The following is a 54914-nucleotide window of genomic DNA, read 5'->3' as shown; positions in this document are numbered from 1 at the left end:
CATTGTATCTGTGTCCGCAGGTGTTTCTTTTGCGGCCAGTTTTTCCATCAATAACAATTCAATTTCTGTCATGATTCTTCCTCCTATTCTTTTACCTGCAGTGCGGCACCATTACCAGTATCCAGTGCCTTTCCTGTCCCTGTTCCCAGAATGTATTTGACATTCTGGACATCAACGGATATCAGAAGCGTCTTCCTTGTTTCTACCGGATTAGGGGACAAGGTGACGCTTTCAACATAAACATTTGCTGCCATAACATCACCTCGCCCTGATTTTTACGTTATCTACCCATGTTTCACCGGCAATTTCATAAATATACTTGAACCGATATGTTCCGGCATTCTTCGGAGAGATAAATGCTGCAAGCTCATGTCCGTTGATCTCGCAGTCACCGGAGCTTTCCAGTTCATCTTCGCCATCATCATTTTTGTAGTACAGTTCCCAGCGTGCCGATTCGATCACGAAAGGAAGATCTGCTTCACATTTTGGTTTAATAACTGCCCTCAGCCAGCGTTCTTCCGGAAGGTCATACCGGACTTCTGCAACATACGCAACGCTCAATTTCATATCCCCTTTCTATCAATTCAGCATGATACTTTCCAGTTCCTACAGTTTCGTTTTCTCCCATATCCATAACATAAGCACATATCTCATGCCCGGATATGACAAACATCATTTTGCAGATATGCGAGGTATTGCCGGCCTCGTCTTCTGCAAATATTTCGACGATATATTTTCCGTCCTCGGTCCATGGCACCGGGATTTCCCATGCGTCGCCCTGCGCATGGGAAAAGATAACCTCAGTACCGTTTGCCAGACCGTAGACTCTGGTGGCTGCCATATCAGTCTGTGATTTCTACGCTGATCACAAAGGTCTTTCCTGCATCTACCGGATTCGGAGTCAGGGTAACACTCTTGATCACAGGCGCAGAAGTATCCAGTTTTACAGTTCTGGTTACTGTAGTAGACTTGCCGGCAGAATCCGTAGCCACGATTGTAATCGTGTTGCTGCCCTCAGTAAGCGTAAGAACCTTGGAGAAGCCTCCATCGGATCCAACTGTAACACTCTCTGCCGAACCACTGTTGAGCTTGACCGTAACTTTGACGGGGCTGGATGTAGTATCGTTGGTTGTACCCGTAACTGTGCATGCTGCCCGGTTGGTTACAAGGCCATTTGCAGGGGATGCAATTGACAGTGCCGGTGGAACTGTATCGATTTTGAAAGTAACCGACTTCTGAACTGCTGCATTTCCGTCGTTATCGGATGCATCAATCTTGATAGTATGAGAACCATCAGACAGCGCTGTGTCAGGTGTGTATGTACATTCATATCCTCCGGAGACTGCAGTCTTGACGATTGCACTGCCGGTGATCTTGCTTCCGGAATCGATTGTGATACCAATAGTATTCGGATTTACACCAGAATCATCATCTGTAATTTTGAACCGGAAAATCGGTTTGTTGTTGATGATGTATGCAGATGCAGTCGGGTATGTAATCGTACCAACCGGAGCTGTTTTCTCTTTGACTTTTAACTGCAGGGAACTTCCTATAGAGGAATCCGAAGCATCTACGGTTCTCACGTTTCCTGCATCATCTGTAGCTTTTACTGTGACCGGATAATAATGTCCAGTCTGGTTGTAACTGGATTTTGCCGGTGCTGTAATAGTTGCCTCATATTTGCCCGTCGCTGAATTTAATGTCAACGTATAAGTCTGACCATTAATGACGGCTTCTACTTTTTTTACTGCCATGTTTTCTTTTCCTTTCTGTGTGTGGTTGTTTTTTCGTGTTCCTGATAGCCTACGGTGGATTTCCTGATCTGTTCATAAGCTTATTCCGTAGCCAGCACATTTCTCAGTGCTTCTTTTATTTCTTTGATAGCATTTTCAAGAGCTGTGATTCTGGTGTTATCTGTAAGACCTTCGCATTTCCTTACTGCTTCCAGTGCTTTTTCTGCTGCTTCATTTGCTGACTTAGCTGCTGTATCTGCACTCGATGCCGCAGTATTCGCACTGGAAACCACCTTGTCTGCATTCGTCTTTGCATCCTGTGCCGCTTTTGTGGCATCCTCACAGGCTTTCAGAGCTACTCCGACTTTTTCCTCGATATGATTGTCGATGACTTCTCCTCCGGCCTCTTCTATCTGGTCTGCCATGTCTTCATAGGTTGCCATACGTTTTACATCACCGGGGGAAAAACACTGGTAGATTGCCTTTCCGTCGAATGCATGAGGATCCCCTTCTGTCACCACAGCAATCTCAGCCGTGCGGAGTTTCTGAGGATCAAATTTGTTGTACGGACCATGTCTCGTTGTTATTGCCATATTAATTACCTCTTATTTCTTTAACTGCCTGTTTCAGGGATTCAATTTCTTCTTTCTGCTGTTTGATCATTGCAAACATTGCCGGGATCATCATACGGTAGTTCCAGTCTTCTACCTGACTACCATCATGTGCAACCGCTTGCGGAAAACATTTTTCCACATCCTCAGCAATGAACATTGGAAGATAGCGTCCCTCGTTTTCGTCGCCTTCCGCAAGATAACCGTCTTTGTATTTCGCCCAGACTGGTTCTATTTTGTACCAATTATCAATATCCATTTCCGAAATGGCGTCTCCAATATCCTTATAGCGTTTGGACGAAGACGCTGCTCTGGTTACAGTTCCATCTGTCATAAGCAACAGATCGTAAGCATTCGTATTCTGCTTGACGTTTAGAAGCTTTGTGGCTTTCGATGTAAGGCTGTCAAGTGTTGCTGTTCCACCTTTGATTGTTGCGTTTGTAGCCCAGAAGACACCTGCAAGCAATTCGTCAAAATTTCCGACGACATTTCCATCTATTTCACTTGACAAAGACACAAATGGGTCGTATGCATCAGATATTTCCATCGAAAGCTCACCATCATCAAAACAATACGTGCCTCCAATTCTGCAAAAGCCATCCCCATTTAATTGAATGCCTTCATATGATGACTCCTCTATCACATTCGGATTCAGTGGAGTACTAAATAATCGAATCGAATCTTTGTTGATAATTGCCTTGATTAATCCGTTTTTATCGTATAGAAAATACCCATTAATATCTTGTGTTGATATAAGAACCCCGTTGCTGTCAAAAACCTTCATAATCCCATTCCCATTACCTACACCGCCCAGGCTTAGTGTTCCGCCGTAAGCCCAATCCCAGTGGATACCGATCACGGAAAGGATATTGAGAGCTGCATTGCCGTTACTGTCGAATCCTGCTTTCCAGACTGTGGTGGAGTCTTTGCCAGTGTAGTTTTTCGTCACGAAGAAACCGTCAATACCGGATTTGTAGACAATTTTGGATTCGGATAATTTCGGCTTATCATGCCGGTACACGATCACAGAGCCGTCATCCTGGATGATTTTTGTCTCGTGGAAGCCCATGGTGTTTGCTGCAAGCTGGTTCATCTGCTGGACGACAAGGTCGTAGGCAGACATTTCCTGATCAGTGTAATTCCGCGCGGCTTCCAGTAGCTTTGTTGCTGCTCCATAGCGTGTGAATGTTTTTGCAGTTGGTGTCTCGGCTGTGGATGAGATCGACTGTGCCGCAAACAGGCTGAATGTGGTGTCTGTGATCACTGTCGTATATGAAGATGTTGTCTTCGGTGATACCACAGCTACATCACCGGCTTCAATTGCCGGATTTCCCTGAATAGAAACACTCATCGGACGAAACGGTTTGTTGATAATCTTATCTCCTATATGTTTCGCTACCTGCTGCATCGTGTCTGTCTGGATCAGAGGATTATCTTTGATTTCCAGCGCATATGTATTCGTACCATACAGATATTTTTCATCTGCACTGTCTTTCTTTGTTGTGATCTGGATTCCTGTGACATTGATGTCGGTTCCGTTTATCGACTTGTTATACAGGTCATAGAAGTGATGATAGGTATCCATGTCAGCAAAAGAGCCACCATCGTATGTATATCCGGAACTGTAATCATCAAATGTTCCGCCGTCAGCTTCATCACCGGACAAATATTTTTCCTGTGATGCGGTATCAAAAATCCCGCCATCCAGATCACCGGATCCTACTGCCGAAAAATCGTACCATCCAAAAGCAAGCCGTCCCAGATGATTAATTCGTGCATAGCAGCCCATTATCTGCGCGCAATACGAAATCACGTCTCGATACGTTATGCTTCCTTCTGGTTTTGTTTTGACAATGTAGTTTCCCATCTCAATTGAACCAGACTCGCAATCCACCTGACAGTGCCGGCAGGCATCCAGTACAATGTCCCGGACCGTTGCCGGATAGGAAAGGGTACATTCGCTGTACGGTCTGTCAAAATAGATCATTTCATCATAGGCTGTGATCTGCAGTGTAGTTTCGCCGAATGTTGCTGTATATACCCGATACAATCCTTTTTTCAGGTCTTCCCACGTCCCATCCGCCAGTTTCAGACCAATCACAGCCTGTATATTTGCGCCTTCAAAATCGCAGTCATCATACTGTTCTTCCGAATTATCCAGTGTAACCTTGTATTCTTTAATCACTGCAGCGCCTATTTCGAATTTCCCAGATGCAGAAGTAGCTTCATTGATCTTATACTCTCTCAGATCCATCATCGGAATTGGAATCTCTTTTTTATTTTTCAGGGTGATCGTATCTTTTATCCTGAACTCCCTGTTTTCGCTTAATGCTCTGCGGAATGCTATGCTTGTATTGATCATCTTGTCACCTCTGTATCACATCTACTGAAACCGTCCTGTAGTAATAATTCCCATCTCCCAGATAACCGTAATGTTCTTTGGTCAGCGTTCCCCTGTAAGCTTCGATCGTAAAATCAATCCCTGAATCATGGAATGTGAACGGAAAAAAGCCGGCTATCAACCGGTTTTTAATCATTTTCACTTCTTTGTCTGTCAACCATTCCCACTTTATACTGAGATTTTTCTTCTCAGCTACTACATCTCCAACCATCCGTCCCATCAGTGTCCTTCCGGTGTCTGAGGTCCATATGATCTCATCTGCTACAGACAGGGTGGTTGGTGCAGGAAGGACCACATCTCCTGATTTTAAAATTTCGCCTTTTTTCATGTTCCCTCCTACTTAATGTCCACGGTGTTGAAGCGCCTATCTATTTCTGCTTTTACTGCATTCTCAGCTTCTGCCAGCTTTTTACCATCAAGGTAGAATCCCATCTGTGAAAGAGCAGCTATGATCCGCATCACTGCACGGTTCATTATGGTTTCCAGATCTTCCCTTGTGACACCGGATCCGCCTGCTGCCCTGACAGCTTCTATTGCCATTTCTCTCAGTTTATTCTCCGGAGCTACAACTTCTCCCTGGTGCAGGTTATCACCGATCATGGCGAGCTGTGGTGTGTTTGGCTTGACGTATGCGCCCTGTGCCAGATGTGGAATAGTTGGTACTCTCGGAAGAGACATTCCATAATGTCCATAATGTCTTGTTCCGGTAATCGGATTCTTAAAGTCATAACTGAATGAGAACGCGTTTTCAATTGCCGCCAGTCCTGAGTTCAGCTTGTCCATTAATCCGTTGATCAGATCAATCACGGCATTCAGTGGTGCTTTTGCCAGTGCTATAAGGGAATCAAATACTCCTCCGAAAATTTCCTTGATTCCGTTCCATGCCTGTTTCCAGTTTCCAGAGAAAACACCAGTAATAAATTCCACAATCCCGTTGAATACGCGTTTTATGTTTCCCCAAATACGCTGTACGGTACCAAGGAACGTGTTTAAAACAGAGCCTAATGTTCCGAAACTCTTTGACCAGTCTGTCTGGAAAATTCCTTTCACAAAATCAATAAACGGCTGCAGGATATTTTTCTTCGCAAAATCGAATATCGAAGCAGCAATCCTTTTGAATCCCTGCAGGATTTCTTCAATCCCCTGCCAGCACATGCTAAAATCGCTGGTAAATACTCCTGTACAGAAATCAAGAAATCCGCCTAAAATTGTAGTGATTCCGCTGATCACATCACCGGCCACCGCCAGAAGATCAAGGATCAGAGTGCCGATGGTTCCGATGATCGGCGAAAGGACCGGCATGATGTTGTTGATGATCCATTCGATGAACGGAACCAATGTGTTTTGCCACAAGGCTCCCAGGTTCTCTAACAGCTTTCCCATCAGTTCAAGGATCCCATCCAGTGCCGGCTGGATATGCTCTGACCACACAGTGCTGAACTTATCCGCCAGGTAATCAAGAATCGGTGAAAGATACGTATTGTATGTATCCAGAAACGTTCCTTGGATATCTGAGATGCCTTGTGTGATTGCATCCATGAACGGCGCGAAATACTGATCATAAACTTCATTCGCTTTCTCAAATGTATCTGTGACGCTCTGTGAAAGAGCATCAAATACAGTTCTCCATCGGGAAAGCATATTCTCCAGAGTTCCTGAGATTTTTTCCGTATTCTGGATAATCGGAACAGCAAAAAGTGATACAAAATCTCTTTCGAATTTAACCGCCAGATCTGCTGCTCCAAGAAAACCATCTGAAAATACCTGAATGATATCTGCAGTGATCCCCTTCGCATCATCACTTGAAAAAATATCAAAGATATCTGCCAGTGCAACACTGAAATCTCCCGAAAGCTTTGCAATCTCTCCTGTCGCATCGAACATTGAAACAATGCGTTTTTTAATATGGTTCTTGCTCTTCGCAAGATATTTATCAACGCCACCAACAAGATTATCTGCTAATGTAAGCCCTATCCTTGCTGTGGATCCTGTGATTTTTCCAAATGCAAGAGCAATATTGTTCGCACATCGGTTCGCCGCATTTACGACTGCAGTATCAGTGAAGACTTCCTTTAAGTTCTTGCCGATGCTTTTTACGGATTCATTTATAGAGTCATTTTTTTTCTGCGAATTTCCAAATCCAATCTCGAATCCTTTTTTGAACAGTTTCGCAAGCTCCTGACACCGTTTTATCAGTGCAGACATTTTTTTATCTGTCTTATCAAGAACCGTATCACCCTCAGCAAGGTTTCCGAAATCAACCGCGCTTCCAAGCGCTCCGGTACCTCCCATTCCGTTTGATGGAGAGGAAGAATTGCCGGAACTTGAATCTGACTGCGAATCTAGCTTATTAACCTTGTCAAAGCCCATGAGGGCTTTCATCTTTTTCGCTGCGTTCTGTGCTGCCTGTCCAACCTTATCTGTATTGCTTGCCAGATTGGACGCAGAATCAGATGCATTCTCCAGGCCGGTTCCAGCATCGTCAGCTGCTCCGGCAACTGCCGCTACACCGCTGCTGTCTGAACCGCTGGATTTATTTCCTGTAATTAGTTCCGTAAAAGACTTAAATGCATTTGCCAGTGTAGCAAGTTTCCCGATCACCGTATTGATTACCCGAATGATCGGAGTAAATAAGTTAATCAGTCCCTGTCCGATCGTTGCCATGAGAGACTGCATCTGCAGGCTCAATATCCTGCACTGGTTCGCCCAGCTTCCAGAAGTGCGTGCGAAGTCGCCCTGTGCGGCTGACAGCTTGTCCTGTACGAACTGGTAACGTAGGGCTACCTTTTCCGCTTCGGACATTGCCGAAGTTGTTTTCCCGAATCCATTCGCCATAGCGTAGGAATCAAGAGCTGTCTGTGTCATTACGACACCGAGATCTTTTAAACTTTCTGTTTCGCCGGTAAATACGGATTTCAGCTTTGTGTATGCCTCGTCCTGCGAAATGTTGTAAAACGATGCCACATCACCAGCCAGTCCGGTCAGGGTTGATCCCATATCGTAAGCCTGTTTTTTGGTAAATCCGAAGGCTTTTGCCATGGCGCCGAATGTACCAGTGTACTGTTTTGCCATGGTCTCTGACAGACCAAAGCTCTGCGCTGCACTTTTGGCAAATTCATCGACCTGTGCGGTCATCTTCGGAAAGGTAACATCTACAACGTTCTGAACTTCCGCAAGATTAGACCCCAGTTCCAGACACTGTTTTCCGAAATCAACCAGTTTTTTTACTCCAAAAGCCGCTGCAAGTGCCGCTCCTGCTTTTTTCGCCATGCCGGTTATCCCAGCCATCTGACTTTCGAACTGATTTTTATTTACAACCAGATCAAGACCGATCTGTCCAACGCTTGTTGCTGACATATATACCACCTGCCTCTGTCACGAGGACATCGGCACAGTGGCACTACTTGTCCTGGTTTATTTTTATCTCAAATTCTTTCTTGCAGTGCCTTGCCTGACACTTATAAAAGACACCCCGGCATTTTGCATCCGGAGCATACTGTACTTTCTGTTCGTGTCCACAGAAAGGGCATCTTACCTTTAACTTTTCAATTTTTAATCACCTCCAAGACCTGCCATGCGCATAAATGCCATCTTCATTGCCTGCATCTGTGCATCCACCTGCGCTTTCGATGTATGTGCTTTCACAAATTCTGCATGCCTCGACTGCCATGCATTTCGGACCCGGTGCTGTTCTGGTGTAAAATTCTCCAAAATTTCTTTCCGGTCCTCTGCACGAATAGAAACAATCCTTCCAAGAGCTGTATCTGGCCCGATTCCTACAAGAAGATCTCGGAACTCTTCCCATTTCATTCCGGCCGGCAGCTCCCTGGACAAACGAATCCCGTACTGTGACTGAAAAGAAGACACGACCAGGTCAAAGTCTTCTATCAGATCATAGTACGGGTCACTGCTCTCCCTGTTCTTCTTCTCCCAGTACAAGTTTCATCGCTTCCTGGACAATGGTCATCAAAGATCCGGCAGACAGTTTTCTTCCATTTCTTTTCAGATTACAGATGGCCTTTACGTCTTCCGGATCAAAAATAAGGTTCATCGCCTTACCAACTGCCTCAAGCTCACTGTTTTCTGCAAAAACTCCCATCAATCTCAGCATTGTTTCAGCATCTGCTTTTACCTCAACTTCAAGTGTTCCAATTTCCATAATCGGATTGGATTCAAATTCCAGCTTTTCTGTGATATTTACTACTTTTGCCATTTTTCTTCTCCTTTTCTGCCGGACTTATAATGCCGGTGTAACTGTTGGTTTTCCATTACTGATCACATCAAATTCCAGTGCACCTACATTTGTCGCATCGCCACCGGCATTGTTTTTCACATCAATGACTGCATTTGGCCATGAAATACTTGTTCCATCCGGCATTTCCCATTCAAAATAGGCTTCTGCATCATGACCGTTCTTAAATGTCTTTCCTGACGCGAAATCATTTCCGGTATCACCGATGTTCCTCTTTCCGCTGAGGGTAATCGTAACCGCTTTCGCAGTCATTAATGATCTCTGCCATCCTTCCGTATCCATAGGTGTCCATGTTTCCACCCCATTGGAGAAAGATGGAGAAAAAGTTTCCAGATCTGCAACTACTGTCGCACTTTCTTTCGATTCGCCGATCTTGAATTTATTATCAGATACTGGAAAAACATTGGTCTTTCCTGCAAATTTCTGAATATTCATCTTCATCATGCCTGTTTACCTTCTTTCTTTTCGTAAATAAAAACTCCCTCTATGACCATTTCGTAGATCCCGGCATCATCCGTGCCTACGTCCTGAACATCATAGAGGGGTTGAAAAAATTTAATTGTTTCATTGTTCACATTGACATCTCTTGCCACTTTCAGCTTCTCAAACAGCTCTGTAGCGGCTTTTTCGGTGTCCCTTGGGGATTTGTTCCAGTGCACAAGTAAAGTCACGTATTTCTCGCCATAGCCTTCCAGTGCCGGTCCTCCAAGTGCTGTATGGTATGTATGCTGATGCTTGCTATTGTAGACACCAACGGATTCGTCTTCCTTATCCGGAAGTTTTCCCATATAGACATGTTCTGAGATACGAAGTGAATCAACATAATCTCTTATATCTGCCAGTGTCATCATATTCTCGTCAGTCTCCTGTAAATTTCTTTGAATGTTTTGGCTGCAAAATCAGCTTTACTGCCGCCAGAAAGCCAATCCTCACACCATTCGCCCCGAGCATTTGGATTGGCTCTCTTGCTGAAATGATATTCCGGATGGAAATACAGGCGGCGGGCATAGGGCGTGCTGGAAACGATTGAAACCTTTCCATGACTGCTTTCTGATCTATCCAAAAAGGTGTTCTCATTCTGCAGATGTCCGGTATCCCTCGGAAACACCTGCGCCTGTACTACTTCTGTATGCAGTGCTTCTGCTGTCTGTTCCAGAGCAGTTATCTGTGCATCAGTCAGCTGTTTAATCTTAGGAAGATTCAGATTGATTACAGATTTCACACTGATCATACAAGCATCACCTCTGTAAAGTTCACCGTTCCATCTGGATTTCTTGCTTTCGTTCCCTGCTCGATTCTCCGCTTCACTCCGAAGATTACAGCAGTACCACCGGATATGACCGGAAGCTCCGGACAGATATCACCGGGAAATAGTGCGGTTCCAGTGATTTTTATCTCTTTCTTTTCGGCAGTAAAGATAGTTCTGGCTTTATCCTGATAGTTACATTTTCCGAAATATTCAATTGTTTCAAGTGGTTCGCCATACTTGTTCAGGCCTTCCCGCTCAAAACTACAAGTAATCTCCACCTTGCAGAGGCTCTTTTTCACAAGACATGGATATCTCATATTCTCACCTCGCCAATCTGCAGCATAAGCCCGTCTGGCACAGCATGGTATACACATCTCTCTTCATGGCAATGCCCTTGTCCATAAAAATGTTCCAACTGCTGCCAAACTGTGCTGATACACCATTGATGCTGTACGAAGACAGGATACTGTTGACCTCATCTGCATTCTCATATTCAAATTCTGCCTGCATGCACACAACTTCCCGGATGAGCTCCTGCTGGTATTTCGTAAGACGTGAAAATCCCCGGCCTACAATCCGGTTGTAGGTCAGGGAATCAATATGTCTGGATGCCTGCTTGAGTGCCTTTGCAAGTTCTTCCTCAGGAACGATACCGCCCTCATACTGATCCAGATAATACTCTGGTGTTACGTATGATTTATAAGACATTCGATCACTCCTTATCAGGCGCCAACCTCTGCTGTATCAACGTCTACATAAATGGAATCAATCTTTCCATCACGGCCGTTCGGGAACACAAATACATCAGAGAAAGATCTGTTCTGATACAGATATCCATCACCTTTTGTATGTGCACCAGGTGCAAAGTAGTAAATACTGGAAATCTTCGGTACAGTTTTACATGTCTGTCCACAAGCAACAAGTACGTTGATCTTATGCGCACCGGTTACTGCCTGAACACCGCTTCCAGCTGCTACTTTTTTCTGCGGTTCAAATCCGCCGTTTTCCGGCTCCCAATTGAACGCATCATAGAAACGTTCATCATCAATAACCTCCATGATCGGAACACCGTCAATGTCTGTCACTCTGGTTTCGATTCCCATACCGCCCTCAGCGATCTGAGTTATCTCAATCTTGCGTGTGAACTCTGTGGACTGCTCCAGGGCATCCATAATTTCACTGCAAACATACATGATCAGAGAGCCATTTGCTTTGTATCTTCTGAGTTTTCCTTTTGCAAGGATATCTTTCAGCATTCCAAAAACTTTTGCCTTTGTATATGCGGAAGTTGCTGTGGATCCATGATAACCTTCTGTTTTCTGAGCTTCCTGAGCAACCTTGGAGAAGAACAGGGCATCTGTTTCCGGAACAACCCATGTCTGTTCGAACACTCTGGAAATGTTCTGAATGGAAGCTGTAGCATTTGTCTCATCAACATCTGCTTTGTCTACCATAAATTCAACATCGCGGTCATGCTCCAGTGTGAATGGTACATCTTTCTGATCATAAGTTCCGGTATTCCATCCGCCTTTACGGTTATGATTTTTGTAACCGGATGTGCTCATCTGAGTGAAATGGAATGTTTTCGCATCCATCCATCTTACATTGCTGGTCACAAACGGAGATGTCAGGGTTCCCTGCATCAGAATTTCAAGGAGTTCCGGGCTCCACTGTTCTGCATAATTTAATGCCATATCTTATACCTTCTTTCTTTTTCTGAGGTGTCCGAATCGGACACGTTTAATTCCAACGGTTCCAGCGTTTTGTCGGTACTGTTGGCTGATTTGTTGTTGTCTGCTGCGGATGCTGTGCCGGATTACCACCAGTCCCAATCTGTGTAAAGCCGGTCTTTCCATCAGCCTGTGGTTTCAGTGCCGGAACGTCTTCCAGTACTTTGTTAACTGCTGTTTTCAGTGATTCCTCGTTGATTTTTCCATCTTCTCCCATTACCTGACTTAAATCAGCCATTTTAAGGATATATGGAATTGTCTTTGCTTCGATTCCCAGAGAAACAGCCATCATTGTAGCTGCACTTTCTACCTGAGCTGCCTGAACAGCCTTCTGAGATGCTGCAAGCTGTGCCTGTGCCTCTGTGATCTGGTTCTGCATTCCGGCAACGTCTGGCTGATTTGCCGCTTGCTGCTGTTTAAATGATGCAATAGCCTGCTCCATCTGTTCTTTTGAAAGCCCCTGCTGCTTAAAGTAACCTCTCAAAACAGATTCTTCTGTTACAGTCTGTTTTCCCGCAATTAAGCTAGCCAGTTTTTCGTAATCAAACTGCGGTGTTTGTGTTCCTGCTGGTTGTGTACCGTCTCCGGATCCTGTACTCCCTGCCGGATTGCCATCACCTGTGCCGCCTTCTGCAAATGTCTGCAGGTTCATTGGTAATTTACATCTGAATCTTTTAAACATTTTTATATGCTCCTTTACAGTTTTTCATGTGCTGTCTGCACGAATACAGTTTTACGTGTGTCTCACAAAAACAGTTGATAACCCGGTGTCTCCGTGTAGTTTAATGCCTTCGGGCATAAAAATAAGACGCTTAACCCTGCGCCTCAATGGGAGATTCTGGATCTCCGCCTTTCAAATCGATGACCTCTGCTACTTTCATATGTACCAGATACTCTGCTCTTTTCTTTGGTACTGTCATAATCTCCCCGACAGTACGAAGCTTTAAATCATTCTCCATATCCTTAAATTCATGCTTCACCCTGATCTTCACCATTCTCACCTCCCCTCGTTGCGCCGGCGCAATTATTCACTATGTGTTGCTTTCAATCCGAACTCCGGAAGAAAATTGATTTCATAATGGTATTTATCTACCGAAGCTCCAGAAACATCTTCAACTACATACATAGTGTAATCATTCAGATACACATAATCCTTCTGATATTTGTTTTCTGCTGTCTCTATAATAACTTCAAGCTCGTTATCAGAATTGTTCTGCAATGCAAATGTTCCCGTCAGTTCCAGCAGAATGGTGTCCGTCCTTGCATTTAACACGGTCAGCTTTCTGGTTACATTGAAGTTATTAGCCTCTTTTGAAATGTTATAACTTACCTGACTCGCTTCTGAGCAACCGGTAGCTATAAGGCAAATTAGAAACATCATTGCAATTACTGTTGTAATCTTCTTCATCTTGTCATTCCTCCGCAAAAATCCAGTCTTCTGCAAGCATGTCTGCCTGGGATGCAAGCCATCCCATCTGTACACCGGAAGTTCCCACAAAAGCCACTGCTTTGTTGCCGATTGCATCATGTTCACAATTCACAACTTCGCCATTCGCTGTCTTGTAAGAAATGCCGGTCGCAAGCTGAATATACTGTTTCTTGCCATTCCAGCCTTTACGCGCAACTTTCATCCCTCTTTTTAGATATTTGATTGCTTCTCCGAAGGAAAATGTTGCTTCTCCTCCAAGCTGAGGGCAATTAGTTTTATCCGCAAGAGTCCATTCATCAGAAAGAATATTCTGTAAAGTATATTCAACATTCTGTGTCTCACGAATATCCAATTCCTGTCCATCTTTGGTGTGCATGATGATTGCTTCTTTCTCTGGATTCCAGCACCAGTACCCTCCCCATGATGGTAATTTGACTTTACTTCCACATTTCATTGCTTTTAATGCTTCTTCAAATTTCATGTTTCATGTCCTCTCTTTCATAAAAATGGATATAAAAATACCACCGGCCATTTCTGACTGGTGGTATTTACTCTTCCCATTCTTTTAAACTTTCACTTTCCTCTTTAAGACGTTTAAGTTCTTTTTCTCTGGACTCAGGTGTCATATCTTTATGAACGATAACATCTTTACCATTTAATTCAGTTCTCTCCATTCAATTCCAAACTCCTTTTTAAATTCAGACAACGTTTTAACCTGTGCTTTTTCTATGTCATAATTGTATGGTTCTGATGCATATTTGTCAACAGTCTTGTTGAAATATTCACTTCTAAAAGGTTTACTTCCGGGTTTGTACCAAAACACTCTTCCATCGTGAGTTGCTACCAGTCCAAAATCATAGCCTCTCGCACCAGCCGAAACAAAATCACTTCCTGTAGGAAGTAGATTAGTTGGATGATTATGTATTGCTATAATTCCTTCATCTTTTGCAAATCGCTTAATACTTTGGATTTCATCTTTATTCAATTCCACGCCAAGCTCATTAGCACCTGTTGTTTTCGAAAATAAACGTTTTCCGGTTTTGACGCTTATTATATATAAGTCTTCTCCGTCAGTTCCGTTTCTATGTGTCAACATTGCTTTACTGTATTTTCGTAATGCATCGTTTACGGAAGTATTGTTTGTGATTTGATTAAATTTCCGCCTATAAACCTCTGTATTAATATACGAAAGTGAAACTTTATTGTTTCCATTACGTAAATTTTCAATATTTGCGCTTTCTCCTATTGATAAATCAGCAGCAACAGTTTTCCATTCTTTTTGTTTCTGTTTGTACTTCTGCTGATTCTCCGGATCCAGCGAGAACTCCGCAAGTCTTCCAAATCTCTTTTCCTGACGCTCGGCATATTGCTGTCTGGCTTCCTGCTGCGCCTGATCTTCCAGCTCTGAAATTTCCTGCTTGTTGTATTTCGGATCTACAGTAGTGATACCCGGGAAATATGTAGTATGAGAGTCCTTACAGCGGGGATGATAAAGTCCTGCTGCTATTGCAGAAGACATAAGCGGATATTTGCCATCTTTACTGTTGCCGCCGCTCCACACATCATCTATCAAGATCTTACCCACGAAAGGCAAGCACTTCGGACATGGAGAACCTCGCTTGTTCATAATCACAAGATGCATTCCCCACTGCTTCCGCATTTCGCCTTCTCCCTGCAGGTAAGCTCTCTTGCTTGCTGTCCGGATTGCCATATCTGCATAGTCAGCAATCGTGTGTCTTGCTCCATTGGTATACTGGATGCAATTCAAACCTGCAGAAAGAAAATCCTTTGTTGCCATATCTACCGCTTTCTCATATGTGCCAGTTCCGGTATTAGCGTATACCTGCGCGTTATATATGATCTTTCGGTACTGATCATTTGCCATGCGTAAAACTGCTGCCTCTGCTTTCTGCATGTCCGATGTGGTTGCCTGAATCAGCGCATCCAACTTTCTGTCATTGACTTTAAAAAACTCTGCAGTGCCGCCTTTTGAAATACGTTTTGCAGGAAATCCTTTCTTGATTTCTTCCAGTATCCGTTTCTCCTGATTCATACCACCTTCGCTTCTTGCAAGTCTGATCAGTACCTCGATCTGTTTGTTGATGTCCTTGAACTGCTTTCCATATTTCTTCTGGTTGTCATGCTTGTACTTTTCCAGGGATTTTAACATCTCCGTCTGCCACATCGACCAGTATTTCTTTTCGTCCAGCTCTTCCTGCTTATGGTTTTCGAAGTTCCGGATCATGGATGAGATCAGTTCATTCTCGATCGCTTCGAAAGCAGCACCAATATCGTACTCATCGTTTATCTTTGCCATTTATTTCTCTGTTTGGAGCATGTACATTAAAATAAACCACTGCCATATTGCATGCCGGAAGCTTTCCACTTCCTGATGATCTGCTTCTGTCAAATTTCTCAATCGTTACATTGTAATCACCTTCCAGAAGTGGCTCAAATTCCTGCGCATCTTCTTTAATGGTGTCTTCCCAACCAAACTCTCTTCCTTCTGTTGCCATATCTTATATCCTCCTTAATTGTTAAATGGTACTTCCTGTTTTTCTTTCATGTCCCTGATCATACCGTAAACCTGCTGCCATGCTCCAATCAGGCATCCATCAATAAAATCTTTATCGTAGTCCCTGATCTTCACATCTGCAGGATAATATCCTCTGGCTGCTACTACATTCTGGATGTCCCACTCATCTACATGATTAGTTTCCATCAGATCTCGCAGTGCCTTTGGAATTGCCGGATCCTGTGCAGGGAATGGTTTCTGTTCTTCCTTCTTTATTGATTCTTCAAGAGGAAGATTCATCTGTTCGCCTGTTGTATAAGTCTTCTGTACTGGTGCCTGTTCAGGCTGTGCTTTTGGCTGTTCTACCTGATATTCTTTCTGTGGTTCAGCCTTAGACTGTTCAGCCGGTTCACCATTCATGATATGCGTAATTGATGAATAACTGAATGGTACCTGTTCAGCAAGGCCATATCTGTTCTTTGCGTCCCAGCATGCATGATGAGATGTGTACATTACACGCTCACCGCCCTGGGCTTTTCTTTTCTGTCCTTTATCATCAACAGCAATCGAAAATGTCTTATAGTTTGCGAATAACAGCATGTCCGCCCATTCTTTGATCAATGGGGAAGTCTGTGAAGATGTCTTCTTGCCAAGCTTCAGTTCCCATCTGTCATAAGAACCAAGTTCATCCGGCTGTTACAATATGTAATGTTGGGGGAATCACAGAACCTTCTCTGGTTGCCTGTGATGGTTTATAACGCTCTCCTCCTAATGCCCAGGCTATGGAATCAAGAACAGAAGTCTTTCCCTGATTGTTATTTCCACCGATTACAGTAAGTCCATTGGCTTTAGGTTCCACCTTTACTGCTTTGATGCGCTTTACATTTTCAATCTCAAGCTTATTGATTTTCATACTCATTCTTGCATTTTCTCTCTTTCTCCCTTACAATAAGGGTGTGATAAACTATTATTGAGTCCTCAAGAGCTGCTGCTCTGAGGGCTCTTTTTATTCCACTTCCTCGATCGTATAACTTCCGCCATACATGTCTTTCTTTCTCTCAGCATCCTCAACAGCTTCTGTCTTTCTGTATAATGCATATCCTACGGTTCCATCCGCATACCTAATACAAAACACTTTTGTTGGAAGATAATCACCATATTCAACCGCACTTTTTATACTTACATCAAGTACACTGAGATATCCGAAGATGTACGGTGTTTTTCTATAATCTTTTTCTGTTTCGTCCATCAGTAAATACTGTGCAACTCTGATTTTGTCTCTGAGCACTTTATTTTCGATTTCTAATCTTTTCAGCTTTCCCATTCTTTCCACTTCCTTGCTATGTACACAACTCCGATCAGTCCCAACGCTCCCATGATCTGGTCACAGCTGCTGTCCCATATCCAGAACGGCAGGAAGCTCGCAAGGCCTCCGATCAGGATGGAATCGATTATGTCTCTCATAATGCCTCCTTTCCCTTCCAAACATGACCGGTTACTTCCCACACTTTTCTGGGCGATATAATGTAAGTGATTCTTCCTTCTGATAATGACTTAGCTGGCTTATTATTGTGAATTGCCATTCCAATCGGAAGCCATCTGTATACAATACCTGCTCTGATTGCTGCTGCAGGTAATCCAATTAATTTACTTGCATCCGCCACAGACATGTTTTCTGAAGAAAATTCAGGCATTTGTGCACCAGTTATCATTCTTGCTATTTCTGAAGCAAATTCGTGAATTTCGGCAGCTTTATTTACAAGTCTTTCTGCATTCTCCATGTACCTCACCTCCTCACCTAAATAGTTAAAAGAAACTGTCGAAGAGCTGAATAAACAGTATTCACAGACTCAAGACACATGCTCACCTGTTGAAGCAGGTAATGATAATTCTGAATCGACCGAAGACACTGACATCCAAAAATAATGGTAAATACAACCGTTGATATCTGCGTAAGCATTAAACTAATTTTTAGACCTTTTATCTGCTTACGCAGATTTTCGATCTCTTCTTTTTGATCATCCATCTCAACCTGCCTCCTTCCGGTCGGACTCGGTCGCAAATAAGTAGTCCAATGTCTTGTCTGGGAAAAAAGTGTTTTTTATTTTTACACACTCTTTTAAGGAAATTGGAGCTTTACCATTTAACTTAAAAGAAAATGTTGTTGGTGTAATTCCCAATGACAATGCAATACTAGATTGTGTTATTTTTCCTCGTGCCATCTCTGCTTCTAAATTTGGAAACACTTTCTCACCTCTCTTTCTCGATTTTTCGTGATTACATTTTAAAGTATATACGAATTTTCGTGAATGTCAATATATTTTTTCGATTTTTCGAGATTTTATATTGATTCATTATATATTTATATTGATTTTTCGAGATTTTGGTGTTATTATCAATTTAGTTAGAGATTTGAAAAAGGAGGGTTAATCGTATATGCAAGAGCTTGAAGCCAATATTAAATCTCTTATTATAGAAAGGTATGGAAGTCTCAAGAAATTTTCTGAAACGATTAATATGCCTTGGACAACATTAGACAGTATTCTTAAACGAGGAATGGCAAATTCCAATATAACTAATGTATTAAAAATCACTCGTGAATTAGGTCTTGATGCGGAAAAGATAGTTGATGGAGAAATCGTTTTTTCAGGCGAGCAAGAGCCAACTACTATTGCTGCACATTTTGATGGAAGTGAATATACAGAAGATGAACTAGATGAAATTCGCCAGTTCGCAGAGTTTGTGAAAAACAAAAGGAAATAAATATAAAGGGAGGAATGCGTTATGGCATTAATCAAATGTCCTGAATGTGGGAAAGAATTTTCTGACAAAGCTTCGGCATGTCCTAATTGCGGATGTCCTACCAGTGAAATTAATACGAGTTCCAACTCAAATAATTCATCAGAAGACGAATTGTCCTCTATTTGGAGTACAATTCCCTCTAAATCATCTTTTACTCCTGTAAAACCTCATATAACATCAAAGGTCAGTGCTGTTAAAATAGATGAAAATAATCGTATGTTTCAGATTAACGGTACCATTCCAACAAATGGTAAAAAAACAGGTATCATCGGAAAATCCTTTAAAGGTCTTATGGCTGTAAGTACAATGGGAATGTCTTTAGCTGCTGAAAAAATGATTTCCGGTGGAAAAGCAAAAGCCGGAACCAATAAATGGTTTCCTTTTTCTGCCCTTGTAAGTTACGATCTTCTGGAAGATGACTCCCTTGTAACAAGTGGAGGTGTTGGGCAAGCACTTATTGGCGGTGCCGTATTCGGAGGTGCTGGAGCTATTGCAGGTGCTATTACTGGAAAGAAAACTCAGAAGAAAAAAATCGAATCTTTATATATCAAAGTAACTTTAAACGATTTTAACATACCATGTATATTAATTCCTTTAATAACAAAACCAACAAAAACATCTTCAAAAGAATATCAAACGATATTCGAAGAAGCTCACAAAATATTATCTGTTTTAGACGTAATTTCTCATAATCAATAAATTCATAATCTACAAAACGCATCTGATTTGGATGCGCTGGTACATTGACATATAATATTTGTCAAACCAAAATAATATTCTATGCAGAATCAGAAAGGAGCTTTTATTATGATGTATCCATTTATGACGCTTAATGATGACACAGAAATTACACATTCTGAAATGAATCCAGATGGAAAAGTAAAAGTTTATATCGAAACTCCAGATGAAAAATATTGCTTTAAACATGCTACCTGTTGGCTTCCTGCTTATGAATGGGAAGACATCTTCCAATATTCAGATGAAGAAATTGATCGATTTGATGAGATCATCCATTCTATGGCACATCTGATTATGGAGTTTTCGCAGGAAGGAGGCTTCAACAATGCCTCAAATTTTTAGGTTTGGCGAATATTGGATTTATTTTTGGACAAACGAAAATGAACCACTTGAACCGGTTCATATACATGTTGCCAAAGGTGCACCTACTGCAAATGCAACTAAAATATGGATAACCAGCACAGGGCATTGTTTGCTTTGCAATAATAATTCACGCATTCCTAATCATACACTTCGAAATATAATGCGTATGATCGAGGCGCGGCACGATGATGTAATCCGTGCATGGCTTAAATATTTTGGTGAAATACGTTACTTTTGTTAAATTATGGTTGTACAGATTTTCGTACTTCCGAAATGATATACTTGAGCGGGAGGTGTTTTCATGAATTACGAAGAATTACAGATTCAAGCCTGCAAAGACGGTATAGAAATTATCGAATATCCTTTTAAGAGTAGCAATATCAAAGGATTATATTGCAATGGTACTGTTGCTCTCAACGAAGATATGACTCAAGTAGAAAAATCCTGTGTACTTGCAGAGGAAATCGGTCATCACTGCACCAGCTCCGGAGACATTCTGGATCAGACCGACATTATGAACCGCAAACAGGAATATCGTGCACGGTTCTATGGATATAACCTCAAGATTGGATTAACCGGTCTGATCAGAGCATATGAAGCAGGTTGCAGAAACTTTTTCGAAATGGCTGAGTTTCTGGATGCTACAGAAGAATATCTGAAAGAAGCTATACAGTGTTATAAATCCAAATATGGAATATGCGCTGTTGTTGACAATTATATTATCTATTTTGAACCATTCGCAGTGATGAAGATGATTACTGTAGATTCGCTTTAGGAAGGAAAACGTATGGGTTTTTTAGATTTATTCCGAATCGGTAAAATCAAAAGTGAAAATGAAACTTTAAAGCAAAAACTTCAACTTTTACATGCCGATGAATATTTTCAAATCAGAGAACAACTTGATGCAATGACAGCAGAAATTTCTAGTAACAATTCTGTGCTTTCTCAGCAACGTAATGAAATATCTGAATTGTCAAATCAACGTCAAAAATTGGATAAGCAAGTAAATACTCAAAAGAACAAATTGTCTCGATGCAAAGAATTATATCAAAGTGTAGAATATGCTTTAAATAATTTTTTAGTATCAGATGTGCAATATAATAATTGCAAGCTAAATCCTCATAACAAAAGTGATTTTGATCTCCTTTCTCCTTCTGTGATTCTCCAATTGCATTCTATGGATGTGAAGGAACTCCGAAAAGCATATAAAGAAAATGAAAAACAAATAGATAAGTTGCTTAGTTTGTATGAATCACGTTATACAACTAAAGCTAATAAATCTATTTATTCTTTAATTGTAATTGCATTACGAGCTGAATTACAAAATATTCTTTACAATTTAAAATATGAAAAGCTTGATAAATCAATTGAAGCTCTTAAATTAGTTACGGCCAAATACTTAAAAATTGCCGGAGAAGGAAATCAAAGCATCGCTGGAACTCTAACGAAATTCATTGGTGAAATTGAATATCTGTTTATTAACGCTATCAAAATCGAATACAATTATTACATCAAAAAAGAGCAAGCGCGTCAGGAACAAATGGCCTTACGAGAGCAAATGCGTCAAGAGGCAGAAGAACGCAAATCCCTTGAATTAGAGCGAAAGCGTGTTGAAAAAGAAGAACTCAAATTTGTTTCAGAAATCGAAAAAGCTAAAGCTTCTCTGGAACAAGCTTCTTCAGATGAAGAAGTACAGAATTTAAAATTAAAGATTCTTGAACTTCAACAGCAATTGTCAGGAGTTATTACAAAGAAAGAAGAAATCGTTAACCTGCAAAACGGAAAAGCTGGTAATGTATATATCATTAGTAATCTAGGTTCTTTTGGTCAGGACGTCTTCAAAATAGGTATGACTCGACGTTTAGATCCGCAGGACAGAGTTAATGAACTTGGTAGTGCAAGTGTCCCGTTCAAGTTTGATGTTCATAGTTTTATATTTTCAAATGATGCCGTTGGACTCGAAAAGAAATTGCACGATATATTGAATGATCGTCGTCTTAACAAGGTGAATCTCAGAAAAGAATTTTTTAAAGTGGGAATTGATGAATTGGAAAAATTGGTTAATTCAATTGATCCTACAGCTGAATTTAACAAAACTATGCTTGCAGAAGAATTCCGTCAATCATCTGAACTCGACGAACCGCTCAGTTCTTCTTTGTATTCTGATGATACAGATAATATTTTAGAATAAAAGAAAAATCGCCCCAGTGTTGGCGCACCAGGACGATTCAGATCTCCGAAGAGATGCTCATTTTGCAAAGATATTGTATCATCTTCGGAGCAGTCGCACAACCCAAACGTTTGTGTGGCTGTTATTTTTGTACCTATTTTTCAATTATCGATGGAAAGAAGGATTGAAAATGCCGAAGAAAAGAAAGAAACACCCCAAACTGCCGAATGGATTCGGAAGTATCCGTTATCTTGGCAAGAACAGACACAACTGTTATGCAGTACATCCACCAGCAAAGATAGATCAGCTTGGAAATGTGGTTCGCTCACCTGCAATCTGTTATGTTGATGACTGGATCAAGGGTTTTACCATCCTGACTGCATACAAAGCAGGTACCTATCAGCCTGGAATGGAAAGGGACTTGTCAGTCTCTCCAACATCTGACACCGACACACTTGTAAGCCGTATTATTGCAGATTACAGTACAATCAAAGGAGTAGAGAGTAAACATCCAGAGATTAAAAAGCCAACCTTCAGAGAGGTATACGAACAGTTCCTTAAGTGGAAATTTGCTGAAGGAACGAATTATTCAGAATCCACAAGAAACAATTACACTGCTGCGTATACATATTGCGCAGAGTTGTATGATAAAATATTTGAAGATTTGAAAGCAACAGAGTTGCAAAATTTTCTCGATAAACAAAAGGGGTTAAAAAAAGGCAGTCTTGTAAAAATCTTATCTCTGTTCAATCAAATGTACAAATATGCAATGTTTGCCGAGATTGTTACTGAAAGAAAATCTCAATATGTGAGAATCAACGCTGTCGACGATGAAGAACATGGAACTCCATTCACTGAACATGAACTCAGAATCCTGTGGAAAAATGCCAATAATCCAGACATACAATTAATCTTGATCATGAGCTATTCTGGTTGGCGAATTGGTGAATTATCAGGATTGGAAGTTAATCTGAAAGAAAAATATTTTAAAGGCGGTATCAAAACCCAAGCCGGTAAAGGAAGAATTGTCCCGATTCATCCCATGATATACGATTTTGTAAAGACAAGAATCACTGCTGATGGAACCCTGCTAAATATGAACAAAGTCACCTACAGAATGTTTCGCTTCTATCCAATACTGGAAAAGTTAGAAATATCCGGAAGTCCAAAACATACTCCTCATGATTGCAGACATACCTTTTCTGCTCTATGTGAAAAGTATTCCGTCAGAGAAAATGACCGAAAACGAATGCTCGGACATTCATTCGGAAGTGATATTACCAATGCCGTATATGGACACCGAACTCTGGAAGAACTCAGATCTGAGATTGAAAAGATCAAAGTACCATTTGTGACCAACTGTGACTAACCGTCCCATTTTAAACCGTTTTTGTTCCATTAAAAACAATGTAACACAATCCCGCAGCCTCGCATAAAATCAACATTTTCCAGTATTTATGCAGGTTTGCGGACATTGTAAAAAGATTCACTTTAGAAAAGGCAAAGTAGAGACTTTTCTCCGCTTTGCCTTCTTTTTTCTTATGTATACTTTTATTCCCATGTGTGGTTGTGAAGCTGTCCCTTAAGTTGCATGTGGTCAAACTGATTCTGTCTCAGCGCCTCATATAACACAATTGCCACAGAATTGCTGAGATTCAGTGAACGAATGTCATTGATCATCGGAATCCGGACACAGTTTTCTTTATGTTCCATCAGAATTTCTTCCGGGATTCCCGCACTTTCTTTTCCAAACATGATATAGCAGTCATCTTCATACTGTACATCTGTATAAGTTTTTAATGCTTTTGTCGTTGCATAATAAATCTTTGCATTGGGATTTTTTTCTACAAAATCTTCATAATCCAGATAAGTTGTCACATCCAGATCTTTCCAGTAATCCATTCCGGCTCTTTTGAGTGCTTTTTCACTGAGGCTGAATCCCAGCGGCTCGATCAGATGTAGTTTTGTGCCGGTAGCCACACAGGTTCTTCCGATATTCCCTGTATTTGCCGGAATTTCCGGTTCCAGCAATACAATATTAAGCTTTGCCATGTTTCTTTTCCTTTCCTGAGTGATGAAAACGCGGACGTTCCAGATATCTGGTGATTTCTCCACTGTGAAGCAGCCGGTCATTTCCTTTATCTGTGTGGCCAATCACTGCTGCATGGATTCCCCGCGCATCAAGCTCACGCACCAGAGCATTCCCCTGTCCGGTGCCCAAAAGTACCGTTCCCTCAGACTCCAGTTTATACGGATCCACATCCAGTCGTTCACAGACTTCTATCGTCTCCTGACGTATCGGAATCTTCCGAAGATCTACATCCAGACCAACTCCCGATGCCTCTGCCATCTTCCAGAGACCGCTTAAGATTCCGCCTTCTTTTGTAAAATACAATGCAGAAATCCTTTTATCCATCCAGAAGTCATCTTCTCTGGAAACTTTACATTTCTGCAAAGTATCTTCGCTCATGTAAAGAAAACTTTCCGAAAAATATTTACGCAATTTTTCTTTTTCCCGGCTGATCAGTACCAGAGTACCGGATATTCCGATTTCTCCCGCTACTACCAGATCTTCTCCCGGGTTCAGTCTCCCCGTAATCTCTGCCTGCAGTGCCTCCAGTGCCTGCTGTCCTAATTTCATAATCTTCCTCCGGTATTTCTTATTTCGTCATTCTGCTCTGTAATCACAGCAGAATAGAGAGAATACTCGGAACTACCATTGCAAGGACAAGGATCACTGCGATCACTGCTGTAATGATTTTTCTTTTTTTTGGATCAAACATTCCCATTTTATCTGTCACCTCGTGTCATTTATCACATTATTAACTAATTTTGCCTTGATAACTATGCTGTTAATTGAATTGTTTCTGTGTACGCATTATTGGACAGTGGGTCGCGTCTTTCATAATCAAACAGAACTGCTCTGCCGTCCTCAAATACTTCTATATGCGCCGTTTTGGGGATATGATTTGCTTTTCTGTAATCCCATATGGCTGTCTCATATACTTTCTGATCCGGTGCAAATGACGGACGTTTTTTCAGTTTCTCTCTGAGATACAGATCATACAGCATCTTCTGTGACGCTTTCTCAACTGAAACGTCTGTTTCTTCCTGCAAATACTCGAGCAGAATCTCATAACGTCTCATTCTGGAGTGAGAAATTTCACTGTAACCTTTCTTTTCATAAAAAGCACCCAGACTCTCATAAAAAGTAAATGCATCTTTTGCCAGCGGAACCAGATATTCCAGTGTATGCTGAAACTGACCACTATTATAATACACTTCCACCATACTTTCCACTGCTTTTAATTTCAATACATCTCTGTATGGCAGCCAATTTGTAGAAAGCACTTCATATGGCTCTTTTTCTTTATGAACGATTCCATATTTTTCCGCTTCTTCTTGCATCAGGGAACCTTTCAGAACTTTCAGGAAGCCCAACTGCAGCTGGTCCGGTTTCATCTGGTACACGTCATTGAAAGAATGCTGAAATGTATCATAATCCTCGTACGGAAGACCCGCGATCAGGTCCAGATGCTGATGAATATTTCGGAAGCTGTGCACACGGTCAACACACCTTTCCAGCTTGTCAAGGTCCATATGACGATGAATCGCACGAATCGTCTCCGGATTTGTTGACTGCACACCAATTTCAAGCTGGATCAGTCCCGGACGCATTTTTGCCATCAGATCCATTTCTTCATCCCGAAGAAGGTCTGCTGAAATTTCAAAATGAAAATTTGTCACACCATTGTCATGTTCCAGAATATATTTCCAGATAGCCATGGCATGTTCGTGTTTGCAGTTAAATGTACGGTCTACAAATTTCACCTGTGGAACTTTGTGATCCAGAAAAAACTGCAGTTCTTTTTTTACCAGTTCCAAATCACGGAATCTGAGTTTTTTATCTATAGAAGACAGGCAGTAACTACAAGAAAACGGGCAGCCTCTGCTGCTCTCATAATAAATGATACGATTCTCAAACTCCTCAAGATGCTGGTAAACAAATGGGATCTCACTTAAATTCATCAGCTCCCGCCATCCATTATGCCGTATTTCTTCACCATTACGATAGGCAATTCCTCTGATTTCTCCAAGGCTCCCCTTCCCGTCTATGTAATATTCGAGAAGGTCGTGAAATGTCTTTTCTCCTTCTCCCACCAGTACTCCTGTCATTTCCGGCATTTCTGTCAGAAATTTTTCCGCATCATAAGAAACCTCCGGTCCACCGGCCCAGAAAGCGGTTTCCGGAAGAATTTTGGCCAGATCACGAATCAGTTCCCGTACAAACGAAATATTCCAGATATAACAGGAGAAGCAGACAACGTCTGCTCCACTGCCATAAATATCTTTAAGTATCTCATCCTTTGGCTGATTGATCGTGTATTCCCGAAGAAGTACCTCCTTATCATAATCCGAGGAATATGCTTTCAGATCATAAACAGCCAGATTTGAATGAATATATTTTGCATTGCATGCTGCCAGTAAGATTTTCATGAATGTCCCAAATCCTTCCTGCTATTATTCATCCAGAAGTTTTTTGATATCTTCTTTTGCAGTCAGGCCTACCAGACGATGTGCTTCTTTGCCGTCTTTAAAAATCAGGAGTGTCGGAATACTGACAACTCTGAACTGCTGCGCAAGTCCCATTTCCTGATCTACATCGATTTTACCGACGTTATAACCTTCCTCTGCAAGTTCTTCTACGATTGGACCCTGACGCATGCATGGTCCGCACCATGTTGCCCAGAAATCAATCAAAATCGGTTTTTCTGATCTTAAAACTTCTTCTTCAAAATTCTGTGAAGTAATTGTTTTTGCCATAATTGTTCTCCCTTTCTATATACTGTGATTTAGTATCTGCGTTTTCAGTAATATTATCAATTCTGTAGATTATTTTTTATGCCGGACATATTTGCCGGCACTGATTCCAGCCATGCTGCCTTCATAAACCGCTTTCGATACCTGAAGCAGACCTCCGGTACAGTCTCCTGCCGCAAAAAGTCCCGGAATCGTTGTCTCCATCTCTGAATTGACTTTAATATTTCCTTTATCGGTCAGCTCAGCACCCATCTGACGTGCAATTTCCGTACTGCCGGCTGTTCCGAGTGCTACAAAAATACCGTCCGCCGGATAAAAGGACGCTTCTGCATCTCCGATCCCCTGTGCATGGACATCATTTTCCATTCGAAGGCCTGAAACAAGATCATCCCCCTCGATTGCCTGAATCTTCATGGTATTGACTGCAATCGGATGTTCTCTGGAAAACTCCGGTTCCTTTCCATCTGTATAGATGGTTACAGAAGGGGTCACATTTCGAAGTTCTTCTGCTTCATGAAGGGCGAAATCACTGTTTCCGAGGACTGCCACTTCACGGTTTCTGTAAAAGAACGCATCACAGACTGCGCAATAGCTGACACCTTTTCCCTCAAACTCACGTATTCCGGGAATCGATGGTGCAGCCCGTCTGCTTCCTGTCGCAAGGATCACACTGACCGCATCAAAATCTCCTGCCGTTGTCTGCACCGTAAATGTGTCAAAACCTTTGATTCCAAGCACCTGTGCCTCAATAATCCGCACGCCCAGAGTCTTTGCCTGTACAAGTCCACGCTCATAAAGCTCTTCACCGGATATCGGTCCTTCCAACCCATAATAGTTTTCGATTTTTTCTGCTTTCGCCAGTGCTCCGATTCCATTGTTGATCACTATTGGATTCAGATTACTTCTGGCAGTATATAACGCTGCGGAAATCCCCGCCGGGCCCGCACCGATGATGATTACATCTTTCATCTTATCACCTGCGTTTCTGATTCATATTTCATTGCTTTATAATATACACTATTTTGCAAAAAATTTCAGCATTTATTCCTGTTTCTGCTCTTTTATTATACGAGAGATTTCTGATTATCTCAAGAGAATTTGTCTTATTTAACTTTTTAAAGACATCTTTTTTTCATTTTTCTTAAACTTTTCACCGTTTTTTCTGTAATTTCTGTTACATTTGTGATATATTTTTATTGTATTATGCCTGATTCTGAATAAGGAGTATTACTATATTATGAGAAGTTTTGAATATTACACACCGACTAAGGTGATTTTTGGAAAAGATACACATTTAAAAATAGGAGAAATCCTGAAAGATTATAACTGTCACAAAATACTGATCCATTACGGTGGCAAAAGTGCTGTAAAATCCGGTCTGATCGATGATATCAAAAAATGTCTCACAGATGCCGGATTTGATTTTGTTACTCTGGGCGGAGTTGTTCCAAATCCACGTCTTTCCAAAGTACGGGAAGGTATTTCACTTTGCCGGAAGGAAAACATAGATTTTATCCTCGCTGTCGGTGGCGGAAGTGTTATTGATTCCGCAAAAGCAATCGGCTATGGTGTAGCAAACCCATGGACAGATGTCTGGAACTTTTTCTTAAAGACCGAGGTTCCGACTGCCTGCATTCCAATCGGTGCGATTCCTACAATTGCAGCTTCCGGAAGTGAAATGAGCGGTTCCTGTGTCATCACAAATGAAAACGGATGGCTGAAACGCGGAAGCACCCGCAGCGACCTCTGTCGCCCGAAATTTACACTGATGAACCCACGTCTTACTTACACATTACCGGAATATCAGACAGAAAGCGGCTGTGTGGATATTCTCATGCATACAATGGAACGCTATTTTGTCAATATCGAAACCATGGAGATCACTGACAGCATCAGCGAATCTCTGATGCAGACTGTCATCTATAATGCACGTATCCTGCTGAATGAGCCTGGTAACTATAATGCAAGAGCCGAAATCATGTGGGCAGGAAGTCTTTCTCACAATGGACTGACCGGATGTGGTACCGGCGGCGGTGATTGGGCCTGTCATCAGCTGGAACACGAACTCGGCGGTATGTTTGATGTAACACACGGTGCCGGACTTTCCGCAATCTGGGGAAGCTGGGCCCGTTATGTATATGATGCCAACCCGGAACGTTTTGCACAGTTTGCAACCAACATTTTTGATATTCCATATTTTGCAGATTACGAAAGTACCGCACTTGCCGGAATTGAAGCCATGGAAGATTTCTTCCGTTCTATTCATATGCCTACAAATCTTCGTGAACTTGGTCTGGATCTCACAGATGAGCAGATTCATGAGCTGGCTTTCAAATGCAGCTTCGAAGATACCCGTACCATCGGCATATTCAAACAGCTCAACATGAAAGATATGGAAAAAATCTATATGATGGCAAGATAAAAGTACATTTCAGGAAACAAATTTTAAGGCAGGAGCTCATCTTCGAGTTCCTGCCTTTCTCTGTCATAAACACTTTTCTGTAAAATATTTCTCCTTATTTCAAAAGATAAACTTCCGTATCATAAGTGCCTTTTGCTTCTCCTTCTGCGTGAGTAGCAACATAAATATCAATGCGTTTGTTCTTAATTGCTCCGCCACAGTCTTCTGCCACATAAACCTGTCCATTGATCACAACTTTGCTTCCGTAAGGAATGACAGATGGATCAACTGCAACCGTATGGTTCGTCGTTGCTGTCACACCGGTGGATGTAATACCGTTTGCATATGGTCCGCAGCAGATACTGCAAGGGCAGTAATGTGTTATCTTAAACACACCCAGATCTACAAGATTTGCATCTGAAGACGCTGCTATCGGCGTACCAACCTGCACTCCATTCTCTTCTGTGACTTTCTGCTCATCTTCTTCCAGTGCATCGGCAAATACACCCTTGCCTGTACTTTCATGAAGTGTTCCTGCATCTTTATCCTTATCAATCATGTCTTCTTCTGTCTCAGCGGTCTCTGGCAGATTCAGACAGCTTGTAGGAATATATCCCACCGCATCTGTCCCGTCTGCATTCTGATATTCAATCCTGCTCCAGACCTTATTTACCGTTCCCGTCTGTTTTACCTGATCAAGTTCAAGAACTTCTCCGATTTCCTCTCCATCTTTCCTTCCGGGATAGTCCAGCACTGTGGCATCACTCTTGACCTCCACTTCTTCATTGGCAGGTTCAATCTGATCGGTATCGCTCAACATCTGATTCTTAATGTAGCCAATTATCTGATTTCCGTCCACCTCACAGGAAACTTTACTCCATCCATTGTCGCAAACTGCACTGCGGCTGAGTTCGTCTCCCAGTGAGACATCAGCCAGCTTCTCTGTATCTTCACCCGGTTTTGAATAAATCCCGGCATCCTTCGCTGTCACATATAAGATATCATTAACAGCCGCAACCGTCACCGCATTGCCGTCGCCATCTTCTGTCTGAAATGTCTGTATTGTTTTGTTATCTTCTTTATCTGCTTTCGTCACTGCCTGATAATCCTGTACTGCACCATAAACTGATGCTGTCTGACAGATCAGGACTGTTCCGACTAAAATCGCACATGCTTTTTTCTTCACATGCTTCACCTCGTTTCCATAGACTTGCTTTCCCTGTCTCTTATACTCGGGCTTATTTTAGCACAAGAAATCCGTCATTTCAAATTTACACAGATTTTTCACCAAATTTTAACATGCTTTTTATTGTTCGTACTTATAAAAACTTATACCGACTTTTACCCGTAAATACAGCATTTTTGAAATTTAGCAATTTTCCTATGTCTTTATAACTCAACATATTTTAGCATAATTCTGCGTTCAATTATGCTAAAAGTATGCTAAATTATGCTAGAATCAATTTGCCTTTTCCGTAGCCTTCTCAACAGCCTCCCGTACTTCTTGTTCATCGTGTACGTGTGTATAGATGCGGAGCGTCGTTTCTATATCGGCATGTCCCATCAGATACTGCAACACTTTAGGCTGCACACCAGCTCTTGCCATATTTGTACAATATGTATGTCTGCAGACATGAGGTGTAATGTGCGGAATTTCATAATCAGGATTTTGCTTCCGGAACTTATGTTCCAGATTTTTAAATATCGATGACCAATCACTTCCATTGGTCGGACGTTTTCCATTTTTAGTTACAAAGAAAAATCCACTGTATCCCTCGACAACAGGCTGTATTCTCCTCTTCATCACCAGAACTTGAAGTGCTTTTAGATGATCCGCTACATCATCAGTCAGCGGTAAAACTCTTTTTCCACGTTCTGTCTTTGGAGTGTCGATATAATCGTTACTCCCACCCGGAGCAGTAACCAGCTGATGAGAAATCGTTATTGTCTTTTTTCAAAAATCGACATCCTGCAAAACAAGTCCACACAACTCAGAAATACGAAGTCCGGTGTGAAACAATATGTATATAGGACTATAATACCGACCTAAAAGGCTGTCATTTTTGATAAAATCAAGAAATTTATTCATCTGCTCCTCTGTCAATGATGGTGTTTCTCCCAATGTTCCCTTAATTAATTTTGAAAAACTAAAAGCCATCGGATTTGTCATAATCAACCGATCCTCATAAGCATTCCTAAATGCTGGGAAGACAATACCTTTAACCATCAAAAGATTACTGTAGGTGGCACCATTTTCAGCGAAATCGATAAAAAAATTTTTGGCATCTGTAATCTGAATATCGACAATTTTCTTTTTACAAAATGCTGGATTCTTTTTCAGTAACTTTAAAGCATATTTATGATTTTTTGCAGTGCTGCGCTTGACACTCGATTTCCTGATTTTCAGATAATTCTCTACCAGTTGCTCAACAGTCATGTTATTCGCGTTGACATTTGCATTGATAAGTTTTTGAATCTCCAGCTCCTGTTCTCGGAGAGACACGCATTCTCTTTTTCCGGTAGGAAGCCGATCCGTCTTTTCTAGCCTCCAGGAATAGAAAGACTTTTGCTTCCCGTTTACAGTGTAACTATAGCGGTATCTGCCGTCAGGCTGCTGTGTTTCGCCAGTGCACAAAACTCGACCTTTTTTATCTTTTCTTTTTACGTTTTTTGTGTTATCATTTTTCATATAAATCATCACCCTTATCATTTTTAGAATGAAAAAGGGCATTGAGCACGATTTCATTTTATCAGCTCAGTGCCCTTTTGTCATTATTCAAATCGCATTTGTTTCGTTCAGCCATTCGGCAAATTTTTCACGTTTGAATAACAATTTGACACCGTTGTAGATTACAAATCCGGTATCTCTGTTTTCATCGGCGATCTGCTGAAGTTTCCGTTCTCCGATACTAAAATACTGCGATGCTTCTGACAGGGTCAGTGCATAGCGTAACCATAAGGGCACTTCGTTATTTTTCATATTAATACCTCCATTTTTCTTTATTTCGTTTTCTGGTATTAATATGTTATTTCTGACTTATAGATAGCATTTTTTTCTCTATATTTCTACGTTTTTCTCCATTTATCTCACAAATATTCATTTTTCTAAATATTTTATTTAGATTACGATATATAACAATTTGGTTCCGTGGTATAATATCTATAGATATTTTTGGATTGGAGGGGATTCAAATTTGAATTATTGTATAATAATGAAATATTCAGCAAAGAAAAATTGCTACATTGTGACCGTTCCAGATCTGCCTGGTTGTATGGCGGACGGTGAGAGTCCGAACGAGGCTTATGAAAATGCTAAAATTGTGATCCGTGAATGGATAGAGACAGCTCAGGCAGATGGTAGACCGATTCTGGAACCAGTATTTGAGCGGGATAAATTTTAAGGGGCAGCTACTGCCGCCCCTCTACTTAGTCTTACTCTGCTTCTTCTATAATCTCCCTGTATAATTCCTGTATTCTCTTTTTATCATATTTTTCATATTTTCCTTTTGGTATTTTGGTCGCCTTATACACCCGATGTCGTAAATCCATCCCTATTGAATGGTCCGTGTCGTTACTGGAGACTATCATAGTATAGAGAAATTCCTTTACCCATTTTGCATTTTTCTCTGCTTCCGCCAATAGAGAATTACCTCTATCGATCGCATCGGCAATTTCTTCCGGCAAATCATATCTATCATCTCGTGGTGGTTCCGGAATAGGAACGCCGCTCTCGACTGCCTCCTGCAACCACTCATCCTTATTACATTCTAACAACTCACACGCTACGCCCAGATTCTGGTTGTGGGCGGTAATCCATGGGAGTTCCCGAATTCCTACAGTGTAGCCGCTCTCATCGTGGCTAATCACGTCTATGTTGTAGGACAGGTTCATATAGTAATCCAGATCCTTCTCTTGCCGTTCTTCTGCTGGTGGAGTTGCATTTTCCGTAACCGCCTCTAACCACGCCTTTTGTGCATCTGCTATGGTTGCCGGAATATCTTCCCATTTCTGGCAACAGGTAATGCAACCTGGGCAATCCGGCAGGGTGATTATGTAACCGCCTTCCTCCATATCTTCAATTATCGTCACCGGGTACTCTGGCAGCATATAATAAGTAATTTTTCGTTTCATACAATCAGATCTCCTTCTTTATATAACTTAGCAAGCTTGTAAAACGTGGTCCTCCTGAGCCCCATCAGCCCCATAGCGGCATTAGCTGTAATTTTTCCAGCCAGCCATCGGTCCATGACTTCTATATAATTATCCGGTAGCGTAATTGCTGGGCGCCCGTAATCCTCCCAGGCGGTGGACTCTTTTAATGTTTCGATACCGCGCCGTTGCTGTCGTTTGATGCGAATTTGCTCCTGTTTTATCACAGTCGTCAGCGTTTGTATTATGGCATCGGTGACAATATCATAGATATTTCCCGGACCTTCTGGAAAATCCTGCATGGTCGCCGGCATATTCAGGACTTTAACCCGGATATGATGATCCCGGTAGTGTATCAACTCCGGACGGGCGGCGTACTTGCTGCCTAGCGCAGAGAGACTGCAGATAACAAGCGTATCTCCAGGTTGCAGTAGCTCATTTTTTAATTTCTGGTAATTTTCCCTCCGAGGCAGTCTTGCATGGACGGGATCTGTGATGATCTGATTGTCCTCCGCTCCCATGGTACGAAACCTTTCGATTTGTGCAGACGTGTTGTTTACGTCAGCATAATAATATGTATTTTGTTTTTGAAAATTGTTACTTATAAAACCTCCTAAAATGTGTGATCGGCGGTACTTTGGATTGTTGCGGTATGTATGATAAAGTACCTCTCCGGCCGTTTTCTGTTAATAAGAAGAAACGGACTTTTACGAATATTATTGTTTTCTTTTAATTTTTAAAACACTCTACGTAATCATCAATAACCTCCCGAAAATCTTCTTCTAATTCCTCCAGCGTGGCGCCTTCGTAGGTCACCACGCCGGCAATACTCCGGACAGTGCCATAGTAGCAGCTGTCATCCTGACTGCAACGGATGTTGCCTGTGTACCCCTTATAATATAGAAGCTTCTCGTTCATGGGCGCCCCTTTGCGTCGCTCCGCCGGGGAACTATATCCGTAATATTATGGGCTTTTAATTTAAGCACACGTTGTTCTAATGTATAACTCGACTCTTATATATATAAGAGTACGGTTATATATTAGTTGTATGGTTTTAAACTGTTTTCTGGCTTATAGTTGTACAAATTGCACAATTTTTTATAGGTTTGTAAGATTACCAGTTCAAACATCCGCTAGTAAAGGAAACCCATGACCGGAATTTTAAAAGCCGATAAATTTATTACAGGCTGATAATTTTAAAAATTTCCGTTCCATGTTATAGGAAGAATTTTAAAATTAACGGCTTATAATGGAATTATCGGCTCATAAGATTTTCCTGGTGTTTTTCTTACTAGCGGGTTTAATGGTAGATTTCCAAACATATGAGCCAGGGAAAAACGTCAAAATCTGCAATTTTACAGATATAGTTCCCGCCGCTGCCCGTTTCATCCAATCAAAAACGCCCCGTTTGATGAAAGGAGAAAATATCGGGGCGTTTTGATGGAAAAAATTTTATGAAGCACAAATATTGAAGCTCCCAACTGGACGGGTGTGGGAGACACGATGTCTTGTTTATATGCTAATTGTAGACCGTGTGTTCGGAAATGTCTATTGACGAATCATCCAAAGCTATTTTTGTGATAATAGAGACTATTTTCCTCATTTTCAGAAAATTAAAGAAAAAAAGTTATAAGAACACTTTTTCGAAATCTTGCATAATTTCTTCTATCTCGCACTATCATATTTTATTGCAACATTCACAAAAAATCGCAATTTTACTTTTCGTCATTTTGCACAATCAAATATTTAGTTTTCTAAATAAAAAATAAGTGTTCGGAAATCTATTCGCAAAATACAAATTGCTGAAAATGGCGAAATCCATTGCAAATACTGCACTTTCAGGGATATTTGTGATAACATTTTTATTACAAAATAAGAAATGGAGGTATTGTGCAATATGAACAAACAAATCAACAATCCAGAACAGGCAAACCATGCTTACTCTATACCGATTTACATGGATCCGATCCGCGACAGCTGCAATGTGGATCTGATGGTAGCTGTCTACGACTACTATTGCCGTCAGAACCGCTCCTATGATCTAAAACGTTATATTGGCGCGATCATCAGACTCTTTACAGAACAGGCTCCAAATTTTCCTCACACGGAGGAGGTCATCATGCATGTCATTGATGCTGTCGAAATGAACGCCTTCTGGGAGGGATTCCGGGGCTGCCGTGATATTCTCACGGATAGTGTTTCGAAACGGATATTTGACACTCTGGATGAGGTGGATGGAAACGATGTGTGAAGCGTGGAAAATTTTTCAGCGTGCCTGGGCTCATGGTTACAACATCGGCTATCTGCAGAGCTACGCACTGCTCCGTTTTATGCTGAATGCATGTTATATCTACTCTGTCAGAAAGACCGAACCGGAGGATATGTATAGAGAGTTGGTGAATGAGGGCTTTTTTGATTGGTATTTATATAATAGGTAGGTGGTGATAAAAAAATGAAAAATAAAAAACATTATGAAATGGCTGACATCATGGAGCTCATCAAACTTTCCAATGAATATATCGAGAGAAATCGCAGGGTCTATGAGCGACTTGCTGCCGGCATTCCCACTCAGGGTATCATAGACTCCCTGGTTCCGGAATTGGTCAATCTATATGGCGATCACGTGGTCCAAATAAATCAATATGAGTCTGATGAGGCCTACATTGCCCTGGCAATATTAGTTACCGATAACTATGACGTATCCGCTCATATGTCGATTTTTAACCAGAGGCAGCGGCTACTGGAAAAATACAACGATCAATACGGAGACGCTACATTGTCGATCATGGAGTATCAATATAACTCTATAATTGATCTTAAACTCCATAGCTCCCAAGCTCACGCGATCCGTAAGGGAAATGTACTTTGGAAAAGAGAGGAGAATAAAGATGAGTCAAAATAAAGAAAAAACTGCTGAGGAGCTGGCGTATTGTGTAAAGTCAAACATGGACATAGAAAACATTGTCGGTAAATTTAAACATGATCTGCAGGAACTGGATTACGGAAACAGGGTCGCAGCTATCAAAAAGGGCGTCGAGCACCTAAACCAGGGCTGCACGGTTAATTATGTCATAGACGGACTCAGGGAGTGGTACGGGATAACTATGGATCCGGGCGAATTAAAAAATCTGCTGCTCCAGTCAAAAGATCTCCTTCCGGAAGAGGAACGAAAGGGAAATATTGATAAGAATCTGCTCTCCCTGGAAAGACCGGAGGACGGCAAGAAAATTGATTTGGCGTACCTTCAACATAAATACAAAAAGGGCTATCCCTATATAGATGATCTGTATAGGAAAAATATATTTAACTACAGCGGCAGCGATCTTTGCGAGGCTCTATATTTTCAGGCGGTTTGCAACCTATGTAAAGATCGCTCCGAGATAGACGAGTACTTCAAAAATCTGAAAAGGGAACGAGAAGCCGCCCGAAAAAAGGAAGAACAGCGTATTTAATACGCATATCAGAAAGAGACCCGGGAGTGGGTCTCTTTTTCCATATCTCCCCAAAATCACCTCAAAACCCTATAAAATCGTCTCAAAACCTATCAATATCAGCTCAAAACCGTTTTGTGACCGACATACATGTCGGTGGCACCAACTGCTGCTATCCTAATTATGTCACATACGACATAATAGGCTTTTTGAGATATGTCACATATGACATAATGACTTTTAGATTGTGTCATATGCGACATAATCCGGACTGGCTTTTCCTACTAGCGGGAATTTTTAGGCTCATATTATCGTAGAATATTTATTTTAATAGAAAAACCTTTTAATATTAACTTTTGTGAATATCACTCTCCCTTAAAAGTTGGCATCAACTTTTTTCCAGAAAAGCCCCATTTTCATACGTAAACCGCCCATTTTTATATTAGTTATCACTATTTTAGAAACTAATATTGTTTAAAGTATCAACTATTATCCTGGAAGCATAACTTTTTACCTTACTAGATCAATCTATTCCCTTAGAGGCGTGCAACGTCTGCCGACTTAAAAGTTGATATTTAAAAGTTAACGATATACATTTTTCACAAACCTCTCTGTTCGGAAATCTATTCGGAAAATACATAACGGAGAATCGCGTTTTCACACACTGATTGTGCTGTATTTGCAGCATATCGCATGTTATGCTGTCGTTATAAAGGAGGTCGAAATTATATGAATAGAAATGCAAAGGAACTGCGGGAACAGGCACTGCGGAAACTGGCAGAATACTACCCGGAGGAAAAGAAAGTTTATGACCAATGGGAGGATTACATTGAAATTTACGCTGCAGGTTTTAAAATTGCGCCGCACGTCATGAATGAAATTTTAGAGCCGTTCAGATCTGATGATCCGCATATCCGGGGATATTATTATGGTCAGTTAGGCGTATGTCTCAATATCGCAAATATGGCTATCAGGCGAGGCTACTGTCCGGAATGGCTGTTTTCTGTTATTAAAGTCATCGATAATTTCGAGAGTTATGTTATGGTCCGCCTGATCTGGGAATGTGGAGCTCCAATCTGGCGAAATAGGTTAGATACCGCGTGTGAGGATTATCTTCATCGGGAATCCGAACATGATGATGATTATTACATAGGCGTTTACGGCATTTCGGAGGATAGACTCAGGAGCTGGAAATTAATGGATAAAGAGAATAAAAATCTTCCATTGGAACTTCCTGCATTTTCTAATGTTCCTGATCTACGCGCTGGAGCTTTGGAATTCCTGTCACACCATCTAGCAGAGGAACAGAAAAATTACAATACTGTTAGCGACGGACTTGATTTCTTTGAGGCTGGTTACTATGCCGCGCTAGACAAATGCGTAAAATTATGGCTTCGGAAAAATAACAAGAAATTTATAATAGATCATCTGCGAAATTTGAACGAAATGTTTAAAGAAAAATCTTCTGTTGACGAAATCCGTGAAAAGATTTCTGGCGATCTCACGTCTGAGGTTCAGGACGTTTTTAATGTGCTGATAAAATGTTACGAAGATAATCTGGACGCAGAAAAAAGAAAGAACAGGTTGGAGTAATTCCGGCCTGTTCTCATTTACAGATTTACAGAATCCATCATGCCGGCGTAATAAATGTGCTGCTCCATCCTCTGTGCTCTGGATTTCAAACAGAAAATATAATCATCTACCACCGCTCTGTCATGATCTGATAATTGTAAATGTTCGTAGATGATCTTCAGCATTGCCAGATCCTCATTATCTTGTCTAATATCGCTTGCCTCTTCATTAATTTCTTTTATGCTGTTAAGTCGCATTTTTTCAACCCTGTCGCATATTTTAAATTCTGTTACATTATACATTATCGTTTCCCCCATCTCCAGCACGCTGATTTGTAATTCCAGTGTACGGCAATAGGCTACATAAAACAATTACAATTGTTCGCCATCTTTCGACAATTAATGCCAGTCTGGAGCCTTAATCGGGCGTTGCTTTACCTGTTCTTCTGCTGCCTCCCTGGTGTTATACAGTCTATCCGGATGGACGCGGATGGCACCTTCGGAATCAAGGAATTTAATCAGATAAAGGCCGCCGGCGCAATTCAGAATCCGTACCGGTCTTATTATTCTGCTGCTCTCAATAATATACGCGTTATCTCCTCGTCTCATATAATCAGCTCCTATTATTTTTTTACTGATTATATCATAACACAAACATTTGTTCTGAAACAATTTTATTGTCGCTCCACTATCTATTATGGTATATTTATATCAACAGGGAAGGAGAAATTTTATGAGTACAATAAATCAAAGCGCTGCCGCTAAAAATTTTTATGAATATTGGATGAATAAAGGCTATGAAAAAGGGGAAAGCCAGGCTTTTTGGTTGGCGCTTTTACGACAGGTTTTTGGAGTTGAAGAGCCTGAAAAATATATCAGATTTGAAGAGCAAGTAAAGCTGGATCATACCAGCTTTATCGATGCCTATATCGCGGAGACTAAGGTTATGATCGAACAGAAAAGTCGGAAAAAGGATCTACGAAAGGCTATCCGGCAATCTGATGGTTCTACCCTCACTCCGTTTCAGCAGGCCAAGCGCTATATAACAGAATTACCAGTTTCACAGCATCCTCGATGGGTCATCACTTGTAATTTTCAAGAATTCGATATCTACGATATGGAGAAGCCTGGAGGAGATCCGGTGATTGGTTTACAAATGCTAGTCCCGCAGTATATAGAAATATCCCAGAAATCAGGGATCGATTAAAAATTGTTTACAATAAGAGAATTAAGTCGAATACAAAGAAGGCGCGTGAAAACGCCAGTACGCCAGCATTGTTTTCTGAAATACGTCAGCCATCCGATAATTATATGGTGGTCCCGGAAACATCAACTGCTACCAGGAAGTATATTCCTATGGGGTTTTTGAGTTCCGATGTAATAGCAAGTAATTCTTTAATGACCATGCAGAATGCAACCCTTTACATGTTTGGAGTACTACAATCAAGTATTCATATGTCATGGGTAAGAGTTTTGTGTGGTCGAATGAAAAGCGATTACCGCTACTCTCCCGCCCTGTACAATAACTTTCCATGGCCAACTCCTACCATTCATCAAAAGGAGAAAATAGAAAAAACTGCACAAGGAATTCTTGATGCAAGAGCCATGTATCCTAACTGTACACTTGCTGACTTATACGACCCACTTTCTGGACAGGACAAACTGATTAGGGCGCACCGTCTGAATGATAAGGCTGTAATGGAAGCATACGGATTTACGAAAGAAGATGCTGCTTTTAATTCTGAATCTGCATGTGTAGCAGAACTTATGAAAATGTACCAGGAATTGACATCTAAATAGACATAACGGAGGTACCTATGGAATATTTACTTTTTCGAACCTTAGAGGAATCTGAAAATTATTGGTCCACAATGTCCATCGAAGAGAAGAAAAAGAAAATTGGCTTTGGCCTTCAAAAAGACCCTCTTACTACAAATTATTCTATCTGGGGCGCGCCAACAGTTGAATTTTTAAGAATTCTTTTGTGTGATCTATATCAAATTCGTGATATATATTTAAGATACGATTCTCTGAATCAATTGGAAAAACATGGATTAGCACACATAATTATTTCCGCTACATCTGCCTATATTGAAGATAGATATAAGCATATTTTATTAGCACATTATCCTGAAGATAACGTAAATAAAGTCGTATTTTTATCCATATCTTCAGATTGTTCTAAGACGATGAATAAACTTCAGGTTTTCTCTATGGACACTTTGCAGATAACTAATGAATTCAAAATTCCGGACCATATAAAAACAGATAATGATTTAAAAAACTGGTTACAAACTGAATGCAATACTAAAGAAATCCATCTCTTTAACGATGTATTTGAAAAATATGATCCAAACATTATTGATTATTTTGGAAATTATATACATCCGAGAGTAAAGCAAATCATCGGTCATGACGATATCTGGGATCGAATCAAAAACTACAGAAATTTGTTGGCTCATCCGCAAGAAAAAGTCAATGAGCGGGCTTTAAAGATGGCTTGTGAGGCACTCCTCTCTGAGGAGTTTATACATAGAATAGAAGGAATTTCTCTCTGGCTGTTATCATTACCACCAGCACAGCAGCAAGAACTTGTAGACAGGCTAACTTCTTAAATCTTGTCAAAACATGAATCTCATTATAATAATAAGAAACTGACTCGGATTTCCGGGTCTTTTCCTTTACTTCAAAACGCCTCCTTAAAAAAAATCAAAACTTTGAAAAGTTATCACCTTTTCTTACTGAACAACACTTTTATTTTTGATAAAATGTGTATCAAATACAAAAAGTCCATACCAAAACATACACGACGTTCTGTTAAGATAACTGTATAGTAATTATAAGGAGGTACACAATATGTACAAATTCAGCAACCCAAAATTAGCTCTGAGAATTATCGATGAAATTATTATTCCCGGACGTTTTCCAAACTATATAAATCTTGACTCTGATGAGTATGATGAGAACGAAGTGGATAAAGTTTTGGATGAGGTCCTAGACAGTCCTCTCGTTAAAGTTGATAAAACAAACTCTGAGGAAACTATAGCATTCGTATCCCAAGGAGTAGTTAAACTGGAAGCAAAGAATGATAAGGTTATATTATCCGCAAAAGTTATCGACTGGGATACTTACAATGAATTAAAAGAGAGTGTCAAGTAAAAAAAATAAGGTGTCTCGTCTGAGGCGCCTTTTAAGGGGTTGAGGACACTCTGTGGAGAGCGTTTCAAGTTTTGTGTAAACAGAAAAAACTGATATAAGATATGTCATTAGTTATCGAGGACAGAACCTGTTTTTCAGGGTTCTGTCCTTGTTTGTATTATAATGCAGTTTTAGGGCATGTCAAGCAGGACTGGCTGTGCCAGCCCTGCCTAGATGCATTCTGCTTATAACTTTTCCAATCTTTCTTCGAAGAAAATTTCCAGCTGAGAATGGATCTGTCCCCAATCCTGACGGTGTCCCGTCCATTTCTTGGTGATATCTATCATAGCCAAATACAGCATTTTCAGGAGACTGTCATCGGATGGAAATACTGTCTTGGATTTGGTGACTTTCCGGAGCTGACGGTTAAATCCTTCAATCGTGTTCGTGGTATAGATCAGACGTCTGACAGCTTCCGGATACTTAAAATACGTTGAAAGATTTGCCCAGTTATCTTTCCATGACTTTGCAATCTTAGGGTATTTCCCGCTCCATTTTTCGTCAAAGCTGTCCAGTTCTGCCAATGCAACTTCTTCTGTAGGAGCTGCATATACACGCTTCAGATCTGCCATAAGTGGTTTGATCTCTTTGTAAGAAACAAATTTCGTGGTATTCCTGATCTGATGGATTATGCACTGTTGGATCTCGGTCTGGGGAAATACTGCTTCAATTGCCTGTGGAAAACCGGTCAGTCCATCCACACACGCAATCAATATATCTTCTACACCCCGGTTTTTCAGGCCATTCAGGATGGAGAGCCAGAACTTGGCACTTTCATTTTGACCAACATACATTCCGAGGACATCCTTACGTCCTTCCATATCGATCCCAATCGCAATGTAAACAGCACGTTTTACAATCCGCCCCTCATTACAGGCATGGAAATGGATCGCATCCATAAATACAACAGCATACACACTTTCTAATGGTCTTTCCTGCCATTCTTTTACTATTGGCAGAATCTTATCATTGATCCGGCTGACAGTACTGTCGGAGATCTCAATATCGTATAATTCACGCATGTGGCTTTCTATATCGGCAGTAGTCATTCCTTTTGCGTACATGGAAATGATCTTTTCTTCCATGTCCTGCGTAATCGAATTCTGATACTTCTTTACAACCTGTGGTTCGAAGTCACCTTTTCGATCCCTTGGAATATCAATCTCCATATCTCCGTAACTGGTATGTAACGTTTTCTGGGAATGTCCATTCCTGGAATTATCGGTTTCTTTATTTCGATAATCATATTTGGAATATCCCAGTTCTTCATCCAGTTCCTGATCAAGGGCGCCTTCCAAAATGATAGACATCATATCCCGCATAATGGAATTAACATCTGTTCCATCTTTTACTTTTACATTGTTTTCTTTCAGGTAGTTTCCCATGAGTTCTCTAAGCGCTGCTTTTTGTGGTGAATCCTTTTTTCTTGCCATAAAATAAACCTCCAAACTGAGTAATTCTATCTTACATCAGTTTGAAGGTTTACACAAACTTTGGGATACTCCCCGTTTTTCTACATTAAATCTGTGCAAAATGCACAGTATTAAGTTATATTATTTGTAACTATATTCAGAAAAACGTTTCTTAGTTTTAATTTTGTATTAAATTTATATATTTTATTAATAAAATTCAAAATAGCTGCTAAGAATATTTTCGATTCTTAGCAGCTATCTTAATTAAAATTATTTTTTTGTAAAACTATACTCATTTTTCATTAGGTAGTCTTCTATATTCTCCTTTTCTTCCTTGCTTAACTCAGAAACATCGAATGATGTATATGGCTGCATCAGTCCCTTTCGAAAACAGAGATATTTTACAACAGCAATCCAATTCTTTGAAAACTCCAATACTTTTTTCATTTGTATAATTGCTTCCTGACATTCTTTTATCCCTTCTATATCTCCTTCACCAGCACATCTATATAATTTAGAATAAAAGTTCGGATAAGCATTTGCCAAACATGGAACACAGCCATCTGCACCAAATATTAAGGCGGCTCCGCATAAATCTTCGTTTCCACTTAACATTCCGCCTGTTTTATTTAAAACTAATGCTTTTTGAAACAAGCTCCAGTTACTTGTGCTGTCTTTTATTGCTATCAGCCTCGGAAATTTTAAGAGATATTTCATTGTTTGTGGCAAAATATCATAGTGAACGTAAGATGGAATATTATACGCAATCAATTTTCCCTTAATATTTTCTGTCAAAAACTGATAATGTTTGATAATTCCCTTCTGATCTTCTGGCTCAAGATAATAAGGCACTGCTGAAACAAAATATTTCGCCCCCAAATTCTCATATATTTTTATCTCTTCCAGAACTTTTTCTGAAGAGGTTTCCAGCGCCCCAACCAAAAGAGGAACTCTTCCATTAATATACTTCAATGCATATTTAACTACTGTTTTTTTCTTTTCAATACCCAGAGCTGATCCTTCACCACAAGATCCCAACACAAAAATCCCGGATACGCCACCATCTATACAATAATCAATTAGCTTTTTCAATGACTTTTTATCTATATTTCTATTTTCATCAAGAGGTGTCACTAACGGAGGAATAATTCCTCTGAGTCTTTCTTTTGTATCCATTATACTCCTCTCCTAAAACTGCCAACATTTTGGAACATTGACAGGATCCTGATAATTAAAATAGAGAATACCTTCTCTGTGCCCCATTTTTTCTGCATTTGTAAGTCTACCACAACAAATACTTCTAAGCTTCTTTAGCATTCGTTCCGTCATATCAGACATGCTTTCAGTTCCATCAAGAAGTCCCGCCGCACAAAAATCAATATCGTCCTGCATTCTGTTATAAGTTCTCGGATTTCCTGTTACTTTGACAACAGGACTAATAGGAGTTCCTACCACATGCCCCCTTCCTGTTACAAGAAATACAATATGACATCCTGCCGCTATGAGATCTAACATATCAGAAGGATCTGCCGCTATAAAATGCGCTGGTTCCAATTTTTCATCAGGAATAACATCCAGGAGATGAACCCCTTTTCTTGTTGGTGACTGTGCAATTTTTAGAACACTCTGAATAGGTCTTCTTCCACTCTTCACCATAGCTCCCATGCTCTTTTCTTCAATAGTTGTTAATCCCCCATCCATATTTCCTGGAGCAATAGAAAACTGACCATATGCCGAACAAAAATCCACTGTTTTATCATAAGCATTTGCAATGTCCTGTTTTACCTTATCATCAATTCCTCTGCTCACAAGATAATCTTTTAGCCCAATTCCTTCGCTTAGTTCTTCAAAGACAGCAGTTCCCCCATGATCTGCCACATAATCAAAAACACTTCCAATCAATGCATTCCCCGCTAATCCTGAGGTAAAATCTGAGCCTCCACACTCGCCTCCTATAACAAGATCCTGAATATACATAGGAATTCTTGGAACATTCTTTAATTTGTCAAGCATATCCTGTACGATTGTAATTCCCCTTATAATACTTTTTTTCGTCCCACCTGCTTCTTGCTGGTAAAACCATGCCGCCTCTCTTCCTGACCGTTCTGCTTCCTTTGCCAGCATAGATGGATATGTATATTCACATCCATGCCCTATAACCAGTACACCTCCCACATTTGGGTGAGTACAATATTTCAGCATTCTTCGTATATTTACTTGATTATGAAGACAGGAATGAGAACCTATAGTCTCCACATCTTCTCCAATATTCTGAAAATATTCTGCGATTTTCCTACATACATATTTACTGCATTCCACAGTAAACACAATCAGCACTTTATTTCTAATTCCCTTTGTTCCATCTCTTCTTTGATATCCCTGACATAAAATCTTTTCGTTCATGCGTCATCCTCCCTAATACATTTTGTATTCTATATCTTTCGCATGTACAGTAACCGGATCTAGCTGCGCTGACCGGAAATCATATGCACTCTTCATATTATGAAGATGAACATGCATGCCTTTCCTTATCTTCTTTGTAGCAATACCAATACAAACACCATATTTTAAAATTTGATCTCCCTCTTCCATATCGCAAAGTGCGACCTTATGTCCAAATGGAATTTGTTGCAGTGCAATCATTTCTCCTTTTCTATTCTTATTTTCTCCGGTAAGTTTAATATCTCCTGCTGTAACATCCTCCATCGCAGTAGCTACATTATCTGTTTTATGCACAATATAACAGATCTGATCCATTTTTTTCATTTCATTTTCACCTAACCTTTCACGCCTCCTGCTGTTAAACCTGCAATCAAATCTTTTTGCACGATGACAAACATAATAACAACCGGTATAACTACTATAATTCCTCCTGCCGTAATCAAATCCCACCGTATATTATATTGAGACATAAAATTTGATAAAGCTACTGTCACAGTTCTGGAATCTTTATTGGTAAACATATTTGCATAAGTGTATTCATTCCAGGATGTAATAAAAATAAAACTTAAAGAAGCTACCATTGCCGGTCTTAGAAGCGGAAGAACAATTCTTATCATCCTTTGAAAAAGATTACAGCCATCAAGAGCTGCTGCTTCCTCTAGTTCATATGGCACTTGATTAATAAATCCGGTTGTGAGCCATACAGAATACGGTATAGAATACGTACTATATGCAATAATAAGACATAACTGTGTATGGAGAATTCCCATCTTATTAAAAATTGTATATAGTGGAATCAAAAGCAGCGTACTTGGCACCAAATACAAAAGAAGAAAAAAATACATAAGTCCATTCCTGATTTTAAATCTGTATCTTGACAATGCATATCCTGCCATAAATGATACTATTCCTGCAATAAGCACCGTTACAAAAGAAACAACCAAGCTATTCCACATATTATGAATAAAATCTGTTTTCTCAAATAGCTCTCTATAACTGTTCAGCGTTGGTTCCAATGGCAAAAAATGGAATTCTGCTGAAAACATCTCTTTCTTCTCCTTTAATGAAGTCAAGAGAATCCATGCAAACGGGAATAAAACTGTCACCATAAAAAATACAATTGGTATGTAAAAAGTCCATATACTCTTTCTCTGTCTCATTTATCTATCATTCCTCCCTGTTCTCTTGTTATCCTGAGATAAATAAATATTACTATTGACATAAATACGGCGCCAATAATAGCTACAGCACTTCCATATCCGAATTTCATTGATTTTTGTGCCTGAAGATACGTATATACAGATAATGTAAGAGAGCTATATCCAGGTCCCCCTCCCGTCATGGTATAAATAATATCCACATTGTTAAATACCCATATCAAACGGATCATTACTGTCGAAACAATTGTTGACGCAATACCCGGAATCGTAATATAAAAATACTGTTTAATTCTTGACGCTCCATCTACACTGGCAGATTCATAAAGTTCCCGAGGAACCGACTGCATAGCCGCGAGAATCATAATTGTAAAAAATGGAATTCCCTGCCATATCATTGCAAGAATCTGAATCCATAGTGCTGTATTAGATTGGGCAATCCAAGCAACATTTTCATTGATCAAATGTAGCTTTTGCAGAATCTCATTCATAACTCCATAATTACCATTAAAAATCCACGCCCACATAAGAGAGATCAGCACACAAGGAGTTACCCACGGTATTAATACAACAGACCGGACAATTCCTCTACCAATAAAAAATTTATTTAAAATATTTGCAAGTAACAGAGATAATAAAAGCTGAGAAATCACTGTAACGCTAACCCAAATTACTGTATTCTTAAATGCTGGCCAAAACGCAGGGTCTTTTGTAAAAATGTCAATATAATTCTGCAATCCCACAAATTTAACACCTTGAAGATTTGTTAAATCATATTTATACAAACTCAAAACAACCGCACGAACAACAGGATAGCCAATAATAAGAATTACGATTAATATAGCCGGTGCTAAGAGAATGAATGGCTGATACTGAAATTTCTTTTTTTTCATCATAAGATATTCCCCCTGAAATTTCGGGGGCTGTATTTTAATACAGCCCCACATCTTTATTCTCTTGCAAGATTATCTGCCAGAATCTGTATCATCTCTGCACTGTCAATCTCTCCCATCATTGCCCGCTGAATTGTTTGAGGCCATACAGTTTCTGACCAGTCCCCCCAGGTATTTACAACCGGAAAAATCTGTACATCGTCAAGATATTCCATCGAGGCTGCACAGAATTTATCTCCTGTAAATTCTGGATCCTCTGTAACTGGTGTCACAAATGGAACAAGCCCTGCATTTTTACATAACTCCTTATGTGCCTCTTCCCCTGACGCATATTTAAGAAAATTCACTGCTTCTTCTGTACTCTCACTATTTGCGGAAACAGCCCAATGACATGGTTCACTTGGGAGATATCTGCCTGCTGCTCCTTCTGGAAGCGCCACAACATCCACATCATCTCCCAATACTTCCGTGATTTCTTTTGCGGAATTCAAATGATGTACCAACATTCCTGTAACTCCGCTTTCGAAATTCTGCACAATTTCTGTATAGCCATCTGTAGGTGCTGTTTTTGGGGCCCACCCTTTCTGGTAAATATCCAGATACTTCTGGTTTGCCTCCACCATTTCAGGTGTATTCAAGCTTACTTTTCCTGCATCATCAAAAAAGTCTATTCCTTCATTTAACGTAAGACCTGCCCACATAAAATGACCGCCACGGGCACCGCGCATACTGAATCCGTATATGTCAGTAGAGCCATCTCCATCTGTATCCTTTGTTAATGCTTCACATGCCTGATAAAATTCATCCATTGTTTTTGGATATTCAAGTCCTGCATCTTCGAAATATGACTTCCTACAATAGAGATACAGTACAACCAAACTATGGGGCCATGCATATGTTTCTTCCTGTCCCGCTCTTGCCGATTCCCACATACTTTCCGGAATTGTATCTTTATCTTCCCATGAATCAATATATTCGTCTAATTTAGCAACTGCATTTAAACTCCTCAACTCTGGAATCCAGGTAGGCTGAATTTTATACACATCTGGAAGATCTCCAGATGCTGCAGCTGCAATCAGGGTATCATGATAACTGTTCCATGGAATAGCCTCCAATTCCAAATTTACATCGGGATATTGTTCACTCCATGTATCATATGCATCCGCATAAGAGCCATCATTATCTTCCCAATACCAGACGCGAATAGTTTTTTCCGGTTTGGCTTCTACCACTGATACCGAAAAAACAGGTAAAATCATGCATGCACTTAAGGTTATACTCAATAATTTTTTTATTCTTTTTTTCATTCTTTTTCCTCCTGTCATTTATTGGTAGTGTCAAAAACTACCTCTTTTTTATTATTCTGAATCCTTTAAAACCTTGATTTATTGGAGGTTTGCAAATAAAAAGAGCATTGACCTCCCTTTTCTGGTATAATGTCAATCGCCAAACCAACATCCCCGAAAGGAGCCAATGCTCATGAACATTATACTTTATTTACTTCAGTTAATTCAATACCAACATCAACAAATCTGCTGGCTTTTAAATTTTATCTGCAGATATATCCCTCTCAAGCAGTGGGTCTTCGATGATTCCCACTCTCCCAAATATCAAAAGTTCAAGATTGATGCACTCCCTCTGATCACGGATTTCCGTCAGGACTGGACTTACAAAGAACTCATCCCTTACTACGAAAAGCGTTATGGTAAAAAGATCCGCCCGATCAGCCGCCGGTCAGAGTGTGACATTCCAGATTCCTGCACCTGCCCACGCTGTGATGCTCCCAAACCCTTCCTCTACCGGAATAACGGTTCCAAAGGACAACTCCTGTGTAAAATCTGTGATGCCAGATTTTCTCCTGATGAAAGCAGGTTCTCTTCCGTAAAGCTGCGATGTCCTCATTGCGGCAACACCCTGGTTCCCAAAAAGGACAGGAAACACTTCATCGTCCATAAATGCGTCAATCCCGCATGTCCTTACTACCTTCACAACCTCAAAAAAGTTGACAAGGCAGATCTCGCAGAGGATTATGGTAAAAATAAATATAAGCTCCATTACATCTACCGTGAGTTCACGATGTATTTTTTCAGCATGGACTTAAATACCCTGCCTAAAAATGCCTCTTCCCTTAAATTCAACAAACACAATGCCCATGTCATGTCCTTATGCCTGACACTGCACGTCAATCTGGGGCTTTCCCTGTGCAAGACGTCACAGGCTTTAAAAGACCTGTATAACATCAGCATTTCCCACCAGCAGATCGCTAACTACTGCAAAACCGCTGCCATCTGTATCAAGCCCTTTGTCGACCAGTATCCTTACGAGAAAGGGGATGTCTTCACTGCTGATGAAACCTATATCAAGATCCGCGGCATCAAAACTTACGTCTGGCTGATCATGAACGCCGCCACACGTTCCATTCTCGGCTATCAGGTATCCGATAACCGTGGGGTTGGTCCCTGCATCCTCGCCATGCGTATGGCTTTCCATGGGCTTGCAAAACTCCCGGAAAACTTTAAATTTGTTGCGGACGGTTACAGTGCATATCCTCTTGCTGCAGTGGAATTCGCAAAAAAGTTTGGTAAAGACTTTACCTTCACCGTTACCCAGGTTCTTGGACTTACCAACGACGATGCTGTTTCTAAAGAACACCGCCCTTTCAAACAGATGATTGAACGGCTGAACCGCACGTACAAGGCTTCTTACCGCAGCACGAACGGATTTGATAACATCGACGGTGCCAACTATGACCTAGCTCTCTGGGTGGCTTACTATAACTTTCTGCGACCACATAAACATACGAGATATAAAGTACTCAACCAGGTAGACATGCTCCAGGGAGCGGATCACATGCCAGGCAAGTGGCAGCTTCTGATCTTCCTTGGACAACAGACCATTCTGAATATACAGAAAAACGGGACTGCTGCACCGGAGCGGAACGGTTGTCAATAGAACCGTGGAATACCACAACAGACGGCTATGCCGACTGTGAGGATATGCCGCGAAAGTCTGTTGACAAAAAGTTCCCGGATGATCCTGTCCAGCAGAAAAGGGGAAACTGCACCCTTTTCCTGCCTTCCGGCGAGGATAGATTCGGGCAATGCCCGAAATTGGGTCAAGGAATCAGTCCCTTGTAGGTTCTCAGGGCAACGCCCTGAGCCCTCGGAGAGCTTATCGGAATAAATATCTGCAATTTTCAAGGTTCATTTGAGCCTTTTTCTTTAGCTCTGTTTTTCATAGATTATTTGACACTACCAATTTATTTGATGTTATTATTGTCACATATTCTCTGTTTTTGGACAATGAAGATACATCTGATAAAATTGAAGATTAATACGAATTTTATTTATAATTTGGAAATAATAACGAAAAATGGTAAAATAATATGTTTTTTATATTTTATTGTCAAACCACGGCAAAATAATATATAATATTTATATATCAAAAAAACCTTTTTCCAAAACAAGGGAGTGTTACATATGTTAAAAGTCTTAATCGTTGACGATGAATTTATCGTTCGTGCTGGTTTAATTAATTGCATAAACTGGAAAATGCTTGAACTCCAATTAATTGGGGAAGCTTCAAATGGACAGGAAGCTCTGCAGATTATACTTCAAGATACTCCTGACATCATTCTTCTTGATTTGATAATGCCAGAAATGACTGGAATGGAACTTCTACAAAAATTAGAAGATTTAAATATAAAAACAAATATTATTATTCTCAGTTGCCATGAAGATTACACTCATGTACGAAATGCATTTAAGAAAGGAGTAAGAGACTATATTCCCAAACTTTCTGCAACACCTGATGAAATATCTACCATCATTTCGGATGTTGCCAAAAAAATTATAAAGCAGCAACAAAAATCACTATCTGATATTTCTTACGAATCTTTATATTATAAAGGAATTCGTTCAGATATTGCTAAAGCTTTAAAATATATAGAAGAACACTATAGTGAAAATATTTCTCTATCCGGTATTGCTTCTCATATTCATATGAGCAAAAATCATTTCAGCTATTTATTTCGAAAGGAAACGGGACATTCCTTTAACGATTATCTAACGGAAGTACGAATTAACAAAGCAAAACTGCTTCTGACATCGCCTCAGACATACACGATTGCAGAAATTGCAGAAATGACGGGATTTAACGATACTGGATATTTTGGAAAAGTATTTAAAAAGTCTACTGGCATGTCTCCAATCCATTATAAATCAGGAGGTTCGTATGAAAAAATATTTTCATAAACTTCAAAGTAAAATCACAATCTGTATTCTTACTTTTGTAATTATCCCTGTCATAGCTATTAACTTGCTTCTCCAACTTCAACTGGAAAACCAATTACTGAAAAATACAGACTTTGCTTTTCAAAATGCTGTTACAAATGTAAACAACACTCTGAAAACTCTTATGAGAGAAATGGGAGTTACTTTAAATCTTCTTTCCACAACTCCCTCTCTCTATAAAGCACTGGAAACAGAAAAAAAGTCCTTGAATGATGAGTTAAAAACAAAAATATCCATTGATAATCTCACATCACAGTTTCAAAAATTTGTCTTTTACTGTCCTGTAGATTTTATCATCCTAGACAGACAAAATACTACCTACAGTACATATTACATCAGCAATCCTGATGTGTGGAACACTCCTGAAACTGCTTATCATCTTAAAAATATTAACAAAAAAGATCTTAATTATACCTACTTCTCAACATCCATGAAGAATCTTGGCAGCGATTCAAATAATATGGTATTGTGCATTGGAAAAAATATACGAAATTATAAAAAACAATATCTTGGAAAAGCAATACTTATCATAGATGAGGAAAAACTTTTCCGTATTCTTCAATCCTCTACGTTATATCAGGGAAGTATCCATCTTCTGTGTGACGAAAACAATACTATTATCTCTGCCCAGGATAAAACACTCATAGGGCAGTCCTATGAGTCCTATGAGTCCTACAAAAATAATAATAATTATGTTCTTTCCTGTTCTTTATATAACAACTGGAATTTCATTTCCATGATTCCTAAAAAGCTTCTTTATAAAGAGGTTTCTTACAGCAATATATTTATAGGAATTGATATTACCCTTACTGTTTGTGTAATCTTTGCAATCATTTTTATCCTTCATTCTTTTCTACGTCCAATTCAAACCTTAAAGGATTTAATGATAAAAGTTGAAAAGGGTGATTTTTCCTGCCAATTTCACAGCTCCTCTTCTGACGAATTAGCTGATCTGGGAAATAGTTTCAATCATATGACTGCAAAACTGGATGCTCTTTTCAAACGTACTCAGACACAGCAACAAAAGCTGCTGGAACAGGAAAACGAAAAGGAACGTTTTCGTTACATGATTCTACAATCCCAAATCAATCCGCACCTGATGTTTAATACTTTAAATAACATTAAATGGATGGCTTTGCTAAATAAAGATACCCCAGTTGCAAATACCATCTCTTCTTTTGGGAAACTATTAGAAAAAACCTTAAAAACTGGAGATGACTATTTTACATTAAGAGAAGAATTAGAATATTTACAAGAATATCTTCAAGTTATGCAGCTACATATCCCACAAAAAATCATTCTGGACATTTATATAAGAAATCCTACATATGAATGTCGTGTATTAAAAATGCTTTTTCAGCCTATTATTGAAAATTCAATTCTTCATGGCTTTAAAAGCAACAAAACTAATCCCCATATCTGGATTACAATCAAACAAAAGCAAAATATATTAATTTGCTCCATAAAAGATAACGGTATCGGAATAGAGAAAAAAAATTTAGCAACTATTTATCATTGCCGGGAAGAGTCTGCTCCTTCCCATCTTATAGGACTAAATAACGTAAAAGAACGTTTAAGTCTATTTTATGGAAAAAGTGCAGATATGAAAATACTTTCTCTTCCTGATAAAGGAACAACTGTTATTTTCCATCTTCCCGTATTAAAATAAAAATTTAAGAGGGGCTTTTGCCCCTCTCACCAATCCACTAAATCCCAGTCCCCTGAAGCTGTTTTTACAGTTGATTGACGCACTACTAATCTGGCGTCCATCTTTATTCCTACCGGCTGTCCGAAATTTTCATTTGGATTCTCTATTCTTTTAAAAAGCATTTTTGCAGCCTCAATTCCTGCATGACGTTTTCTTACATGAATTGTCGAAAGAGACGGTTCTAGCACACTTGCCAGAAACACATCGTCATAACCCACCAATTTAATATCTTCCGGAATTCTCTTTCCATGTTCATTCAGATATTTCATAACCCCTATTGCCATCTGATCATTTCCACAAAATAATCCATCCATATCAGGGACCTGTTCCATAGGCTGTTTTACTGCCACATAGCCGCTCAAATAGCTATAATCACCATGAGCAATCATTTCTTCGCCCAAATATAAATTATTTTCTTTCAAACAATCTTTATATCCCTTTACTCGTTCTTTGACAATTTCCATATGGGTAGGTCCTGTAATATGCCCAATTTTTTTACATCCACATTCAATAAGATGCTGTGTTGCCATTCTGGCATTTGCATAACCGTCAAAATATACAGAATCAATTCCTACGCTGGTTAAATCTCTTTCTATACTTACCAATGGAATGTTTTTATATTTATTTGCCTGTTTTTTAATCTGACTGAAATATTTTTCTCTGTTTTCTGTAGACACAGACGAAACAAAAATAATACCGTCAACTCTGCTGGCAATCATACGACGAAACAGTTCTTTTTCCCTTTTTATTGCCTGCTTATCTCCATAAGTGCCCTGAGCATCGCAGATCATGACTCTTTCGAACAACAACGCTAAATCCAAACTGAATATTTAACTCACAAAAGAAAGTTTCTCTGTAATCTGATATAACCATGCAAAATGTAAACCACCTGTTGTTTTTCTTTTACCATTAAGCACAAGATTCAAATTTGAGCTCTTAATTCCTAACTCACGTGCTGCTTGAGATTGGTTACGGTAAATCATTCCAGTTTCCAAACAAATAAATTCTGGTGAATGATCCATCTGAGCAGCGATGATACGGTCCACAATGTCTCCATAAGTCATATTATAGCGCCGATTGCACCTTTCAAGATTTGAGAGACGCGGATCCATCTTGTCTTGATTTTTATGGTTAACCTCTGGAAGCCCCTGCGGATTGGGTAAAAATGCATCTGCAACAAGAATATGCACGTAAAACGTTACCTGTTTTCCATTTCCAATTTGTAAACAAATGCTTGCATACCCATTTTGCCTGCGCCGTTGATTAATCAGTACATGACCTGTTTTACGATTGCGAACATGCCCTAACGTAGACACTTCATACCTTTTGGTCCTATGTCAAGATTTAGTACAAGTTAAAATGAGAAAATTCTCCCCATTTTAACCTGCCAGAAGCTCAGCCTCAGTGTGTATTCTTTCATACACTCGTTCGAATTTGTTTGGCGAC

General features: G+C 40.2%; 70 protein-coding genes and 2 pseudogenes (1 of these 72 running past the window's edge). 21 read left to right on the top strand and 51 right to left on the bottom strand.

The annotated features are described in order from the left end of the window. The 29 genes and pseudogenes from H8Z79_RS13970 to H8Z79_RS13835 form a co-directional block, all read right to left on the bottom strand. Nucleotides 1-72, bottom strand: the start of a protein-coding gene (locus tag H8Z79_RS13970) for a hypothetical protein (RefSeq protein WP_118040698.1). 363 nt of this gene lie to the left of the window's left edge; 72 of the gene's 435 nt are visible here — the first part of the coding sequence; the start codon lies at nt 70-72; its stop codon lies beyond the left edge, outside the window. 11 nt (nt 73-83) lie between these two features. Next, nucleotides 84-254: a hypothetical protein gene (locus H8Z79_RS13965; protein WP_182279249.1), complete on the bottom strand. Its 171-nt coding sequence runs from the start codon at nt 252-254 to the stop codon at nt 84-86. 4 nt (nt 255-258) lie between these two features. Next, nucleotides 259-561: a hypothetical protein gene (locus H8Z79_RS13960; RefSeq protein WP_118040700.1), complete on the bottom strand. Its 303-nt coding sequence runs from the start codon at nt 559-561 to the stop codon at nt 259-261. Further along, a complete protein-coding gene (locus tag H8Z79_RS13955) occupies nt 527-841 on the bottom strand; it encodes a PF13754 domain-containing protein (RefSeq protein ID WP_118040702.1) in 315 nt (104 codons plus the stop codon). Before H8Z79_RS13955 ends, H8Z79_RS13960 begins: the two co-directional genes overlap by 35 nt. A gap of 1 nt (nt 842) precedes the next feature. Then, nucleotides 843-1754: an Ig-like domain-containing protein gene (locus H8Z79_RS13950; RefSeq protein ID WP_118040704.1), complete on the bottom strand. Its 912-nt coding sequence runs from the start codon at nt 1752-1754 to the stop codon at nt 843-845. An 80-nt stretch (nt 1755-1834) separates the two neighbouring features. Then, the gene (locus tag H8Z79_RS13945) at nt 1835-2326 is read right to left on the bottom strand and encodes a hypothetical protein (protein ID WP_118040706.1); all 492 of its coding nucleotides are present in this window, start codon (nt 2324-2326) and stop codon (nt 1835-1837) included. A gap of 1 nt (nt 2327) precedes the next feature. After that, entirely contained in the window at nt 2328-4706 is a 2379-nt protein-coding gene (locus H8Z79_RS13940; protein ID WP_118040708.1) for a tail fiber domain-containing protein, read from the bottom strand. A 4-nt stretch (nt 4707-4710) separates the two neighbouring features. Next, nucleotides 4711-5073 carry a hypothetical protein gene (locus tag H8Z79_RS13935; RefSeq protein WP_118040710.1) on the bottom strand — a complete coding sequence of 121 codons (363 nt, stop codon included), beginning with the start codon at nt 5071-5073 and terminating at the stop codon, nt 4711-4713. Between the two features lie 8 nt (nt 5074-5081). Further along, nucleotides 5082-8102 carry a hypothetical protein gene (locus H8Z79_RS13930; RefSeq protein WP_118040712.1) on the bottom strand — a complete coding sequence of 1007 codons (3021 nt, stop codon included), beginning with the start codon at nt 8100-8102 and terminating at the stop codon, nt 5082-5084. A 195-nt stretch (nt 8103-8297) separates the two neighbouring features. Further along, nucleotides 8298-8684, bottom strand: coding sequence for a Gp15 family bacteriophage protein (locus H8Z79_RS13925; RefSeq protein ID WP_118040714.1), 387 nt, complete (start codon nt 8682-8684; stop codon nt 8298-8300). Further along, a complete protein-coding gene (locus tag H8Z79_RS13920; RefSeq protein ID WP_118040716.1) occupies nt 8650-8958 on the bottom strand; it encodes a hypothetical protein in 309 nt (102 codons plus the stop codon). Before H8Z79_RS13920 ends, H8Z79_RS13925 begins: the two co-directional genes overlap by 35 nt. 24 nt (nt 8959-8982) lie before the next feature. Then, nucleotides 8983-9441 carry a phage tail tube protein gene (locus tag H8Z79_RS13915; protein ID WP_118040718.1) on the bottom strand — a complete coding sequence of 153 codons (459 nt, stop codon included), beginning with the start codon at nt 9439-9441 and terminating at the stop codon, nt 8983-8985. After that, complete coding sequence (locus H8Z79_RS13910) at nt 9438-9848, bottom strand: phage tail terminator protein (RefSeq protein ID WP_118040720.1); 411 nt, start codon at nt 9846-9848, stop codon at nt 9438-9440. The genes H8Z79_RS13915 and H8Z79_RS13910 overlap by 4 nt, the downstream gene beginning before the upstream one ends. Continuing rightward, a complete protein-coding gene (locus H8Z79_RS13905) occupies nt 9845-10228 on the bottom strand; it encodes a hypothetical protein (protein ID WP_207726381.1) in 384 nt (127 codons plus the stop codon). The genes H8Z79_RS13910 and H8Z79_RS13905 overlap by 4 nt, the downstream gene beginning before the upstream one ends. Next, nucleotides 10225-10563, bottom strand: coding sequence for a hypothetical protein (locus H8Z79_RS13900; protein WP_118040722.1), 339 nt, complete (start codon nt 10561-10563; stop codon nt 10225-10227). The genes H8Z79_RS13905 and H8Z79_RS13900 overlap by 4 nt, the downstream gene beginning before the upstream one ends. Before the next feature lie 4 nt (nt 10564-10567). Further along, the gene (locus H8Z79_RS13895; protein ID WP_118040724.1) at nt 10568-10954 is read right to left on the bottom strand and encodes a head-tail connector protein; all 387 of its coding nucleotides are present in this window, start codon (nt 10952-10954) and stop codon (nt 10568-10570) included. A 14-nt stretch (nt 10955-10968) separates the two neighbouring features. Next, the gene (locus tag H8Z79_RS13890; protein ID WP_187002904.1) at nt 10969-11940 is read right to left on the bottom strand and encodes a phage capsid protein; all 972 of its coding nucleotides are present in this window, start codon (nt 11938-11940) and stop codon (nt 10969-10971) included. A 46-nt stretch (nt 11941-11986) separates the two neighbouring features. Beyond that, a complete protein-coding gene (locus tag H8Z79_RS13885) occupies nt 11987-12658 on the bottom strand; it encodes a hypothetical protein (RefSeq protein WP_187002903.1) in 672 nt (223 codons plus the stop codon). A 130-nt stretch (nt 12659-12788) separates the two neighbouring features. Further along, nucleotides 12789-12971: a hypothetical protein gene (locus H8Z79_RS13880; RefSeq protein ID WP_118040728.1), complete on the bottom strand. Its 183-nt coding sequence runs from the start codon at nt 12969-12971 to the stop codon at nt 12789-12791. Between the two features lie 29 nt (nt 12972-13000). Next, on the bottom strand, nt 13001-13384 hold the full coding sequence (locus tag H8Z79_RS13875) for a beta-sandwich lipoprotein (RefSeq protein WP_118040730.1): 384 nt from the start codon (nt 13382-13384) through the stop codon (nt 13001-13003). Between the two features lie 4 nt (nt 13385-13388). Continuing rightward, nucleotides 13389-13886 (bottom strand): DUF2829 domain-containing protein, encoded by a 498-nt coding sequence (locus H8Z79_RS13870; RefSeq protein WP_118040732.1) that lies wholly within the window; start codon nt 13884-13886, stop codon nt 13389-13391. Nucleotides 13887-13953: 67 nt separating this feature from the next. Continuing rightward, nucleotides 13954-14079: a hypothetical protein gene (locus H8Z79_RS17175; RefSeq protein ID WP_263970812.1), complete on the bottom strand. Its 126-nt coding sequence runs from the start codon at nt 14077-14079 to the stop codon at nt 13954-13956. Beyond that, nucleotides 14061-15722, bottom strand: coding sequence for a phage minor capsid protein (locus H8Z79_RS13865; protein ID WP_118040734.1), 1662 nt, complete (start codon nt 15720-15722; stop codon nt 14061-14063). The genes H8Z79_RS17175 and H8Z79_RS13865 overlap by 19 nt, the downstream gene beginning before the upstream one ends. Further along, a complete protein-coding gene (locus H8Z79_RS13860; RefSeq protein ID WP_187002902.1) occupies nt 15703-15921 on the bottom strand; it encodes a hypothetical protein in 219 nt (72 codons plus the stop codon). The genes H8Z79_RS13865 and H8Z79_RS13860 overlap by 20 nt, the downstream gene beginning before the upstream one ends. 14 nt (nt 15922-15935) lie before the next feature. Continuing rightward, a pseudogene (locus tag H8Z79_RS13855) lies at nt 15936-16592 on the bottom strand (AAA family ATPase); the annotation flags it as partial. Nucleotides 16593-16605: 13 nt separating this feature from the next. Beyond that, nucleotides 16606-16839 (bottom strand): AAA family ATPase, encoded by a 234-nt coding sequence (locus H8Z79_RS13850; RefSeq protein WP_330607589.1) that lies wholly within the window; start codon nt 16837-16839, stop codon nt 16606-16608. 87 nt (nt 16840-16926) lie between these two features. After that, nucleotides 16927-17244: a hypothetical protein gene (locus H8Z79_RS13845; RefSeq protein ID WP_118040774.1), complete on the bottom strand. Its 318-nt coding sequence runs from the start codon at nt 17242-17244 to the stop codon at nt 16927-16929. Further along, a complete protein-coding gene (locus tag H8Z79_RS13840) occupies nt 17232-17384 on the bottom strand; it encodes a hypothetical protein (RefSeq protein WP_182279253.1) in 153 nt (50 codons plus the stop codon). The genes H8Z79_RS13845 and H8Z79_RS13840 overlap by 13 nt, the downstream gene beginning before the upstream one ends. Beyond that, entirely contained in the window at nt 17381-17701 is a 321-nt protein-coding gene (locus H8Z79_RS13835; protein WP_118040776.1) for a hypothetical protein, read from the bottom strand. Before H8Z79_RS13835 ends, H8Z79_RS13840 begins: the two co-directional genes overlap by 4 nt. Before the next feature lie 655 nt (nt 17702-18356). Between H8Z79_RS13835 and H8Z79_RS13830 the strand changes: the two genes are divergently transcribed. From H8Z79_RS13830 to H8Z79_RS13800, 7 genes are all read left to right on the top strand, one after another. Beyond that, on the top strand, nt 18357-18683 hold the full coding sequence (locus H8Z79_RS13830; RefSeq protein WP_118040782.1) for an XRE family transcriptional regulator: 327 nt from the start codon (nt 18357-18359) through the stop codon (nt 18681-18683). Between the two features lie 21 nt (nt 18684-18704). After that, nucleotides 18705-19421, top strand: coding sequence for a zinc ribbon domain-containing protein (locus H8Z79_RS16995; RefSeq protein WP_225877008.1), 717 nt, complete (start codon nt 18705-18707; stop codon nt 19419-19421). A 108-nt stretch (nt 19422-19529) separates the two neighbouring features. Continuing rightward, nucleotides 19530-19802 (top strand): hypothetical protein, encoded by a 273-nt coding sequence (locus tag H8Z79_RS13820; RefSeq protein WP_118040784.1) that lies wholly within the window; start codon nt 19530-19532, stop codon nt 19800-19802. Beyond that, nucleotides 19786-20064, top strand: a complete 279-nt coding sequence (locus H8Z79_RS13815; protein WP_118040786.1) for a DUF4160 domain-containing protein — start codon at nt 19786-19788, stop codon at nt 20062-20064. Before H8Z79_RS13820 ends, H8Z79_RS13815 begins: the two co-directional genes overlap by 17 nt. Nucleotides 20065-20124: 60 nt before the next feature. Continuing rightward, on the top strand, nt 20125-20598 hold the full coding sequence (locus H8Z79_RS13810) for an ImmA/IrrE family metallo-endopeptidase (protein ID WP_118040788.1): 474 nt from the start codon (nt 20125-20127) through the stop codon (nt 20596-20598). A 12-nt stretch (nt 20599-20610) separates the two neighbouring features. Then, the gene (locus tag H8Z79_RS13805; RefSeq protein WP_182279254.1) at nt 20611-22014 is read left to right on the top strand and encodes a GIY-YIG nuclease family protein; all 1404 of its coding nucleotides are present in this window, start codon (nt 20611-20613) and stop codon (nt 22012-22014) included. Nucleotides 22015-22183: 169 nt separating this feature from the next. Beyond that, nucleotides 22184-23362, top strand: a complete 1179-nt coding sequence (locus H8Z79_RS13800; RefSeq protein ID WP_118040790.1) for a tyrosine-type recombinase/integrase — start codon at nt 22184-22186, stop codon at nt 23360-23362. 182 nt (nt 23363-23544) lie between these two features. Here H8Z79_RS13800 and trmL read toward each other — a convergent pair whose 3' ends face one another. The 5 genes from trmL to H8Z79_RS13775 all read right to left on the bottom strand — a co-directional run bounded on the left by trmL (nt 23545) and on the right by H8Z79_RS13775 (nt 27783). Further along, on the bottom strand, nt 23545-24045 hold the full coding sequence (gene trmL, locus H8Z79_RS13795) for a tRNA (uridine(34)/cytosine(34)/5-carboxymethylaminomethyluridine(34)-2'-O)-methyltransferase TrmL (RefSeq protein ID WP_118040792.1): 501 nt from the start codon (nt 24043-24045) through the stop codon (nt 23545-23547). Beyond that, entirely contained in the window at nt 24032-24634 is a 603-nt protein-coding gene (locus tag H8Z79_RS13790; RefSeq protein ID WP_118040794.1) for an AIR synthase-related protein, read from the bottom strand. Before H8Z79_RS13790 ends, trmL begins: the two co-directional genes overlap by 14 nt. 203 nt (nt 24635-24837) lie before the next feature. Continuing rightward, complete coding sequence (locus H8Z79_RS13785; RefSeq protein WP_118040796.1) at nt 24838-26490, bottom strand: B12-binding domain-containing radical SAM protein; 1653 nt, start codon at nt 26488-26490, stop codon at nt 24838-24840. 24 nt (nt 26491-26514) lie between these two features. After that, on the bottom strand, nt 26515-26817 hold the full coding sequence (gene trxA / locus H8Z79_RS13780; RefSeq protein WP_118040798.1) for a thioredoxin: 303 nt from the start codon (nt 26815-26817) through the stop codon (nt 26515-26517). A gap of 69 nt (nt 26818-26886) precedes the next feature. Beyond that, a complete protein-coding gene (locus H8Z79_RS13775) occupies nt 26887-27783 on the bottom strand; it encodes an NAD(P)/FAD-dependent oxidoreductase (RefSeq protein ID WP_118040800.1) in 897 nt (298 codons plus the stop codon). Nucleotides 27784-28051: 268 nt separating this feature from the next. On the opposite strand from H8Z79_RS13775, the gene H8Z79_RS13770 reads away from it, so the two are divergent. Beyond that, entirely contained in the window at nt 28052-29236 is a 1185-nt protein-coding gene (locus tag H8Z79_RS13770) for an iron-containing alcohol dehydrogenase (protein WP_015540866.1), read from the top strand. A gap of 94 nt (nt 29237-29330) precedes the next feature. Here the strand turns inward: H8Z79_RS13770 and H8Z79_RS13765 are convergent, their stop codons facing one another. The 3 genes and pseudogenes from H8Z79_RS13765 to H8Z79_RS13750 form a co-directional block, all read right to left on the bottom strand. Continuing rightward, nucleotides 29331-30401 carry a 3D domain-containing protein gene (locus H8Z79_RS13765; protein WP_243008160.1) on the bottom strand — a complete coding sequence of 357 codons (1071 nt, stop codon included), beginning with the start codon at nt 30399-30401 and terminating at the stop codon, nt 29331-29333. 273 nt (nt 30402-30674) lie between these two features. After that, nucleotides 30675-31904, bottom strand: a pseudogene (locus H8Z79_RS16990) (tyrosine-type recombinase/integrase). A gap of 87 nt (nt 31905-31991) precedes the next feature. Further along, nucleotides 31992-32195, bottom strand: coding sequence for an excisionase (locus H8Z79_RS13750; RefSeq protein WP_118040806.1), 204 nt, complete (start codon nt 32193-32195; stop codon nt 31992-31994). Between the two features lie 214 nt (nt 32196-32409). On the opposite strand from H8Z79_RS13750, the gene H8Z79_RS13745 reads away from it, so the two are divergent. Next, nucleotides 32410-32616 (top strand): type II toxin-antitoxin system HicB family antitoxin, encoded by a 207-nt coding sequence (locus H8Z79_RS13745; RefSeq protein WP_330607587.1) that lies wholly within the window; start codon nt 32410-32412, stop codon nt 32614-32616. A gap of 31 nt (nt 32617-32647) precedes the next feature. On the opposite strand, the gene H8Z79_RS13740 is transcribed toward H8Z79_RS13745, so the two are convergent. From H8Z79_RS13740 to H8Z79_RS13730, 3 genes are all read right to left on the bottom strand, one after another. Beyond that, nucleotides 32648-33346: a type II toxin-antitoxin system HicB family antitoxin gene (locus H8Z79_RS13740; protein ID WP_118040810.1), complete on the bottom strand. Its 699-nt coding sequence runs from the start codon at nt 33344-33346 to the stop codon at nt 32648-32650. Further along, nucleotides 33343-33885, bottom strand: coding sequence for a recombinase family protein (locus H8Z79_RS13735; RefSeq protein ID WP_118040812.1), 543 nt, complete (start codon nt 33883-33885; stop codon nt 33343-33345). The genes H8Z79_RS13740 and H8Z79_RS13735 overlap by 4 nt, the downstream gene beginning before the upstream one ends. 208 nt (nt 33886-34093) lie before the next feature. Then, nucleotides 34094-34282: a DNA repair protein gene (locus H8Z79_RS13730; protein WP_118040814.1), complete on the bottom strand. Its 189-nt coding sequence runs from the start codon at nt 34280-34282 to the stop codon at nt 34094-34096. Between the two features lie 979 nt (nt 34283-35261). Between H8Z79_RS13730 and H8Z79_RS13725 the strand changes: the two genes are divergently transcribed. From H8Z79_RS13725 to H8Z79_RS13705, 5 genes are all read left to right on the top strand, one after another. After that, a complete protein-coding gene (locus tag H8Z79_RS13725) occupies nt 35262-35615 on the top strand; it encodes a hypothetical protein (RefSeq protein WP_118040818.1) in 354 nt (117 codons plus the stop codon). Beyond that, a complete protein-coding gene (locus H8Z79_RS13720) occupies nt 35608-35802 on the top strand; it encodes a hypothetical protein (RefSeq protein ID WP_118040820.1) in 195 nt (64 codons plus the stop codon). The genes H8Z79_RS13725 and H8Z79_RS13720 overlap by 8 nt, the downstream gene beginning before the upstream one ends. Before the next feature lie 14 nt (nt 35803-35816). Then, on the top strand, nt 35817-36266 hold the full coding sequence (locus H8Z79_RS13715) for a hypothetical protein (protein WP_118040823.1): 450 nt from the start codon (nt 35817-35819) through the stop codon (nt 36264-36266). Then, entirely contained in the window at nt 36253-36816 is a 564-nt protein-coding gene (locus H8Z79_RS13710) for a hypothetical protein (RefSeq protein ID WP_118040825.1), read from the top strand. The genes H8Z79_RS13715 and H8Z79_RS13710 overlap by 14 nt, the downstream gene beginning before the upstream one ends. 708 nt (nt 36817-37524) lie before the next feature. Continuing rightward, nucleotides 37525-38388 carry a hypothetical protein gene (locus tag H8Z79_RS13705; protein ID WP_118040827.1) on the top strand — a complete coding sequence of 288 codons (864 nt, stop codon included), beginning with the start codon at nt 37525-37527 and terminating at the stop codon, nt 38386-38388. Between the two features lie 17 nt (nt 38389-38405). On the opposite strand, the gene H8Z79_RS13700 is transcribed toward H8Z79_RS13705, so the two are convergent. After that, nucleotides 38406-38669 (bottom strand): hypothetical protein, encoded by a 264-nt coding sequence (locus H8Z79_RS13700; RefSeq protein ID WP_118040829.1) that lies wholly within the window; start codon nt 38667-38669, stop codon nt 38406-38408. Between the two features lie 96 nt (nt 38670-38765). Continuing rightward, nucleotides 38766-38975: a hypothetical protein gene (locus H8Z79_RS13695; RefSeq protein WP_118040831.1), complete on the bottom strand. Its 210-nt coding sequence runs from the start codon at nt 38973-38975 to the stop codon at nt 38766-38768. Between the two features lie 124 nt (nt 38976-39099). Here H8Z79_RS13695 and H8Z79_RS13690 point away from each other — a divergent pair, with 124 nt between their 5' ends. The 4 genes from H8Z79_RS13690 (at nt 39100) to H8Z79_RS13675 (ending at nt 41525) form a co-directional block, all read left to right on the top strand. Beyond that, nucleotides 39100-39573, top strand: coding sequence for a type IIL restriction-modification enzyme MmeI (locus tag H8Z79_RS13690; protein WP_118040833.1), 474 nt, complete (start codon nt 39100-39102; stop codon nt 39571-39573). Next, the gene (locus H8Z79_RS17320) at nt 39468-40166 is read left to right on the top strand and encodes a type IIL restriction-modification enzyme MmeI (protein WP_330607598.1); all 699 of its coding nucleotides are present in this window, start codon (nt 39468-39470) and stop codon (nt 40164-40166) included. The genes H8Z79_RS13690 and H8Z79_RS17320 overlap by 106 nt, the downstream gene beginning before the upstream one ends. 17 nt (nt 40167-40183) lie before the next feature. Beyond that, on the top strand, nt 40184-40981 hold the full coding sequence (locus tag H8Z79_RS13680; protein ID WP_118040837.1) for a hypothetical protein: 798 nt from the start codon (nt 40184-40186) through the stop codon (nt 40979-40981). Nucleotides 40982-41222: 241 nt separating this feature from the next. Next, complete coding sequence (locus H8Z79_RS13675; RefSeq protein WP_118040839.1) at nt 41223-41525, top strand: hypothetical protein; 303 nt, start codon at nt 41223-41225, stop codon at nt 41523-41525. A 224-nt stretch (nt 41526-41749) separates the two neighbouring features. Here H8Z79_RS13675 and H8Z79_RS13670 read toward each other — a convergent pair whose 3' ends face one another. From H8Z79_RS13670 to H8Z79_RS13640, 7 genes are all read right to left on the bottom strand, one after another. Next, nucleotides 41750-42997, bottom strand: a complete 1248-nt coding sequence (locus H8Z79_RS13670; RefSeq protein ID WP_118040841.1) for an IS256 family transposase — start codon at nt 42995-42997, stop codon at nt 41750-41752. A 249-nt stretch (nt 42998-43246) separates the two neighbouring features. Next, nucleotides 43247-44152, bottom strand: a complete 906-nt coding sequence (locus H8Z79_RS13665) for a dihydrodipicolinate synthase family protein (protein WP_118040843.1) — start codon at nt 44150-44152, stop codon at nt 43247-43249. Nucleotides 44153-44164: 12 nt separating this feature from the next. Continuing rightward, entirely contained in the window at nt 44165-45379 is a 1215-nt protein-coding gene (locus H8Z79_RS13660; RefSeq protein ID WP_118040845.1) for a UxaA family hydrolase, read from the bottom strand. A 12-nt stretch (nt 45380-45391) separates the two neighbouring features. Beyond that, nucleotides 45392-45742 (bottom strand): UxaA family hydrolase, encoded by a 351-nt coding sequence (locus tag H8Z79_RS13655; RefSeq protein WP_207662817.1) that lies wholly within the window; start codon nt 45740-45742, stop codon nt 45392-45394. Between the two features lie 11 nt (nt 45743-45753). Next, nucleotides 45754-46578, bottom strand: coding sequence for a carbohydrate ABC transporter permease (locus tag H8Z79_RS13650; RefSeq protein ID WP_118040847.1), 825 nt, complete (start codon nt 46576-46578; stop codon nt 45754-45756). Next, a complete protein-coding gene (locus tag H8Z79_RS13645) occupies nt 46575-47471 on the bottom strand; it encodes a carbohydrate ABC transporter permease (protein WP_225877007.1) in 897 nt (298 codons plus the stop codon). Before H8Z79_RS13645 ends, H8Z79_RS13650 begins: the two co-directional genes overlap by 4 nt. 53 nt (nt 47472-47524) lie before the next feature. Continuing rightward, the gene (locus tag H8Z79_RS13640) at nt 47525-48775 is read right to left on the bottom strand and encodes an ABC transporter substrate-binding protein (protein WP_182279256.1); all 1251 of its coding nucleotides are present in this window, start codon (nt 48773-48775) and stop codon (nt 47525-47527) included. 172 nt (nt 48776-48947) lie between these two features. On the opposite strand from H8Z79_RS13640, the gene H8Z79_RS13635 reads away from it, so the two are divergent. From H8Z79_RS13635 to H8Z79_RS13625, 3 genes are all read left to right on the top strand, one after another. Beyond that, nucleotides 48948-50420: a DDE-type integrase/transposase/recombinase gene (locus H8Z79_RS13635; RefSeq protein ID WP_118040851.1), complete on the top strand. Its 1473-nt coding sequence runs from the start codon at nt 48948-48950 to the stop codon at nt 50418-50420. Nucleotides 50421-50947: 527 nt separating this feature from the next. Beyond that, nucleotides 50948-51721 (top strand): response regulator transcription factor, encoded by a 774-nt coding sequence (locus tag H8Z79_RS13630; RefSeq protein WP_118040853.1) that lies wholly within the window; start codon nt 50948-50950, stop codon nt 51719-51721. After that, entirely contained in the window at nt 51702-53429 is a 1728-nt protein-coding gene (locus H8Z79_RS13625; RefSeq protein ID WP_118040855.1) for a cache domain-containing sensor histidine kinase, read from the top strand. The genes H8Z79_RS13630 and H8Z79_RS13625 overlap by 20 nt, the downstream gene beginning before the upstream one ends. Nucleotides 53430-53455: 26 nt before the next feature. Here H8Z79_RS13625 and H8Z79_RS13620 read toward each other — a convergent pair whose 3' ends face one another. Both H8Z79_RS13620 and H8Z79_RS13615 read right to left on the bottom strand, forming a co-directional pair. Next, on the bottom strand, nt 53456-54289 hold the full coding sequence (locus tag H8Z79_RS13620) for a substrate-binding domain-containing protein (RefSeq protein ID WP_225877006.1): 834 nt from the start codon (nt 54287-54289) through the stop codon (nt 53456-53458). 9 nt (nt 54290-54298) lie between these two features. Beyond that, on the bottom strand, nt 54299-54784 hold the full coding sequence (locus tag H8Z79_RS13615; RefSeq protein WP_118040859.1) for an HNH endonuclease: 486 nt from the start codon (nt 54782-54784) through the stop codon (nt 54299-54301). Nucleotides 54785-54914 lie beyond the last annotated feature (130 nt).

Source organism: Blautia intestinalis, assembly GCF_014297355.1.
Classification (GTDB): Bacteria; Bacillota; Clostridia; order Lachnospirales; family Lachnospiraceae; genus Blautia_A; species Blautia_A intestinalis.
The sequence above is the reverse complement of the archived record's forward strand: the minus strand, read 5'-3'. Positions and strand labels throughout refer to the sequence as shown.

Bases quoted from the DNA above. Each gene is read 5' to 3' on its own strand.
- H8Z79_RS13720 (WP_118040820.1), top strand. From the start codon at position 35,608: ATGTGTGAAGCGTGGAAAATTTTTCAGCGTGCCTGGGCTCATGGTTAC.
- H8Z79_RS13785 (WP_118040796.1), bottom strand. From the start codon at position 26,490: ATGAAAATCTTACTGGCAGCATGCAATGCAAAATATATTCATTCAAAT.
- H8Z79_RS13900 (WP_118040722.1), bottom strand. From the start codon at position 10,563: ATGAGATATCCATGTCTTGTGAAAAAGAGCCTCTGCAAGGTGGAGATT.
- H8Z79_RS13950 (WP_118040704.1), bottom strand. From the start codon at position 1,754: ATGGCAGTAAAAAAAGTAGAAGCCGTCATTAATGGTCAGACTTATACG.
- trmL (WP_118040792.1), bottom strand. From the start codon at position 24,045: ATGGCAAAGCTTAATATTGTATTGCTGGAACCGGAAATTCCGGCAAAT.
- H8Z79_RS13915 (WP_118040718.1), bottom strand. From the start codon at position 9,441: ATGATGAAGATGAATATTCAGAAATTTGCAGGAAAGACCAATGTTTTT.
- H8Z79_RS13650 (WP_118040847.1), bottom strand. From the start codon at position 46,578: ATGAGACAGAGAAAGAGTATATGGACTTTTTACATACCAATTGTATTT.
- H8Z79_RS13905 (WP_207726381.1), bottom strand. From the start codon at position 10,228: ATGATCAGTGTGAAATCTGTAATCAATCTGAATCTTCCTAAGATTAAA.
- H8Z79_RS13895 (WP_118040724.1), bottom strand. From the start codon at position 10,954: ATGTCTTATAAATCATACGTAACACCAGAGTATTATCTGGATCAGTAT.
- H8Z79_RS13805 (WP_182279254.1), top strand. From the start codon at position 20,611: ATGGGTTTTTTAGATTTATTCCGAATCGGTAAAATCAAAAGTGAAAAT.
- H8Z79_RS13820 (WP_118040784.1), top strand. From the start codon at position 19,530: ATGATGTATCCATTTATGACGCTTAATGATGACACAGAAATTACACAT.
- H8Z79_RS13645 (WP_225877007.1), bottom strand. From the start codon at position 47,471: ATGATGAAAAAAAAGAAATTTCAGTATCAGCCATTCATTCTCTTAGCA.
- H8Z79_RS13840 (WP_182279253.1), bottom strand. From the start codon at position 17,384: ATGAGAGACATAATCGATTCCATCCTGATCGGAGGCCTTGCGAGCTTC.
- H8Z79_RS17175 (WP_263970812.1), bottom strand. From the start codon at position 14,079: ATGGAGAGAACTGAATTAAATGGTAAAGATGTTATCGTTCATAAAGAT.
- H8Z79_RS13625 (WP_118040855.1), top strand. From the start codon at position 51,702: ATGAAAAAATATTTTCATAAACTTCAAAGTAAAATCACAATCTGTATT.
- H8Z79_RS13680 (WP_118040837.1), top strand. From the start codon at position 40,184: ATGGAATATTTACTTTTTCGAACCTTAGAGGAATCTGAAAATTATTGG.
- H8Z79_RS13715 (WP_118040823.1), top strand. From the start codon at position 35,817: ATGAAAAATAAAAAACATTATGAAATGGCTGACATCATGGAGCTCATC.
- H8Z79_RS13815 (WP_118040786.1), top strand. From the start codon at position 19,786: ATGCCTCAAATTTTTAGGTTTGGCGAATATTGGATTTATTTTTGGACA.
- H8Z79_RS13630 (WP_118040853.1), top strand. From the start codon at position 50,948: ATGTTAAAAGTCTTAATCGTTGACGATGAATTTATCGTTCGTGCTGGT.
- H8Z79_RS13710 (WP_118040825.1), top strand. From the start codon at position 36,253: ATGAGTCAAAATAAAGAAAAAACTGCTGAGGAGCTGGCGTATTGTGTA.
- H8Z79_RS13880 (WP_118040728.1), bottom strand. From the start codon at position 12,971: ATGGTGAAGATCAGGGTGAAGCATGAATTTAAGGATATGGAGAATGAT.
- H8Z79_RS13890 (WP_187002904.1), bottom strand. From the start codon at position 11,940: ATGGCATTAAATTATGCAGAACAGTGGAGCCCGGAACTCCTTGAAATT.
- H8Z79_RS13640 (WP_182279256.1), bottom strand. From the start codon at position 48,775: ATGAAAAAAAGAATAAAAAAATTATTGAGTATAACCTTAAGTGCATGC.
- H8Z79_RS13690 (WP_118040833.1), top strand. From the start codon at position 39,100: ATGAGTACAATAAATCAAAGCGCTGCCGCTAAAAATTTTTATGAATAT.
- H8Z79_RS13870 (WP_118040732.1), bottom strand. From the start codon at position 13,886: ATGAAATTTGAAGAAGCATTAAAAGCAATGAAATGTGGAAGTAAAGTC.
- H8Z79_RS13860 (WP_187002902.1), bottom strand. From the start codon at position 15,921: ATGGCAACAGAAGGAAGAGAGTTTGGTTGGGAAGACACCATTAAAGAA.
- H8Z79_RS13695 (WP_118040831.1), bottom strand. From the start codon at position 38,975: ATGAGACGAGGAGATAACGCGTATATTATTGAGAGCAGCAGAATAATA.
- H8Z79_RS13725 (WP_118040818.1), top strand. From the start codon at position 35,262: ATGAACAAACAAATCAACAATCCAGAACAGGCAAACCATGCTTACTCT.
- H8Z79_RS13835 (WP_118040776.1), bottom strand. From the start codon at position 17,701: ATGGAGAATGCAGAAAGACTTGTAAATAAAGCTGCCGAAATTCACGAA.
- H8Z79_RS13910 (WP_118040720.1), bottom strand. From the start codon at position 9,848: ATGATGACACTGGCAGATATAAGAGATTATGTTGATTCACTTCGTATC.
- H8Z79_RS13775 (WP_118040800.1), bottom strand. From the start codon at position 27,783: ATGAAAGATGTAATCATCATCGGTGCGGGCCCGGCGGGGATTTCCGCA.
- H8Z79_RS13750 (WP_118040806.1), bottom strand. From the start codon at position 32,195: ATGAAAAATAACGAAGTGCCCTTATGGTTACGCTATGCACTGACCCTG.
- H8Z79_RS13955 (WP_118040702.1), bottom strand. From the start codon at position 841: ATGGCAGCCACCAGAGTCTACGGTCTGGCAAACGGTACTGAGGTTATC.
- H8Z79_RS13810 (WP_118040788.1), top strand. From the start codon at position 20,125: ATGAATTACGAAGAATTACAGATTCAAGCCTGCAAAGACGGTATAGAA.
- H8Z79_RS13660 (WP_118040845.1), bottom strand. From the start codon at position 45,379: ATGAACGAAAAGATTTTATGTCAGGGATATCAAAGAAGAGATGGAACA.
- H8Z79_RS13930 (WP_118040712.1), bottom strand. From the start codon at position 8,102: ATGTCAGCAACAAGCGTTGGACAGATCGGTCTTGATCTGGTTGTAAAT.
- H8Z79_RS13675 (WP_118040839.1), top strand. From the start codon at position 41,223: ATGTACAAATTCAGCAACCCAAAATTAGCTCTGAGAATTATCGATGAA.
- H8Z79_RS13935 (WP_118040710.1), bottom strand. From the start codon at position 5,073: ATGAAAAAAGGCGAAATTTTAAAATCAGGAGATGTGGTCCTTCCTGCA.
- H8Z79_RS13735 (WP_118040812.1), bottom strand. From the start codon at position 33,885: ATGGGAGCGGAGGACAATCAGATCATCACAGATCCCGTCCATGCAAGA.
- H8Z79_RS13845 (WP_118040774.1), bottom strand. From the start codon at position 17,244: ATGGGAAAGCTGAAAAGATTAGAAATCGAAAATAAAGTGCTCAGAGAC.
- H8Z79_RS13850 (WP_330607589.1), bottom strand. From the start codon at position 16,839: ATGAGTATGAAAATCAATAAGCTTGAGATTGAAAATGTAAAGCGCATC.
- H8Z79_RS13790 (WP_118040794.1), bottom strand. From the start codon at position 24,634: ATGAAATTAGGACAGCAGGCACTGGAGGCACTGCAGGCAGAGATTACG.
- H8Z79_RS13920 (WP_118040716.1), bottom strand. From the start codon at position 8,958: ATGGCAAAAGTAGTAAATATCACAGAAAAGCTGGAATTTGAATCCAAT.
- H8Z79_RS13965 (WP_182279249.1), bottom strand. From the start codon at position 254: ATGGCAGCAAATGTTTATGTTGAAAGCGTCACCTTGTCCCCTAATCCG.
- H8Z79_RS13830 (WP_118040782.1), top strand. From the start codon at position 18,357: ATGCAAGAGCTTGAAGCCAATATTAAATCTCTTATTATAGAAAGGTAT.
- H8Z79_RS13885 (WP_187002903.1), bottom strand. From the start codon at position 12,658: ATGTTTAAAAGATTCAGATGTAAATTACCAATGAACCTGCAGACATTT.
- H8Z79_RS13730 (WP_118040814.1), bottom strand. From the start codon at position 34,282: ATGAACGAGAAGCTTCTATATTATAAGGGGTACACAGGCAACATCCGT.
- H8Z79_RS16995 (WP_225877008.1), top strand. From the start codon at position 18,705: ATGGCATTAATCAAATGTCCTGAATGTGGGAAAGAATTTTCTGACAAA.
- H8Z79_RS13875 (WP_118040730.1), bottom strand. From the start codon at position 13,384: ATGAAGAAGATTACAACAGTAATTGCAATGATGTTTCTAATTTGCCTT.
- H8Z79_RS13655 (WP_207662817.1), bottom strand. From the start codon at position 45,742: ATGAAAAAAATGGATCAGATCTGTTATATTGTGCATAAAACAGATAAT.
- H8Z79_RS13865 (WP_118040734.1), bottom strand. From the start codon at position 15,722: ATGGCAAAGATAAACGATGAGTACGATATTGGTGCTGCTTTCGAAGCG.
- H8Z79_RS13665 (WP_118040843.1), bottom strand. From the start codon at position 44,152: ATGGATACAAAAGAAAGACTCAGAGGAATTATTCCTCCGTTAGTGACA.
- H8Z79_RS13770 (WP_015540866.1), top strand. From the start codon at position 28,052: ATGAGAAGTTTTGAATATTACACACCGACTAAGGTGATTTTTGGAAAA.
- H8Z79_RS13635 (WP_118040851.1), top strand. From the start codon at position 48,948: ATGAACATTATACTTTATTTACTTCAGTTAATTCAATACCAACATCAA.
- trxA (WP_118040798.1), bottom strand. From the start codon at position 26,817: ATGGCAAAAACAATTACTTCACAGAATTTTGAAGAAGAAGTTTTAAGA.
- H8Z79_RS13705 (WP_118040827.1), top strand. From the start codon at position 37,525: ATGAATAGAAATGCAAAGGAACTGCGGGAACAGGCACTGCGGAAACTG.
- H8Z79_RS13670 (WP_118040841.1), bottom strand. From the start codon at position 42,997: ATGGCAAGAAAAAAGGATTCACCACAAAAAGCAGCGCTTAGAGAACTC.
- H8Z79_RS13945 (WP_118040706.1), bottom strand. From the start codon at position 2,326: ATGGCAATAACAACGAGACATGGTCCGTACAACAAATTTGATCCTCAG.
- H8Z79_RS13940 (WP_118040708.1), bottom strand. From the start codon at position 4,706: ATGATCAATACAAGCATAGCATTCCGCAGAGCATTAAGCGAAAACAGG.
- H8Z79_RS13740 (WP_118040810.1), bottom strand. From the start codon at position 33,346: ATGAAACGAAAAATTACTTATTATATGCTGCCAGAGTACCCGGTGACG.
- H8Z79_RS13800 (WP_118040790.1), top strand. From the start codon at position 22,184: ATGCCGAAGAAAAGAAAGAAACACCCCAAACTGCCGAATGGATTCGGA.
- H8Z79_RS13700 (WP_118040829.1), bottom strand. From the start codon at position 38,669: ATGTATAATGTAACAGAATTTAAAATATGCGACAGGGTTGAAAAAATG.